Origin of the sequence: Vibrio sp. Vb1755 (assembly GCF_033338635.1) — a bacterium.
Lineage (GTDB): Bacteria > Pseudomonadota > Gammaproteobacteria > Enterobacterales > Vibrionaceae > Vibrio > Vibrio alginolyticus.
In genome coordinates, this window is sequence record NZ_JAWOTA010000022.1 from 1 (window position 1) to 57,671 (window position 57,671).

Genomic DNA, 57,671 nt, shown 5'->3' on the forward strand with positions numbered 1-57,671 from the left:
TGCTCAGTCAAACATCGGTACGATGCTAGCGTTGTATGGCGCAGAAGGCTTAAAAGCGATGAACCTACCAGGTGAAGTGACCATCATCGGTATGATCCTTCTAACCGCGTCTGTAAACCTACTTATTGGTTCGGCATCGGCAAAATGGGCTTTAATTGGTCCAATCCTAGTGCCAATGCTAATGGCGGTTGGTATCTCGCCTGAGCTGTCTCAGGCGGCTTACCGTGTGGGTGACTCTGTATCGAACATCATTTCGCCTCTAATGGTATTTTTCCCTCTTGTTGTGGTTTACTGTCAGCGTTATGTGAAGTCGGCTGGTATCGGTACGCTTGCGTCACTAATGATGCCATTCTCGATCGCAATGCTGATCGGTTGGTCTATCTTCCTAGTTGCTTATTGGATGGTAGGTATCCCGTTAGGCATTCAAGCTCCTTACACTTACACAATGTAAAAACGTGTAGGGTGTGAAAGCCACTAATTGGCAGCCGAAAAGCGCAGGTCTTCGATCTGCGCTTTTTTGTTCTCGCACAACAAACATCGATAGGTCTTGTAACTAGGTTTTTTGGGGTTGCAGACTTTGTCCCGTGATGTGTTGCTGTAGTGAAACCGAAGTTGGTGATAAAATTCCTGACTTCAATCGTTTTTTGTTTCTTTGGAGCCTCCTTTGTCTAACCATCCGTTTTCCCCTCAAGATGAATTGTTTATGCGCAGAGCGATGGAGCTTGCTGAGCAAGCAGAAGCTGAGGGGGAAGTACCTGTTGGCGCAGTGCTTGTCAAAGATGGTGAAATTATCGCTGAGGGGTGGAATCGCTCTATTGGTACTAATGACGCTACCGCACATGCTGAGATCCAAACGCTGCGTAAAGCAGGCCAAAAGCTAGAAAATTACCGCCTTCTGGATACGACGTTATATGTAACACTTGAGCCATGCCCAATGTGTGCCGGAGCCTTATTGCATAGCCGCGTTAAGCGGGTTGTTTTTGGAGCGCCAGATTTAAAAGCTGGAGCAGCAGGAACAGTGCTTAATTTGTTTGAAAGCCAAGCCGCTTACCATTACGCCTTAGTTGAAAAGGGGCTGCTAGAAGATGAGTGCCGTACTCAGCTACAAGCGTTTTTTAAGCGCCGCCGAAAGGAAATTAAAGCGAAGAAGCAAGCGCAAAAAGCATTAGAAAATGGAGAGAGCGAACAAGGTAGTAGGAGTAGTGAGGGCTAGCAAACACCTACAACGTGGTAGATGTTTGCTTGGACGCACTAGTGATTGACTAAATGTACAAAAACACGATTACGTGAACTTACTTTCTTTTTCATACATGTCAGTTTACGTTTACGTCGGATAGCAGCTACTGTGTTATTTAAACGCTTTGACTGCACTCTACGTCTTCTCATATTCAAAACCTCCTGCAGACAAGACTTATACCAGTAAAGTGCGGCTCATCGATGCTTGGCAATAGGCTCGATAATCGCACTAAACATTGTATGGTTTAAACGTTCTTCATTTGACTTCTGCATTGCACAGAGCCAGCAAACAATTTCAATACGATGCTTAATAATAGGAGTGACGTTATTTCGGCAGAGTGTAGCCGAAAGCGCCGCTTCATCAAGTGAGCTAAACCATGTGGTTGTAAAGTAATCTGTTACAAAGCAATCAGTTTTACTAACGATGAAGAAAAGGCGACCAACCAAAGGAATGGTTGAGTGTGGTTGGTGTCACTCAGAATATTGGAGTCTAGATAAGTTTTCGTTAGGACTCAACAAAAATGACGAGCTTCATAGGCTCGTCATTTTTTAGTTTACCGCGGGTTTATTCTTCAATGCTTTCTTGTTCGGTGTCTTCTTCAACCGTGACGTCAGAAGCGCCAGAGACTTGTTCTACGACGGTCTCTACTGCGCCCGATATCAAAATGTCGGGGTTGAGCGGCGGAATCACTTGCAAGTCATCGCTATTCTCATCAATCGCTGGCTGTTGGCTGACATGACCAATGATGGATTGGTAGTAACGTCGAATATTTTCTACGTAATTACGCGCTTCATCGCCTCTGGCGTACCCATAGCGAGTTTGGCTGTAATAGCGCTTCTGACGCAGTAAAGGCAGCCTATCTTTTACATCGGCCCAAGCGTTCGGATCGCCACCTTGTGCTTTGGTGAGTCGTCGTGCGTCCATCATGTGGCCGTAACCAATATTGTATGAAGCTAACGCAAACCATATTTTTTCATGCTCGTTGATGCTATCAGGCACGCGACCTACAATGCGACGTAAGTACTCGACACCACCACGAACAGATTGCTCAGGGTCTAAACGGTTTGTTACCCCGACGCTTTTCGCTGTTGGCAGAGTAAGCATCATCATCCCCCTAACACCCGTTGGCGATTTTGCTGTTGGTTTCCAGTGTGACTCTTGATAAGCCAATGCTGCAATTAATCGCCAGTCGAACTCTTCGCTGTATTTTTGGAATAAAGGTGCCCATTTAGGCAATTTGTCATCCAGAGCTCGAATGAATGCGCGAGTATCAACGTAGTCAAATGCTTCAATATGACCAATGTACTTTTCTTCGAGAGTGGACAGTTCTCCTGATTGTTTGATGTTACCGAAAAACTCTATCAGCATCGCATACAAGCTTTCGTCTTCAGAACGTCGAGTAAACCAAGACACTGGTTGATCTTCTGTAAGTTCAAACGCGAGCGCAAGATCGGGGTAAAGGCGTTGAGCTAGGGAAAGTTCTACCGAATCAGTCACAGTAAAACGTAACTCACCCGTCGATACGTATTTGAGTAAGTCTCTCGTGTCAGCATCACCAACAATTTCAAACTGAAGTTCTGGATACTGCTTCTTTAACGCTGTTAGGGTCGGAACATATTGCGATTGTTCAACGATCTTTAATGTTTGAGCGCCTGCATTTGTATCTTCGTCGGACTCGTCGTCTTTCGAGGCTTGGTATTCAATGAGTTGTTCGATATCACGTGGTCGAAGTTGCCCTTTTTTATATACCACTTGTTGGCTTACATAATAATAGGCAGGGCCTGGTCTAAATCGTTTGACTGCTTGTGACGTTTGATTTAAACCCGTAGCGATGATATCGATATCTCCTTTCTTAAGAGCAGGAAAAAGCTCAGCCTGGCGAAAGGCTGGTTTAATCTCGAGTTTGACGCCGAGCTGCTCCGCAAACTGACGCGCCAATTCGTAATCCAACCCTGCGGGACCATCGGGACCTATGTAGTAGGAAAGCTGATTGTTTAGCGTGCCAACACGAAGCACACCACGTTCTTGAATTTTTTCAAATTCACTTTTGGGCTCCGACTCAATCTGGCAAGCTGAGAGCAAAAGAACAGAAACTAAAATTAGAGCACTGCGCTTGAGCCGGTTGAAGTGACTTATTTGCATTAATAGGTACATCTTGGAAAATTTCTATTTGCCTTTATATCAAAGCGAGCTCATGGGGCAAAGTGAATCACACACTTATAACGTGACATTGTGTGTTTTATCGACATTTTAGTTGTAATTCAAATTTGACAAAAAAAATGACGCAAACGGTTGCTTTTGGTGTTACATCACAAAAACAATTACTATATAATGCGCTCGCAATGACGAGGTGGAATCGGCATAGGTTCGACAGGGCTTATTTTAAGTGTCTGAATTTATTCCAATATCACCTTAATCAATTGCATAAGAGACCTAAGCACATGAGAATTTTGCGTGGCTCCCCAGCTCTTTCTGAGTTTCGTGTTAATAAACTACTGGAACTTTGTCGTGAACAAGATCTGCCTGTAACTGGCATTTATGCCGAGTTTATGCACTTTGCCGATCTAAAGTCAGACCTTGATGACCAAGAGTTAGAAAAACTTGAAAAGTTACTAACTTACGGCCCAACCATCGAAGAGCATGAGCCTGAAGGTCTTCTACTTCTTGTCACGCCTCGTCCTGGCACTATCTCGCCTTGGTCTTCTAAATCTACCGATATCGCTGTTAACTGTGGTCTGGATAAAGTGAAACGTCTAGAGCGTGGTACGGCTTATTATGTCGAGTCTTCAGTTGTTCTATCAGAAGCTCAAGCTGACGCTGTTAAAGCGTTAATTCACGACCGCATGATGGAAACAGTATTCACAGAATTTGAAGCCGCATCAGCATTATTTACTGTTGCAGAGCCTAAGCCTGTCGCACATGTTGATATCTTAGCTGGCGGTCGTCTTGCGCTTGAAGAGGCAAACGTTTCCCTTGGCTTGGCACTCGCAGAAGATGAAATTGATTACTTGGTAGAGAACTTTACTAAGCTTGGGCGTAACCCAAACGACATTGAATTGATGATGTTTGCTCAGGCGAACTCAGAGCATTGTCGCCACAAAATTTTTAACGCAGATTGGACTATCGACGGGGTAGATCAACCTAAGTCTTTGTTCAAAATGATCAAAAACACTTTTGAAACGACACCTGACTATGTACTGTCTGCATACAAAGACAACGCAGCCGTTATGACAGGTTCTAAAGCGGGGCGTTTCTTCCCTGACCCTAAATCTCGTCAATACACGTACCACCATGAAGATACGCACATCTTGATGAAGGTAGAAACGCACAACCACCCAACGGCAATCTCTCCATGGCCGGGCGCATCGACTGGCTCAGGCGGTGAAATTCGTGACGAAGGCGCGACGGGTATCGGCGGTAAGCCAAAAGCGGGTCTGGTTGGTTTTACAACCTCTAACTTACGTATTCCTGGTTTTGAACAGCCATGGGAAACCGACTTCGGCAAGCCGGGTCGTATTGTGAATGCGTTAGACATCATGCTTGAAGGCCCTCTTGGCGGCGCGGCATTCAACAACGAATTTGGTCGTCCAAATCTATTGGGTTACTTCCGTACTTACGAAGAAAAAGTCACTTCTCATGCGGGTGAAGAAATTCGTGGTTACCACAAACCAATCATGATTGCTGGTGGTATGGGTAACATCCGCGATGAACACGTACAGAAGAAAGAGATCCCTGTAGGTGCGAGCCTAATCGTACTTGGTGGTCCGGCAATGAACATCGGTCTTGGTGGTGGTGCGGCATCTTCCATGGCATCTGGTCAGTCAGCAGAAGATCTGGACTTCGCTTCGGTACAGCGTGAAAACCCAGAGATGGAACGTCGCTGTCAGGAAGTGATCGACCGTTGTTGGCAGTTAGGCGACGATAACCCAATCGCATTTATCCACGATGTGGGTGCAGGCGGTATCTCTAACGCATTGCCTGAACTTGTCGACGACGGTGAGCGTGGCGGTAAGTTCCAATTACGCGATGTACCAAACGATGAGCCGGGCATGAGCCCACTGGAAATCTGGTGTAACGAATCACAGGAACGTTACGTTCTAGCGGTAGCGCCAGAAAACATGGAAGCATTCGACGCCATCTGTAAGCGTGAACGCGCACCGTATGCAGTGGTGGGTGTGGCGACAGAAGAGCGTCATCTAACGCTAGAAGATTCTCACTTCGACAATACGCCAATCGATATGCCAATGGATATCCTGCTTGGTAAGCCACCGAAGATGCACCGTGACGCAACCACACTAAAAGTGGAAAGCCCTGCCATTGTTCGTGATGGTATTGAGCTTAATGAAGCAGTGGATCGCGTACTTCGTCTTCCTGCTGTTGCAGAAAAAACATTCCTAATTACTATCGGTGACCGAACAGTAACGGGTCTGGTTGCTCGTGATCAAATGGTTGGTCCTTGGCAGGTACCAGTAGCAAACTGCGCAGTAACAGCGGCAAGCTACGACACTTACCATGGCGAAGCAATGTCGATGGGTGAGCGCACGCCAGTGGCATTACTAGACTTTGGTGCATCGGCTCGCCTAGCAGTTGGTGAGTCACTAACGAACATTGCGGCAACAGACATCGGTGATATTAAACACATTAAACTGTCTGCGAACTGGATGTCTCCAGCGGGTCACCCAGGTGAAGATGCGGGTCTTTACGAAGCAGTGAAAGCGGTTGGTGAAGAATTGTGTCCTGCGTTAGGTTTGACTATCCCAGTTGGTAAAGACTCCATGTCGATGAAAACCAAGTGGGAAGAAAACGGCGAGAGCAAAGAAGTCACTTCTCCACTGTCGCTAGTTATCACGGCATTTGGTCGTGTGGAAGACGTACGTAAGACCGTGACTCCACAACTACGCACTGACAAAGGAGATACCTCTCTAGTTCTTGTTGACTTGGGTAACGGAAAAAACCGCTTAGGTGCGACAGCATTGGCACAAGTATACAAACAGCTGGGTGACAAACCTGCTGACGTAGATAATGCAGAGCAGCTAAAAGGCTTCTTTGATGCAATACAAGCGTTAGTACGTGATGACAAGCTGGTGGCTTACCACGATAAAGGCGACGGCGGTCTGTTTGTAACGCTTGCTGAGATGGCGTTCGCGGGTCACTGTGGCGTAAAAGCGAACATCGCAGAGCTGGGTGATGATGCGCTAGCCGTTCTATTTAACGAAGAGCTAGGTGCGGTTGTTCAAGTTAAGAGTGATGATTTAGATTCAGTTCTATCTACTCTGGCGGCAAACGGCTTAGAGGCATGCTCACATGTGATTGGTTCTGTTGAAGCTTCAGACGACTTTGTTATCACTTCTGGTGATGCTGTTATGCTTGAACGTTCACGTACCGAACTACGCGTTATCTGGGCTGAAACAACGCATAAGATGCAAGGTCTACGTGATAACCCAGCGTGTGCAGACCAAGAGCACGAAGCTAAGAAAGATAACTCTGACCCGGGTCTAAACGTTAAGCTCAGCTTCGACGTAAATGAAGACGTTGCAGCACCGTACATTGCGAAAGGTGCTAAACCTAAGATGGCAATTCTACGTGAGCAGGGCGTTAACTCCCACGTCGAAATGGCAGCAGCGTTTGACCGAGCTGGTTTTGAAGCAACCGACATCCATATGAGCGATATCCTAACGGGCCAAGCGGTACTGGATGAATACCATGGCCTAGTAGCTTGTGGTGGCTTCTCTTACGGCGACGTACTAGGTGCGGGTGAAGGTTGGGCTAAGTCTATCCTGTTTAACGCACAAGCTCGTGAACAGTTCCAAGCCTTCTTCAACCGTGAAGAGACGTTCTCTTTAGGTGTATGTAACGGTTGTCAGATGCTATCAAACCTGAAAGAGCTGATCCCAGGTGCAGACTTGTGGCCACGTTTTGTGCGCAACGAATCTGAGCGTTTTGAAGCGCGCTTTAGTCTAGTTGAAGTTCAGAAATCTGACTCTGTATTCTTCGACGGAATGGCTGGTTCGCGCATGCCAATCGCGGTTTCCCACGGTGAAGGGCGTGTAGAAGTACGTGATGCAGAGCACCTAGCAGCGATTGAAGCATCAGGTACGGTTGCGGTTCGTTACGTGGATAACCTCGGTAACCCAACACAACAATACCCGAACAACCCGAATGGTTCGCCAAACGCGATTACCGGTTTAACAACAGCAGACGGTCGCGTAACTATCATGATGCCTCACCCAGAGCGCGTATTCCGCACAGTTGCAAATTCTTGGGCTCCGGAAGGTTGGGGTGAAAATGGCGCTTGGATGCGTATGTTCCAAAATGCCCGTAAGAATATCGGTTAATTAACCAAAGGTTAATCTAGCTTAAGTAAAGCGCTGGTTGAGAGACCAGCGCTTTCTTTTTTCTTATCACTCTTTTTTCTTCGTCGCTCTTTCTAGTGACTTGGCGAAACGTTGCTTTGTTCTGCCTCTTCTTTGTCATCTATTATCTAGCGTAAAAAACTTGCAGCGTTTAGATTACTTTTATGCTCTAATACCGCGCTTACCAAGGGATGGTGTTAAACAGCTCAGCTTAGATGGAGTTATCAAGTTGACCGAATCCCTGATTGATCCCTAAATCCCTTAGGAAATGAAAGAAATGTCTAAGAATCCAAAATTTGCTATCCGCGTCACTGAAAAACGTAACGGCTGGAGCGCAGAAATCACTCGCCAAGTGACATCTCGTAAGACTGTAGTATCAAAGCGTGAAACAGGCTTTGACAGCGAAGAGAAAGCACAAGCTTGGGCTGAACAAGAACTGGCTGGATTTATCCAAAACCAAGTGGTTCGTAACGAGCGTAAAGCAGCGCAACGTCAAGAGCGTGAAGCAGAACAACTAGCGGCAAAAGTTCGTAAAGAAGAAGCCCGCAAAGCACGTGAAACCGAAGTAGACACTGACGAAGAATAAGTTTAAATCGGTGAGATGGTGACGTTACCCATCAAACAAATAGTGAAAATGCCCTGAGTTTTGTCTCAGGGCATTTTTTATTTATATCGGCTAAAAACAATCCGACGATACGGACAAGCTAAACGTGCCGTCTTCAGGGGCTGCAAATTGTTTATTGCCAGGAAGAAGGTGAGGGTTATTAGCATAAGTGCGATGTGTCGATTTGACCTTTGCAGAATGTCTTTCCGGTAAATCAAAGTGTTGTAAGCCGTCAGATAGATCGTTTGCTTCACCGTAGTCGAAATGTGTTGCGACGTCTTTGGGCTGCTTGGCGTAACGACAGTGATCCGGCTTACCATCTTCGTGCCAAGTTAAAGAGTTAGTTTTTGCATCTAGATTCAGGTTATTTGCTGTTGGCTGTGCGTAAAAATCTTCTGAAACTTGGTGCTTGCTTTGTTCTTGTAAGTAGTCTGCAATGTTCTCAGAAGCTTGCGCTAGGCTACCTACAGGGAAGAAGCAAATCAGAAGAAGCCGTGTTTTTAGATTGTTCATAATGTGTATGCAAGCAAAAGGAAATGATAATACTGATAAATAAAACGGCGTGCAATTATGGCCATTGGATACGATATAACAGGGCAGTTAATGTCTGCCCTGCATCTTTTAGGTATGGTTAGTATTGATAAGTGAGGTGCAGTTTGACTTCGCGACCAGGCGAAGGCACGCCATTAGATAGGTATGCTTCGTAGTAACGATCGGTTAAGTTTTTCACAACCGCGCCAACGCTCAAGCCTTCGACTTGTTGTATTTCCCAAACCACGTAAGCGTTTTGTAGCGTGTATTGCTCACTTGGCGATTTCACTTTTAAATTATTACCGCTTGCCTTGGTTTTGGTTTGCGCATCATACCAACGGACTTCCCAGCCCGTACGTAAACCAGGAATCCATTCGTAACCTAAACCCAGATTAATGTTTAATGGCGGTACATCAGGATGATCATCATCTGAACCTGTAGAGTCAGATAGGCTACCTTTGTTTTTGCCGCGAATGTAACTTGCTGAGAAATTACTGTAGAAATCTTCAATCCGGTATTGTGAAATTAGCTCAAAGCCATAGTTTTTAAAGCCATCTAGGTTTGTATTCCAGCTTTGTAACTCAGTAGTATTTTTGTCGAGGTTTTCGCCCGTTCGTATATCAACTGTGTCGCTAACATCGTTATAGAACATAGTTAACTCTGTTGCGAGGTTATCGCGAGAGTTCACCAGCCCTTCCGTTAAGTTGATAACGCTTGCTTGATAAGCATGGATACGAGACACGTCCAGATTCAAAGCAGTAGCCGTAGCGGTAGCTCGCGCATATTGCACTGAGTAGATGTTATCAACGGTTGGTGCTTTTAAAGCGTAGGCGTAGGAGGCGTTTAAACGCGTATTATTGCTCGCATCAAAGTCGATATCCAAACGTGGGCTAAAGCCTTTATGCGTCGTTTCACCGTAGTTATGTCCGGCAGCTGGATCATTATAATCCGGCGCTGCGTTCCCTTTTCCTTCACTCTTGATGTATTCGTAACGCAGAGAAGGTGTGATTGTTAGGCGGTCTGTTGCTTGATAGTGATCAGCAATGTAAGCGGCATAAATTGACTGCGTGCCAGATGGTTCGTAGTAAGGGGTGTACCAACCGTAGTTTTTCGCTTCATTACTGTCGTATGATGCGTTGAATACTAACGAGTCTCTATCGGTTTTTTGATATTGAAGCCCAGTGACTAGAGTGTGATCTCCGAATTGCGCTTGGTTAAACACATCAACGTAATCACGCTCGTAACTCAGCCATGACTCATGACCGTAACTGCCAACAGAAACGAACATTTTCTCGAATGCTACGTCAGGGCGAACCCAATGACGATCGTTTTCGGAACGTGCCATTTTGATATTGAAATCAATATACGGGTTAGTCGGCATGTAGTGGTAAGAGATGGTCGTGGTGTTGTCCGTGTATTTGTTATCGACGGTGTAAGCGTATTGGGCTTTTTCTAATGAGCCGTATTTCTTGATATTGTATTCGGTGATGTTAGGCATTTTTCCGCGGCGGTTAGCCCAAGGTTTACGACCTTCATCTTTGTAGCGAGTGTGGCTAATTTCAAACTCGTGATCGTTGTTTTCATAACCGACCTTTACGAGCATGTTTTCTTGCTCATAACCTGAGTAATCCAGCGTTTCACCACCTCCGACTTTAATGTCATCAGAATCTTTTACCGAGCCATTCGCTAGAAAATAAAAACCAGTATCGTTTTTACCATAGAGTGTTAGCGTGTAGGCGTTCTCATCGCCGTTGGTGTTGTATGCACTTGAGATGCGAGCACCAAAGTTTCTTTCGCCGTACAGGAGATCATCGACACTTTTGGTTTTAATGCGAATGGAGCCACCAAACTTCCCGTTGAGTGCTCGATAGTCGTGCGCGCCCTTGATAATTTCTGCTTCGCCAATTAAGAACGGATCAAAAAAGAAGGTACCGTAGCGGTATTGTTGAAAGCCAATTGGAGCGCCATCGACAAACACGGCGATATCGCTTGGATCATCAAAACCACGAATGTTAATACGTTCGCCACCAGAACGACCGCCACCATCTATTGATGCACCGGGAACGGCATCGATCATTGAGGCAAAATTAGAGTACTGTTGCTCTTCAATCTCTGACCAATTAATGGTGGTTTGCGCAGGCTCAGCAATGGTAATGGGTTTGGCATAACGAACGCCTATGACTTCAAGCTCTTCATTTGGCGCTGTCTCGGCATATGAATAAAGAGGGAAGAGCAAAGCCAGTGAAATGAGATTTACTTTGAATGGATGACTTTTTAATCGTTTCATATTGATGATTTATAGTGTTTTTATGAAGCTCGGATTATAAGAACATTATTACGATTAATAAATGATAATGAGATTAATTATCAAATGTGTTTTTGCGACGGATTGTAAAGTTTTTTATCCATTCGTGGAAACTGCGATGAGTATCGTTAGCGTACATAAAACAAAAAGCCCAGCATCATGGACGCTGAGCTTATTGGCTTTAAACAAGATAGTGCGAGCACTGTTGCTCCTTTTGAGCTAATCAGGCGCCTACTTGATAGGAATTACTGAGTTTCTAACGGTATCTGTCCGGTTGTCAGCGGCTCGGCATCGAATTCAGTGAGGCCTTCAATATAGCTTTCGACTGCTTGCTCTAAAGCATTATCACCTTGGTTAAAATAGGCAAGGTGGAAAATTGCATCGCCTTCGTTCACCAATGGTAATGTTTGTTGACCGATAACCAAACCACGCTTCGGGGCTTTTAGTTCTATCTCATCATGACCAAGAGGAGAGCTAATATAAGCGAGCGTTTCACCTTGTTCTACTTTGTCTCCCAGATTAACGACAGTACGCAAAATGCCGTTACCTGACGCGCGAACCCAGCTGGTGGACTTCGCTATGATAGGCTCAGGCAGCTTTTTCCTGCTCGCACGCAACATACCAATGGCTTGCATTACGCGCCGAACCCCGAGTACACCAGCGCTGATCGAAAGTGGATCAAAGCGCAATGCTTCGCCAGCCTCGTAGGTGAGCACTGGAATATCACATTTTTCTGCTTCACTGCGTAAAGAGCCATCACGCAATGCTGAATCAACAATCACTGGCGTTGCAAATGCTTGAGCAATACGCAGAGTTTCTGGGTTGCTTAAGTTTGCGCGGATCTGTGGCAAGTTCGTGCGATGAATTGCCCCTGTGTGTAGATCCAAAATGTAGTCACAACGCTTGGCAATGTTGTTAAAGAACCCGTGTGCCATACGAGATGCAAGTGCGCCTTTTTCACTGCCAGGAAAGCAACGGTTGAGATCTCGTCGGTCGGGCAAGTAACGAGATTTATGGATGAAACCAAAAACGTTAACGATAGGTACTGCAATGACAGTGCCTTTCAGTTTTTGTGGATCCAGTTGGTTAATGATCTGACGAACGATTTCTACGCCATTAAGCTCATCACCATGGATAGCAGCATTCACCATTAACACTGGTCCTTCTTGTTTCCCATGGATGATTTCCACAGGAATAGATAAAGGCGAATGTGTATATAGCTTCGCTGCTTCAAATTCGATCTCTAATCGTTGTCCTGGTTGTATTTGATGTCCTAAGAGCTCAAACACTTTGCTTTTTTTACTTCTGGCCATAAACCATCTCTGTCAAATGCGTCATCAGCAATGTAACAATTGCTGCAAAATCGCACTAATCATTCTCATTAAGGACACGACAAATTACTTTAATCGTCATGCGTGAAATTTTGGTATGTGTGAAGTTTTTGTTTTCAATATGATCTTTTCTATCAGTTTAATACATAACAAGCCATAGAGAAGAGAGCGCAATAATAGCCTTAAAAAATGTGACTGTATTAAAAATAATACTGTTCATGGAGGACAAAAAAACGGACTTTTAACCCTACTTTTTATCCGATAATATCCGCGCCGAATTTGAGGTTTCACACTTTCTAACTAGAGGTTTTGATGAAAAAGGCAATTGCTAAAATTGGTGCATTGACTGCGGTAGCAGTTTCACTTTCAGGTTGCGTAGGTAGTAATGCCGTGACAGGTTATGTCATGGGGTTTAACTTGAAAGCTGTTGACAACCGTTACGCTCGAGGTGGCCTAAATATGCTTTTAGCGCCTGTTTATGGTGTCGCGATCGCAGCGGATTATATCGTGTTTAACTCTCTAGAATTTTGGACGGGTAAGAACCCGTTAAATGGTAAGCCACATATCTTCGATACAAAGGTAGATACTTACATTGATGTCAATCACCAGTTAGATAAGTCGTTAACGACGGCACCAATCGCACCATTAGCGGATAACCGTGTCATTGAGCAGGGGCGAATGCAGCAAATCGATGAGAACACTGTTCAAATGGATATTACTTACAGTAACGGTGAAAAGGCGACACTCATGGGTGTACGCGATGGTGAGTTTGTTACTTACTACATTGATGGTGAAGTTGCTGCACAAACCTCAATGGATGAATTAGCCGCTTACGCGCAAAACCGTGTGTAGTTGGGTTCAACTAAACCAAAAAAAGGGTGCCGTATGGCACCCTTTGTCATTTTTCGTGATTGAATTATGCTTTCTCTGGAATCGCTTCTAAAAGCGCGACCATCTGATCCCAGTACAACTGAACAGTATCAATCTTCACTTTCTCATCTGGAGAGTGAGGGAATTTTATTGTTGGACCGAAAGAAACCATATCCATGTGTGGGTATGGTTCTTTAAATAGGCCACACTCAAGACCAGCATGGATGACCATGATGTTCGGCTTATGACCGTAAATGCCTTCATACATATCACGGAAAATTGCCATGATCTCGGAATCTGCATCTGGCTTCCAGCCAGGGTAAGCGCCTGAGAACTGAATTTGTGCGCCTGCTAGCTCAGTAATCGAGCGCAGCATGCTTTCCACTTGGCTACGGCCAGAGTCAATGAGAGAACGAATCAAGCAAAGCACGGTGACTTTATTTTCTTCTGTGCTGATCACACCAACGTTTAGAGAAGTTTCAACAACGCCTTCCACCTCATCACTCATACGGATTACGCCGTTTGGACAAGCGTTAAGTGCCGCAATGAATCGTTGCTGATCGGCGATTGAAAATACTTGCGCGTCAGTCGTGATCGCTTCATTAAAGGTTACGATACCTGTTTCGATTTTACCCAATTCAGTTTTAAGCAGCTCAGTGTAGTGGTTGAACAGCTCAGCAAGTTTGTCTTGGTTTTCGACAGGAAGCGCGACAGTAACAAACGCTTCGCGAGGGATTGCATTACGTAAGCTACCACCACGGAATTCGACTAAACGTAAATCAAGCTCTTGAGCATGACCGGCAAGGAAACGACCAAGTAATTTGTTGGCATTACCGCGACCTGTGTGAATGTCACAACCTGAGTGACCACCTTTTAGGCCTTTCAGCGTCAGTTGGCGTGTTACAAAACCTGCAGGCGTTGATTCTCGAGAAATATCGAAAGTCATGGTGCCATCAACGCCACCTGCACAACCCATGTAGACTTCGCCTTCTTGCTCAGAGTCTGTATTTAGAAGAATCTCACCCTCTAACCAACCAGCTTCAAGGCCAAATGCGCCAGTCATGCCTGCTTCTTCATCAATCGTCAGCAGAACTTCGAGTGGACCGTGCTTAATATCTTTAGATGCCAATACAGCAAGGCAAGAAGCCATACCAATACCGTTATCTGCACCAAGCGTCGTGCCTTTCGCAGTTACCCATTCGCCATCGATGTAAGGCTGGATTGGATCTTTGGTGAAGTCGTGTTCAGTGTCTTCGTTTTTCTGCGGCACCATGTCGATGTGTGCTTGAAGTACAACAGCCTTCTTATTTTCCATTCCTGGTGTCGCGGGCTTTTTGATGAACACGTTACCAGTTGGATCACGGCGAACGTCAAAGCCTTGCTCTGTTGCCCAGTTGATAATGTACTGTGCTAATGCTTCTTCATGTTTCGATGGATGAGGGATAGAACAAATCTTATCGAAAAACTGCCAAAGTGGAGCAGGTGATAAGGTACTGATCTCAGAATGGAACTCAGACACGGAGGACTCCTTTTGATGTGCTTTGCCAAATATATACCGTAAAAATATTGTCAAGGTAGCATTAAATGCTAGACGATTTGGCCTTCAAATTGCCGTTAGCATACCACCAGATAAGGAGTACGAGTAGTCGCGATCACAAGGATTTCTCTCAGAACTGTCACAGTTTGTGAATACAATAACAAGCACTATGTGTTCTCTATCATACATTCTGAAAGTGGCTTTATTTTTTAATTCATAAAATTGTAATTTAATTACATATAAACTTTGATAAAGGTCAATTTATGTATTTTTTGTGATTCCAATCACTAAAATGCTTGTAATTAAATTTCTTGGTGGTATATTTGTAACCAGCTTCTGAGAGAAGAATGAAATGCTCAAAGGATGAGTCCGTTTTATCGCCTCCAAGGAACCGAGAAATCAACGAATGTTTAATTGATTTAAAAGGTGATAGTTATGAAAGGTTTACCAAGTACAATGTTCTGGAATAGCAAGTCTGTTTACACCGGTAACTTTGTATACCCAACAAGCTTTGGCTACTAAGTGAAGTCAACGCATGTGACTCGAACAGTTTGTTCACCCCTATAAATTGGAATTTTTTTTCAGTGATAGTGCTGACATGATTCACCGCCACCCACATTGGGTGGCGTTTTTTTATCTCTATTTTCTCTTCCTGACTCACTTATTGCCATCAAAGCCTTCTTCTATTCCCCATTCTTCGGTTTTATCGACTTTTCCATCAAATCTGTTAGATACCATGTTAAAAATGGGCCTTTTTCATCTGAAAGTTTAGTACATTGCTCAGTTTTTATTCTCTTTTAGGGAACTGTGTTATCTAGGTTACCTATTGTTTTGTAAGAATATATTCCTTTGCCTACTTTGATAGGTTAGAGAATGTGTTTCATATCCAAAGAAAAAAAACGCATTAGAGTGAAGATTCTATCTAGAATTTGCTATTTGATAACTTTATAATTCCCGCCAATCGATTACGCAACCGTTTACTTTTTTACCTTTACAGGATTCGATCATGCTCGAGAGGCTTTTTAAACTCAGTGAAAATGGCACAAATGTGCGTACTGAGATCATTGCAGGTGTTACGACCTTCCTAACTATGGCTTACATTATTTTTGTAAACCCAGCGATCCTGTCGGATACCGGTATGGACCGTGGTGCCATTTTTGTCGCGACTTGTCTTGCTGCCGCAATCGGCTGTTTTATTATGGGATTTGTTGCGAATTACCCAATCGCACAGGCACCAGGAATGGGCCTGAACGCATTTTTCACTTACTCTGTTGTATTGGGAATGGGTTATACGTGGCAAGTTGCGTTAGCGGCTGTATTTGTTTCTGGCCTTCTGTTTATTCTTTTAAGCGTATTTAAGATCCGTGAGTGGATTATTAACTCGATCCCGCATTCTCTACGAACAGGTATTTCAGCTGGTATTGGTCTTTTCTTAGCGTTTATCGCATTAAAAAATGCAGGTATCGTCGTTGATAACCCAGCGACATTAGTTTCTATGGGAGAGATCACATCATTGCCATCTGTATTGGCCGCGATTGGCTTCTTTCTTACGATTGCATTGGTTCACCGTGGTGTGAAAGGTGCGGTGATGATCGCCATTCTTGGCGTTACAGCGCTTGGTCTTCTATTTGGTGATGTGCAGTGGGGCGGTATTATGTCAACGCCACCAAGCATTGCGCCAACTTTCATGCAACTGGATTTCTCTGGTTTGTTTGAAGTAGGCATGATTTCCGTCGTATTTGCTTTCCTATTTGTCGATTTATTTGACACCGCAGGTACGCTCGTTGGCGTTTCTCAAAAAGCAGGTCTAACTGATGAGAATGGCAACATCCCTCGTTTAAACAAAGCGTTACTTGCAGACTCAACAGCAACGTCAGTAGGTGCATTACTTGGTACTTCTAACACGACATCTTATATTGAAAGCGTTTCTGGTGTGGCTGCGGGTGGGCGTACTGGTCTAACAGCCGTGGTTGTTGGTGTACTCTTCCTACTTGCTCTATTGTTCTCACCACTTGCGGGTATGATCCCTGCTTATGCAACGTCAGGTGCGCTATTCTATGTGGCGATCTTGATGCTGTCTGGGCTAGTAAGCATTGATTGGCGTGACCTAACTGAAGCGTCCCCAGTTGTTGTGACTTGTTTAGTTATGCCGCTAACATTCTCGATTGCAGAAGGTATCACGTTAGGCTTTATCGCATACGCGGCGATCAAGTTATTCAGCGGTAAGGGCCGTGAAGTGTCGATGAGTGTATGGGTGATGTCAGCCATCTTCATCGTTAAATACCTCGTCGGTTAATTTCTCGAGCAAAAAGCCAGTGTGGATTTATTCACGCTGGCTTTTTCTTTTTTTACGTTGTTCACAGAAGACGGTTTTTCTGCGGAATAGGCAGAGAATTTTGATATCACCGTTGGTATTAGCGGTGTGTTTCGGTAGAATAATCGTTTGCGCAGCTTGAAATCCTCGTCTCCAAACATTTTGGAGAAGTTAGTGAGCATTCCGCTTTTGAGTGACTTCGCTAGATTTTGAGGATGCATATTTTCAAATTATTAGGTTATTACAATGAGTAAAAAATTCATTATCACTTGGGATGCAATGCAGACTTACTGCCGTGAACTGGCTGAGAAACAAATGCCAGCTGAGCAATGGAAAGGAATTTGGGCGGTAAGCCGCGGCGGTTTGGTTCCTGGCGCTATTTTGGCTCGTGAACTGGGTATTCGTTACGTTGATACAATCTGTATTTCAAGCTACGACCATGATCATCAGCGCGATATGACGGTACTAAAAGCACCTGAAGGTGATGGCGAAGGTTACCTAATCGTTGAAGACCTAGTAGACAGTGGTGATACAGCGCGCAAACTACGTGAGATGTATCCAAAAGCGAAAATGATCGCTGTGTGTGCGAAACCATCAGGCAAAGAGCTGCTGGATGATTACGTTGTAGATATTGCTCAAGACACTTGGATCGAGCAGCCTTGGGATATGTCAATCCAGTATGCTGAGCCAGTAAACCGCAAGCAAAAATAAGCGCGGTTAAAGAATATTGAGAAGTGCCCCTTTATAGGGGCATTTTTTTTATTATGATATTAAATCATGCTAATAGCCTAGGGTTCTTCCTATGTCTGAAGACGTCAGTAAAAATCTTTCCGAAACTTTGTTCGTGAAACATAAGCAAGCAAAAGAAACCTCCGCGCTTACCCAGTACATGCCGACCAGTAAAAAAATACTTGATGAACGAGAAGCGCAGGGTGATCGTGCTTGGTATCGTCATTTGCGTCGCTTGCAATGGGCTTGGCAAGGATTGTCTCCGATCGAAATGGAAGGCGTACTGTCCAAAATTGCTTCATCATCTCACTCGCGAACCAATGATGATTGGTTAGACACTGTAATGGGTTATCACAGTGGTAACTGGACATTTGAGTGGATCAAGCTTGGTATGGATCATCAGAAGCGAGCAAATGAAATGCAAGGAGAAGAGGCAGCGGATGAACTCTTCACTGCTTCTTTGTGTTTTAGTATTGCAGGCTACCCACATTTAAAAAATGATAACTTGGCATCGCAGGCTCAAGTGCTGGCAAACAAAGCGTATTCTGACGGCGCAGAAAAAACTAAGTACACCATCAAGCAAATTGAAGTGCCTTACCAAAATCGCAAAATCATCGCGAACCTCCATTTACCAAGAACGGATAAACAGTTGCCAGTGGTCATGGTGAGCGCTGGTTTGGATACTCTACAAACCGACATGTGGCGTTTGTTCCGTAATCGTCTTGCACCGCGAGATATTGCGATGTTAACCGTAGACATGCCTTCGGTAGGGCATAGCTCTCATTGGCCCTTGACCGAGAATTCAAGTTGCCTACATCAAGCGGTATTGAATGAGCTTTACTCGCTACCTTGGGTTGATCATCACAAAGTGGGGTTAGTTGGGTTTCGTTTTGGTGGTAATGCCATGATCAGACTTTCTTTTGTCGAGCAGGAAAAGATCAAAGCTTGTGTCGCTCTAGGCGCACCCGTACATGATATTTTTACTTCCCCTCAGAAGTTACAAAAAATGCCGAAGATGTATTTAGATCTTTTGGCTTCCCGTTTGGGGAAAAATGCGGTTGATATTAATAGCATGGCAGGTCAGATGATGGCGTGGTCATTGAAGGTTCAGGGCTTCCTGAGCAGTCGAAAAACCAAAGTGCCTATTTTGGCTTTGAGTCTTGAAGGCGATCCAGTGTCGCCACACAGTGATAATCAACTTGTTGCTCTATTTAGCCAGTATGGTAGAGCGAAAAAAATCAGTTCCAAAACAATTACAAAAGGATATGAGCAATCCCTCGATTTAGCCATAAAGTGGCTAGAAGATGAATTATTAGGGTGACAATTCTCCTAAATTAGTTAAGAGTGATATATCTGAGCAAAAAATAAGCTCATGATAATTAAAAATAATAATCATTCTTGGGTGTTTACTTTTAACTATGAAAACGGAGATTCATATGTCAGAGACGACTCAGGGCCCGACTCACTTTCGCTTGATGTCAAAGTTGAAGGCGATAGGGCCTTACCTGCGCGAACCACAATCGCAAGAAGGGCGCTATTATTTTGATTGTTTATCTGTATGTGTAGACGACAAAAAATCGCCTGAGAAGCGTGAATTTTGGGGCTGGTGGATGGATTTGGAATCCATCGAGGGAGGCTTTACTGCTAAATATCATATTGGCAAGTACAACAAAGAAGGGCAATGGGTATCTGAAGCCCTTCCCAAAAAAGTGGTAGAGGAAGTGTATCTCACGCAGAGCACATTCCATCAAAAGCTGGTTGATACTTTAGAAGAACACTTCAAATTAGAAGTCGAATATCACACGGAGTCTTTCGATTTCGCTTAATTTGGTTGTTTTCATTTAATACCAAACAAAAAGGTGCGAAAACGCACCTTTTCTCTTGTTAATTCCCTATTTGATTGTTAAAACATCCTCTCTTTATTTGTTTTTCACTTCAGAAGACATCATGACAACGAATCAACAAAATGCAGTTGTTTCACAACCACAAACTGTCGTTGTGAAACTGGGTACAAGTGTGCTGACAGGCGGCACTCTGGCACTCGACCGTGCACACATGGTTGAGTTAGCACGCCAGTGTGCTGAGCTTAAAAAACAAGGCCATTCAATCGTAATGGTTTCGTCTGGTGCGATTGCAGCAGGCCGTGAGCATCTTGGTTACCCCGCATTGCCCAACGAGATGGCGAGTAAGCAGTTACTTGCCGCGGTGGGGCAGAGCCGCTTGATTCAAACATGGGAGTCTTTGTTTGGTATTTATGGTATCAAGATCGGCCAAATGCTACTAACCCGTGCCGATTTAGAAGATCGTGAGCGATTCCTTAACGCGCGTGACACTATTAATGCGCTCGTTGCGAACGATATTGTTCCTATCGTAAACGAAAATGATGCCGTTGCGACTAGCGAGATTAAAGTTGGCGATAACGACAACCTTTCCGCTTTGGTAGGCATTTTATGTGGTGCAGATAAGCTCTTGCTTTTAACGGACCAAAAAGGTCTGTTTACTGCTGATCCTCGTAAAGATCCGAACGCAGAGCTTATCAAGGAAGTAAAAACCATCGACGATACGCTGCGTAAAATCGCAGGTGGAAGCGGTACAACATTGGGTACTGGTGGTATGGCAACGAAGCTGCAAGCCGCAGACATCGCTCGCCGCGCAGGTATCGAGGTTATTATTGCTGCTGGTAGTGCGCCGAATGTTATCTTTGACTCTTTAAGTGCTGAACCTCAGGGCACGCGCTTCCTACCTTGCGCTGAAGCCTTAGAGAACCGTAAACGCTGGATTCTAGCGGGACCTGCGGCATCGGGCGACATCGTTATTGATGATGGTGCAGTCAATGCTGTGGTCGGCAAAGGCAGTAGCCTACTTGCTAAAGGGGTCATCAAAGTTAGTGGTGACTTCGCACGAGGCGAAGTGGCGCGTGTAACAAACACTCACGGTAAGTTGGTGGCTCGTGGCATCAGCGCCTACTCAAGTGATGACCTAACTAAAATTACTGGTAAGCACAGTAAAGATATCATCTCTATTTTGGGTCATGATTATGGCTCTGAGGTGATTCACCGCGATGATTTGGTCGTCATTCAGGAATAGAATTAGAGGGAAGCAAAGTGGATTTAACGAATATGGGTAAAGCTGCTAAAGATGCAGCTTTCGAATTAGCGACAGCGTCAACTGCGCAAAAGAACCAAGCATTAGCCATCATTGCTGATGAACTAGAAGCAAACTCTGCTGCTATTTTGGCGGCAAACGCTAAAGACATCGAACTTGGCCGTGAAGCGGGTTTAACCGATGCGCTGCTCGATCGCCTTTTGCTTAATGAAGAACGATTGACTGCAATTGCGAATGATGTTCGCAACGTCATTAGCCTGAACGATCCTGTAGGCAGCGAAATAGACAGTAAGGTACTGGAAAATGGGATGTCACTGTCTCGTCGTCGTGTGCCGCTTGGTGTCGTGGGCGTAATTTATGAAGCGCGTCCAAACGTAACCATTGATATTGCAGCGTTGTGCTTGAAAACCGGCAACGCAAGCATTTTACGTGGTGGCAAAGAGACCTTTTTCTCGAATATGGAATTAGTGAAGGTTATTCAGTCTGCGCTCGCAAAGGCGAACCTTCCAGCCGCTTCTGTGCAGTACATTGAAAAACCAGATCGTGAGCTTGTTTCTCAATTGCTTAAGTTGGACGATTACGTCGACATGATCATTCCACGCGGTGGTGCTGGCCTACACAAAATGTGTAAAGAAAACAGCACGATTCCGGTGATTATTGGTGGCTTTGGTATCAGCCATATCTTTGTCGACGAATCCGCTGATCTAGAGAAATCCCTGAATGTGGTTGAGAACTCTAAAGTTCAACGTCCATCTGCGTGTAACTCATTAGATACGCTGCTCGTGCATGAAAAAATTGCAGCGCAATTCCTACCAATGATCGTAGAGCGCATGAACGATAAAGTGACCTTCGTGATAGAGCCTAAGGCAAAAGCACTGATGGCTCAAGCAACACAAATTCGCGATGCTGTTGAAGGTGACTTTGATACGGAATGGTTGAGCTACACTCTTGGTGTGAAAGTTGTGTCTGATGTGAAAGATGCCATTGATCATATGCGTGTCCATAACGCGAGCCACTCAGATGCGATCATGACCAATAGTTTGGAAAACTCAGAACTGTTCATCAATTCTGTCGGTTCGGCGGCGGTTTATGTGAATGCTTCAACGCGCTTTACAGACGGTGCGCAATTTGGCCTTGGCGCAGAAGTCGCAGTATCTACGCAAAAGCTACATGCACGCGGTCCGATGGGCTTAGAAGAGCTAACTAGCTACAAGTGGGTTGGTAAAGCGAACTACTTAGCACGCAGTTAACACATTCGACGAGATCTTGAGTGAAAAAGGGGCCTTTGCGCCCCTTTTTGTTTTGTCTAACATACCAATTCCGCTACACTACATGAGCTTTTATTTCGGTTTGAAAGCGTTATACCCAAATAGCTTTAATAGAGTCCGTATAACCATGAACGCGTGGTTATCCGTGATTGCTCATGAGGTTATTTTGGTATAGATATGGAGGTGATATGCATTGTCCTTTTTGTTCCGAGAACGATACCAAAGTTATTGATTCCCGCTTAGTGGCTGATGGCCATCAAGTTCGACGTCGCCGTCAGTGCTTGGCGTGTAGCGAGCGTTTCACTACGTTTGAAAGCGCAGAGTTAGTGATGCCTAAAGTGATCAAATCGAATGGCAACCGTGAACCATTTGATGAAGATAAAATGGTCGGCGGTATTCAACGCGCTTTAGAGAAACGCCCAGTGAGTGCCGATTCTATAGAGTTAGCGATCAGTATGATCAAATCACAACTGCGTGCGACGGGTGAGCGAGAGGTTCCGAGTGAAATGATTGGTAATTTAGTCATGGACCAGCTCAAAGAGCTCGATAAGGTGGCTTACATTCGTTTCGCTTCGGTTTACCGCAGCTTTGAAGATATTCGCGAGTTTGGCGAAGAGATTGCCCGCCTAGAAGACTGAGTAGCTCATGACTCAACACACTCCTGAAAGAGCGTTTTCTGATTTAGATTTCGCCATGATGTCACGAGCTATTAAGTTAGCGAAACGTGGCATTTACACCACCGCCCCTAATCCAAATGTAGGGTGTGTCATCGTTCGTGATGAAGAAATTGTCGGTGAAGGCTATCACCATCGTGCTGGTGAGCCGCATGCCGAAGTGCACGCGATGCGCATGGCGGGTGAAAAAACAGTTGGTGCAACCGCTTATGTGACGCTAGAACCTTGCTCTCATTACGGCCGTACACCGCCATGTGCCGAAGGGCTGATTAAAGCCAAAGTGGCACGTGTGGTTTGCGCCATGGTAGACCCAAACCCGAAAGTTGCAGGTCGCGGCATCCAGATGTTACGTGATGCCGGAATTGAAGTACAAATCGGCTTGTTAGAGCAAGATGCCCTTGCCCTTAACCCTGGTTTTATAAAGTACATGCGTACAGGCATGCCGTTTGTTCAATTAAAAATGGCAGCCAGTTTGGATGGGCAAAGCGCACTCAGTAATGGTCAGAGCCAATGGATCACCTCCCCAGCGGCCCGCCAAGATGTGCAGCGTTATCGAGCGATAAGTGGTGGCATTCTTTCTACTAGCAAAACGGTGATTGATGATAATGCATCACTCAATGTGCGCTGGGATGACTTACCTAAAAGTGTTCAAGCGCAGTATTTACAAGAAGAGCTTCGTCAACCAGTACGTGTAATCTTAGACCGTCAGAACCATTTAACTGATGCGCTCAAGCTGTTCCATACCGATGGAGAACGAGTTATTGTTCGCTCTGATGGAGACTGTATCCCTCTATTGGACAGCGCTGACCAAATTGACTTATCAACGACATTAAAGCGTATCTCTGATGAGCACCATATCAATCACTTATGGGTTGAAGCTGGAGCTACGCTAGCGAGTGCGATGATAAAGGCTAATCTTGTAGATGAGCTCATTGTTTACCTTGCGCCAAAACTCATGGGCAGCGATGGTCGGGGGCTTATCGGTGCTTTAGGGTTAAGCGCTATGGCTGACGTCATAGATTTAAACATTACAGACGTTCGTATGGTTGGGGTAGACATTCGCATCACGGCCACCATAAAACGTAATGAAATTAGATAAGAAATAGTATGTTTACAGGAATAGTAGAAGCAGTTGGCAAGTTAGCTGCGATTACGCCGAAGGGCGAAGACATCACCGTCACGGTTGAAACGGGTACGCTTGATATGTCAGACGTTAAGTTAGGCGATAGCATTGCGACCAACGGTGTTTGCTTAACGGTAGTTGACTTCGGAAGCCACTATTACAGTGCTGATCTGTCATTAGAAACCTTGAAGAAAACTGGGTTTGCTGAATACCAAGTAGGCGATAAGGTGAATCTAGAAAAAGCCATGTTGCCAACAACGCGATTGGGTGGACATATCGTTTCTGGCCATGTCGATGGGGTTGGTGAAATTGTCGAACGCAATTCAGTTGGCCGTGCGATAGAGTTTTGGGTTGCAATGCCTGCGGAAATTAGCAAGTACGTTGCAGAGAAAGGCTCGATTACTGTTGATGGTATTAGCCTAACCGTCAACGACTTACGTAAAAATGCTTTTAAGCTGACGATCGTTCCTCATACGAGTGAAGAAACTACGATTGACCAGTTTCAAGTGGGGCGCAAAGTCAACTTAGAAGTTGATGTACTTGCGCGTTATATGGAGCGTTTACTGCAAGGACAACAAGAAGATAAGGCCGAGTCTCGTATCACGATGGACTTTTTACAGCAAAACGGTTTTGCATAAGTCTTGGGAGTGGCTGCGTGAGGCATGCGATAAAGAGCAGACTCACAGAACACCGCGAGATTCATTGACTTGCTTAATGCAAAGCTCAAACTATTGACCTAACTAGCATTCACTGCAACGTAATTTTTCATTGCTGTCGCAATAACAAATTTAGAATAACGGGATAACAGACTATGCCAATCAGTACGCCACAAGAAATTATTGATGATATTCGCGCAGGCAAAATGGTCATCCTAATGGATGATGAAGACCGCGAGAATGAAGGTGACTTGATCATGGCTGCCGAGCATATTACGCCGGAAGCCATCAACTTTATGGCAACCTATGGCCGTGGCCTGATTTGTTTAACCATGACCAAAGATCGTTGCGAAAGTCTAGGTCTGCCACCAATGGTGCAAGACAATAATGCGCAATACACCACCAACTTTACTGTTTCGATTGAGGCAGCAGAAGGGGTAACGACTGGTATTTCAGCCGCAGATCGCGCACGTACCGTTCAAGCAGCAGTCGCGCCAAACGCTAAAGCTGCGGATTTGGTGCAGCCTGGTCACATCTTCCCTCTCGCAGCTCAAGACGGCGGTGTACTGACTCGCGCAGGTCACACTGAAGCTGGCTGTGATTTGGCTCGTCTTGCTGGTTTAGAGCCAGCATCGGTGATTGTTGAGATCTTAAATGACGACGGCACGATGGCTCGTCGCCCAGATCTAGAGATCTTTGCAGAGAAGCACGGTATTAAATTGGGCACTATTGCCGACCTAATTGAGTACCGCAATAACACTGAGACAACGATTGAACGTGTGGCAGAGTGCAAGTTACCGACAGAGTTTGGCGAGTTCACGTTAGTCACGTACAAAGACACCATTGATAACCAAGTGCACTACGCAATGTGCAAGGGCGATTTGAAAGAAAAAGCGCCACTGGTTCGCGTTCATCTTCAAGACGTTTTTACCGACTTACTACGTAGCGATCGTAATGCAGAACGCAGCTGGACACTAGATAAGGCAATGAAACGCATTGGTGAAGAGGGCGGTGTACTGGTTGTTCTTGGCCATGAAGAATCGACCGATCTACTTATTCATCGCGTGAAGATGTTCGAAGCGCAAGACAAAGGTGAAGCACCAACGCTTGCTAAAAAACAAGGCACGTCTCGCCGTGTTGGCGTTGGTTCACAGATTCTTGCGGATCTCGGTGTACATGATATGCGTCTTCTGTCATCGACCAACAAAAAGTACCACGCGTTAGGTGGTTTTGGTCTGAACGTTGTTGAGTACGTCTGCGAGTAACAACCGAACAATAAGTTCCTAGTCTTTGACGTGCTTAACTCGTCAATGGCTAGGAGCCAGTGATTTGCCTCCAATTTCCATTAGATATTGCTCACAAATTTGTGCTAGAATCCGGCGATTCTCACTTGATGAACATATTTCACTTATAAATAGAGTTAAAGGAACGCTTATGAAAGTGATCGAGGGTGGCTTCCCAGCGCCAAATGCAAAAATTGCTATCGTTATTTCTCGTTTCAACAGTTTTATTAACGAAAGCCTACTTTCTGGTGCGATCGATACACTAAAGCGTCACGGACAAGTAAGCGAAGACAACATCACGGTTGTGCGTTGTCCAGGTGCCGTAGAACTACCTCTAGTAGCTCAGCGTGTTGCTAAAACTGGCAAATTCGACGCTATTGTTTCTCTAGGGTCTGTTATTCGCGGTGGAACGCCTCACTTTGACTATGTTTGTAGTGAAATGAACAAAGGTCTAGCACAAGTGTCTATGGAATTCAGCATTCCAGTAGCATTTGGTGTTTTGACTGTTGATACGATCGATCAAGCGATTGAACGCGCAGGAACCAAGGCTGGTAATAAAGGTGCAGAGGCTGCACTAAGCGCACTTGAAATGATTAATGTACTATCTGAAATTGATTCCTAATGGGGGCCAGTGTGAAACCAGCCGCACGTCGTAACGCACGTCAATTCGCTCTACAGGCGATCTACTCATGGCAAATTACTAAAGAGAATGTTGCCAAGATTGAAGAACAGTTTTTGTCTGGCGACAAATACGATGAAGAAGAACTTCATGCATCTGAGCCAGCGCTTGCTGCTCCAGAGACAGACGTAGCTTACTTCCGTGAACTATTAAGCGGTGTTGTACTTAGCCACGCTGAGCTAGATAGCAAAATTCGTCCATACATCTCTCGTCCTATGCAGGATTTAGATATGATGGAACTTGCTCTTCTTCGCCTTGCTATGTACGAGATGACTCGTCGCGAAGATGTTCCTTACAAAGTTGTTATCAATGAAGCGATTGAACTTGCAAAAGTTTTCGCAGCAGAAGATAGCCACAAGTTTGTGAATGGTGTACTTGATAAAGCAGCACCTCACATTCGTAAGAAATAACGATTTCTTCAATGAAAAGGTCAGCACATGCTGACCTTTTTTGTATCAAAAGCTTTTACATCAAAAAGTAAGTGAATTATGTCTGGTGAATTTAATCTGATAGACAAATACTTCGTCGGTCGTCAGAGCCAACGTAAAGATGTCCATCTAGCCGCTGGTGATGATTGCGCTTTGGTCAAAGCGCCAGCTAATGTTCAGATTGCGATTAGCACGGATACATTGGTAGCTGGAACGCATTTCTTAGCCGACGCGAACCCAGCATGGGTCGCACACAAAGCATTGGCTTCTAACATCAGTGATTTGGCGGCGATGGGCGCAACGCCTGCGTGGGTGAGCTTTGCATTAACGATGCCTGAGCCAGATGAAGAATGGCTTGCACCTTTCTGTGATGCATTTTTCGAACTGGCTGATTACTATGGTATTCAGTTAATAGGCGGTGATACCACCAAAGGCCCATTGTGTCTGACACTGACGGTGCAAGGTTTTGTACCTGAAGACAAAGCGCTCACGCGATCCGGCGCCAAGCCTGGGGATTGGGTATACGTAACGGGAAACCTTGGCGATGCAAAAGCTGGCTTGGATGTGATTCTAGATGACTCTCTGCGCAGTAGAGCCGGCGCGGAAGCACTAGAGCGAGCTCATTACCTTAGTTCTCCGCGTGTGCTTGCTGGACAAGCTCTTGTTGGCTTAGCCTCTTCGGCGATAGATATTTCAGATGGTTTAATCTCTGATATTAAGCACATTTTACAGCGATCTCAGGTTGGAGTGAGTATTGATGTCTCTCAGCTACCGATCTCTTCAGAATTAGTCCAGTTTTTAGATGATAAGATCAGCGCGCAGCAGTATGCTTTAGCAAGTGGCGAAGAATACGAGTTGTGTTTTACCGTGCCGGAGCAAAATCGAGGCTCGTTACAAAGCGCTTTATCTCATACTGGCTGTAAGGTCACATGTATTGGTCAAATCCGACCAAATGGAACCTTCGAGCTGCATGATAACAATCAACCACTTGATTGGGACTTAAGTGGCTTCGACCACTTTAAATGATCTGAGCTAAGCTCTAGCCAAGAGCCTGTTACTATTGAGCAACTCACAGGCATGACGATTGAAACCAAACTAGCAGTATAGGTTTAAGGATATGACCAACCCTCTTTCTCTGATTTCATTAAAGAACCCGTGGCATCTATTGGCGACGGGTTTTGGCAGTGGATTATCCCCGTTTATCCCTGGAACAATGGGCACACTGGCGGCCGTGCCTTTCTTTTTGTTGTTGGCACAATTACCATTTACGGCGTATGTCATTGTTGTTCTGATTTCGTGTGTGATCGGCATTCAAATATGCCAAGTGACGTCTGCAGACATGAAGGTGCATGATCATGGTTCAATCGTATGGGATGAGTTTGCAGGCTTTTGGATTACGATGAGCATTGTACCTGCACTGAATATTCCACTCACTGAATGGAAGTGGTTGATCACTGGCTTCATCTTATTTCGTTTTTTCGATATGGTAAAACCTTGGCCAATTGGGTGGCTAGATAAGCGAGTTCACGGTGGGCTGGGTATTATGGTTGATGATATCGTGGCGGGAGTTATGGCCGGTGTTGCCCTGTTTCTAGTCGCAAAATATGCGGGCTGGATGAACTAAACACTGAACGTAAAAAAGGGATGCTATGAACATCCCTTTTTACATTCTATTTTGCTAAATAATCCAAGATGGATTTTTCAATTCCTTTTGCATCGAGACCAAGCTCTTCATGCAGTTCATCTTGTGTTCCCTGATGAATAAACTCATCTGGTAAACCTAGGTTCAACACAGGTTTAATGATTTTATCTTTCATCATGAACTCAACGACACCAGCGCCAGCACCACCCGCGATAACATTTTCTTCTAACGTCACGAGCACGTCATGATCTGCGGCTAGTTGACGAATCAATGCCTCATCGAGCGGCTTCACAAAGCGCATATCAGCAACAGTGGCGTTAAGGTATTCTGCCGCTTCTAGCGCGTTGCCCAAGAAAGTACCAAAGTTCAGAATAGCAACTTTTTCACCTTGGCGAACCATGCGCCCTTTACCGATTTCTAACGCCGTAAACTCAGTTTCGATTTCTACGCCCATGCCGCTACCACGAGGGTATCGAACCGCACTCGGGCCAGAATGCTTATGGCCAGTGTAAAGCATTTGTCGGCACTCGTTTTCGTCGCTTGGCGCCATGATCACCATGTTCGGAATACAGCGCATAAAGCTCAAATCGAACGCACCTTGGTGAGTTTGACCATCTGCGCCAACGAGACCTGCGCGGTCGATCGCAAACATCACTGGTAAGTCCATGATCGCGATGTCGTGGATCAATTGGTCATAACCACGTTGCAAGAAAGTCGAATAGATAGCAACGATTGGATGATCGCCCGCAATTGCCATGCCTGTTGCCAGTGTCACCGCGTGCTGCTCAGCAATCGCCACATCAAAGTATTGGTCTGGGTACTCTTTTGAGAAACGCACCATACCTGATCCTTCGCGCATTGCTGGCGTAATTGCCATTAGCTTAGGATCTTGGGCCGCCATGTCACATAAAAAGTCACCAAAGATCTTTGAGTAAGTTGGCTTACCGCCACTGCTTTTCGGTAGACAGTTATGCGTTGGATCGAATTTAGGAACACCATGGTAGCCGATAGGATCTTTCTCGGCAGGCTCATAACCTTTGCCTTTCTTGGTCATGATGTGTAAGAACTGAGGACCTTTGAGCTCACGCATGTTTTTTAGCGTTTTGACGAGTTCATTGACGTCGTGCCCATCAATCGGGCCAATGTAATTAAAGCCGAATTCTTCGAATAGAGTACCAGGCACTACCATGCCTTTTAGGTGCTCTTCCGTACGGCGAACCAACTCTTTAATAGGTGGAACACCAGACAGCACTTTCTTGCCGCCTTCACGGATAGAAGTGTATAAGCTACCAGAAAGTACCTTTGCAAGGTGGTTATTCAGGGCGCCGACGTTTTCTGAAATCGACATTTCGTTGTCGTTCAAAATCACCAACATATCAGGATGAACGTCGCCAGCGTGGTTCATGGCTTCGAATGCCATGCCTGCTGTAATTGCGCCATCGCCAATCACACTGACAATTTTACGGCCTTTGCCTTCTTTTTGTGCGCTGATGGCCAAGCCAAGACCTGCACTGATAGATGTCGAAGAGTGACCGACAGACAACGTGTCATATTCACTTTCTTCACGCCAGGGGAAAGGGTGTAGACCATCCTTTTGGCGAATTGTTGGCATTTTATCGCGACGTCCGGTGAGGATTTTGTGCGGGTAAGCCTGATGACCAACATCCCAAATCAATTTGTCGATAGGGGTGTTGTAAACATAATGCAGAGCGACAGTTAGCTCTACGGTGCCTAAGCCAGACGCTAAGTGTCCGCTAGATTGGCTCACTGAATTTAGCAGATACGTTCGCAGTTCATCACACAGATTTGGTAATGTTTCTTTCGGAAGAAGACGTAATTCTTCCGGTGTATTTGCTAACGCCAGTGTTGGGTACTTTGAAATATCAAGAGTCATATAAATGCGCGCTTATAGTGTTAATTTTTGCGCTCGATGACATATCGGGCGAACTCTTCGAGTAACTGAGTATTGTATGGGATAGCTTCCAATGCTTGAAGTGCTTCCTGTAACAGAGTGTGAGCTTTCTCTATGGCTCCCTCTAAACCCAGCAGGGAAGGATAAGTGCTCTTATTCAGACCTTGGTCGGAACCTTGAGGCTTACCCAGTGTTTCTGTGTCACTGATGATATCAAGAATATCGTCTTGAACCTGAAACGCCAAACCAATTGCTTTTGAGTAGCGCTCCAAGTGAGGTAGAACCTCGATACCTTTCTCACCAGCAGCTAATGCACCTAATTTTACCGCACAATCAATCAGAGCTCCGGTTTTTTTACGGTGTATCTCTTCCATTTCTTCAAGAGAAACTAGGCGATTCTCCGCGCCTAAATCTAAGGCTTGCCCTACACACATGCCGCTGGCACCAGAGGAATGCGCTAAGGCTTTGATCATATTGATGCGTTGAGCTTCTGCCGCTGAGCTTAATTGACCATCAGCAATAATAGTGAAGGCAAGAGTTTGTAGTGCATCACCTGTCAGTATTGCGGTTGCTTCATCAAACTTAATATGACAAGTTGGTTGACCTCGACGCAGTTCATCATCGTCCATGGCTGGCAGATCATCATGAATGAGTGAGTAGGCATGTATACATTCGATAGCAGCGGCGGGGGTGTCTAAGTCTTCAGGTTTACAGCCGAGCATTTGACCTGTGATGTAAACAAGAAAAGGGCGAACGCGTTTCCCACCTAGCAAAAGGCCGTATTTCATTGCTTGAATCAATGGCTGCTCTTGATATGGAAGCTGATCGAGCCACAAATTCAATTGCTGATTGTTTCTTTGTTGAAAAGACGTCAATGTCTGTTGCATCACATTGCTCACTACTGATTGTTATTCTGAATCTGGTTTGAAGTCACTCAGTGGTGCTTCATCATCTTCACTAAGAAGAATGCTCACGCGTTGTTCGGCGTCGCTTAATTTAGTTTGGCCTGCACGAGCTAAGGCAATGCCTCGTTCAAACTTACGCAGAGCATCATCTAGAGCAAGATCGCCATTTTCTAATTGATCAACCAAGCTATCAAGCTCTTCAATGGTTGCTTCAAAGGTCATGTTTTCTGGTTTCTTGACCGCCATCTTTTTTCTGCCTTAATCAAGCCTCGGGTAAGATGCACGAAAGTTACCTTAGCCTAGTAACTTGGTCAAATTTAACCTTATATAATTGTCACAAAATTAGCGTTCAACGAGTCTAAGCGGTGAAACCCCATATTTTGGTTGAGGTTGTTAAGTGTAATTTGTGATCCATTAGCTAAGATTTTTCTAAAAATTCTGCGCGAGTTGTCGATACAGGTAATAATCCGCCCAATGGCAGTATTTGAGTATAGCGTGAGGAGTGCTTTGTGGATTTAGCAACCCTGTTAGGTTTGATTGGTGGTTTTGCATTCGTCATTATGGCGATGGTGCTTGGTGGCAGCATCGGCATGTTTGTCGATGTCACGTCGATCCTTATTGTCGTTGGTGGCTCAATATTCGTCGTGTTGATGAAGTTCACAATGGGACAGTTTTTTGGTGCGACAAAGATTGCTGGCAAAGCCTTCATGTTTAAAGCGGATGAACCCGAAGACCTGATCGCAAAAATTGTGGAAATGGCCGATGCGGCGCGTAAAGGTGGTTTTCTTGCTCTTGAAGAGATGGAAATAAACAACACATTCATGCAGAAAGGCATTGATCTACTGGTTGATGGCCATGATGCCGACGTTGTGAGAGCGGCACTCAAAAAAGACATCGCGCTTACGGATGAACGACATACGCAAGGTACTGGTGTATTTCGCGCCTTTGGCGACGTTGCTCCTGCGATGGGAATGATTGGCACCTTGGTTGGTCTTGTTGCGATGCTTTCAAACATGGATGATCCAAAAGCGATTGGACCAGCAATGGCCGTTGCACTCTTGACCACATTGTATGGCGCGATCCTGTCCAATATGGTGTTTTTCCCTATTGCGGATAAGCTTTCTCTTCGCCGTGACCAAGAAACGCTAAATCGCCGTTTGATCATGGATGGCGTATTAGCGATTCAAGATGGCCAAAACCCGCGAGTGATCGATAGTTACTTGAAGAACTACCTCAATGAAGGTAAACGTGCCCTTGAGATTGACGAGTAACTTGGAGAGTCGTGATGGATGATGAAGATAACAAATGCGATTGTCCGCCACCTGGCCTCCCGTTATGGATGGGGACATTCGCAGATTTGATGTCGCTACTGATGTGTTTCTTTGTTCTTCTGCTCTCGTTTTCTGAGATGGATGTACTGAAGTTCAAACAAATTGCAGGATCAATGAAATTTGCCTTCGGTGTGCAAAATCAGCTTGAAGTGAAAGACATTCCCAAAGGTACTAGCATTATTGCCCAAGAGTTTCGACCGGGTCGGCCGGAACCAACTCCGATTGATGTCATCATGCAGCAAACCATGGACATCACTCAGCAGACGCTCGAATTTCATGAAGGGGAGTCTGATCGAGCTGGTGGCACAAAACGTGATGAAGGCAAGTTAACGGGTGGGCAATCGCCAGAAACGTCAACTCAAAACAATGAATCTGCCGAAGCGGACATGCAGCAACAGCAATCTAAAGAGATGTCGCAAGAGATGGAAACCTTGATGGAAAGCATCAAGAAAGCCTTAGAGCGAGAGATTGAACAAGGCGCCATTGAAGTTGAAAACCTCGGTCAGCAGATTGTTATACGTATGCGTGAAAAAGGTGCATTCCCAGAAGGTTCGGCCTTCTTGCAGCCTAAGTTTCGTCCTTTAGTTCGTCAGATTGCAGAGCTAGTAAAAGACGTGCCAGGCATTGTTCGAGTATCTGGCCATACAGACAATCGACCGCTAGACTCGGAACTTTATCGTTCTAACTGGGATCTCTCTTCTCAGCGTGCAGTATCAGTCGCGCAAGAGATGGAGAAAGTGAGAGGCTTCTCTCATCAACGTTTAAGAGTACGAGGCATGGCGGATACGGAACCCTTGTTACCGAATGATTCTGATGACAATCGCGCACTTAACCGACGGGTTGAAATCAGCATTATGCAAGGCGAGCCTCTCTACAGTGAAGAAGTGCCGGTAATTCAATAACTAGGCTTTAGTTTTAAGTCAGTAAAGAGATAAGAAAGCGAGCAGATTGCTCGCTTTTTTTGTTTTTCCAATCCGCTTGGGTGTATAATCTTGCGCCTTAAAAGTGAGCTCAGACTACTTTTTGTGACTGAAACGCGGTTTTACTGCGTATGAAGTATTGAAGTTGAGTGTCACTCTTTGTTGATTGCGAAACTAACCTGCGAATTAGACTATGAAATTTATTGTAAAGCCCCATCCAGAAATTTTTGTAAAAAGTGAATCTGTGCGTAAGCGCTTCACAAAGATTTTAGAGTGCAACATTCGTAACATCATTAAGAGCCGCACGGAGTCTGTCGCGGTATTTAACCGTCGTGATCACATTGAAGTGACCTCTGAGAGTAACGAATTCCACGCTGAAGTTCTTGAGGTTTTGACTCATACACCAGGCATTCACCACGTACTGGAAGTGAAGCAAACTGAATTTAAAGACTTGCACGATATCTTCGAGCAAGTACTAGAACTCAACCGTGCTGCACTCGAAAATAAAACCTTTGTTGTACGTGCGAAGCGTCGTGGCAAGCATGACTTTACCTCTATTGAACTAGAGCGTTATGTAGGCGGTGGTTTAAATCAAGCGATTGAAAGCGCTAGTGTTAAGCTACGAAACCCAGACGTGACGATCAAGGTAGAAGTCTCGAACGACAAGCTAAACCAAGTATTGTCTCGTCATAAAGGCCTAGGTGGTTTCCCACTGGGTACGCAAGAAGACGTGTTAAGCCTGATCTCGGGTGGTTTCGACTCTGGTGTTTCAAGCTATCTTCATATCAAGCGTGGTTCAAAAGTACATTACTGCTTCTTTAACTTAGGTGGTCCAGCACACGAAATCGGCGTTAAACAGGTTTCTCACTACCTATGGAACAAATACGGTTCTTCAGCAAAAGTACGTTTTATCTCAGTTGATTTCGAGCCTGTGGTTGCGGAAATTCTAGAGAAAGTCGATGACGGCCAAATGGGCGTGATCTTGAAGCGTATGTTTATGCGTGCAGCAGGCATGATCGCCCAGAAGATGAAGATCGAAGCATTGGTAACAGGTGAAGCGCTAGGTCAAGTATCGAGCCAAACGTTAACCAATCTACGCCACATCGATAACGTAACTGACACGCTGATTCTGCGTCCACTTATCAACTGGGATAAAGAAGACATCATCAATCTAGCACGTGAAATCGGCACAGAAGATTTCGCAAAGACAATGCCAGAATACTGTGGTGTTATCTCTAAGAAGCCAACCGTGAAAGCGGTGAAAGGCAAGCTAGAAGCTGAAGAAGAGAAATTCGACTTTAGTATCCTTGAGAAAGTGGTTCAAGAAGCTCGCATGATGGACATTCGTGATATCGCGAAAGAGTCTGAGCAAGCCGCACCAGAAGTAGAGCAAGTTCAAGCGGTAGAAGAGCACGCGGTTGTGCTAGATATTCGTAGTCCTGAAGAGGAAGAAGATAACCCACTTGAAATCGAAGATGTGGATGTGAAACATATCCCTTTCTACAAGCTGGGTACACAGTTTGGTGACTTAGACCAGTCTAAGACATACCTACTTTACTGTGACCGCGGTGTGATGAGCCGTCTGCAAGCGCTTTACTTGCAAGAGCAAGGCTTCAGCAACGTAAAAGTTTACCGTCCATAGCTGACTGTTAAAATACGTTAAAAGGCGCAAATTGAGACATCAATTTGCGCCTTTTTTGTTTTTGATCGCGTTACAGACAACCATTACTTAGCATAATGTTGAGGCTTATCGCAAAGCCATACACTTTGTGTTGATATAACGATAATTAATCCGAAAGAAGAGTAATAAAGTGATATTGCTGCCAGATATGCGGATGAGATTTTTGATAGATAAAAAAACACCGCCTAATTTAGGCGGTGTAACAAATTTGACAGACAGGTCAAAAATAAATACAGGAAGTATATGTTTTGTCACAGGGAGTGTGGACAAAACATTATGGTAGAAATCTACCTAACTCGAAATACGAGTTTGCAAACACAACATCGCAACAACGAAGCCAATTGATTTCCAAAGAAATCAAGCCGTTCAGGCCCGTGTTGCGGGGTGAAATATAGAATTTATCTGGCTGTTCGACAACGGACATTTTATAATGTTTCAGATTAAAAAAACTAATCCTATTAGAGGTCCCATATGTCTCGCAGATTGCCTCCATTAAATTCGCTTCGAGTCTTCGAAGCGGCTGCTCGTCATCTCAGTTTTACACGAGCAGCAGAAGAGTTATTTGTTACTCAAGCCGCGGTCAGTCACCAGATTAAAGCGCTTGAAGAGTTCTTATCATTGAAGCTCTTCCGTCGACGTAATCGTTCTTTGTTGTTAACAGAAGAAGGCCAAAGTTACTTTCTCGATATCAAAGATATTTTCACCTCGATTGCGGAAGCGACAGATAAGGTGTTGGAACGTAGCGAAAAAGGGGCATTGACGATTAGCCTACCGCCGAGTTTTGCTATCCAATGGCTTGTACCTCGTTTGGCCGATTTTAATGCTCAAGAGCCCGATATCGATGTACGTATTAAAGCCGTAGATATGGATGAAGGCTCACTGACTGATGATGTTGATGTGGCGATCTACTATGGCCGAGGGAACTGGCCAGGTTTGCGAGCAGATAAATTGTACCAAGAGTTTTTGATCCCACTTTGTTCACCTTCATTACTTTTGGGTAACAAACCATTAGAATCTTTAAGTGACCTCAAATTACATACTTTGTTACACGATACTTCGCGTAAAGACTGGAAGCAGTTTGCTCGTCATTACAACATTGAAGGCATCAACGTAAACCACGGTCCTATTTTTAGTCACTCAACGATGGTGCTACAGGCTGCTGCGCACGGTCAGGGGGTCGCGCTCGGTAACAACGTACTCGCCAAACCTGAAATGGAAGCCGGACGACTCATTGCACCATTCGACGAAGTGTTGATATCCAAGAATGCATTCTATGTGGTGTGTCATGAACAGCAGGCAGATATGGGCCGAATCGCAACGTTTAGAGACTGGATGTTGGCAACCGCGAGAAAAGAACAAGAGGAAGTATTGGATGAATCACTGGATAGCTGAGGGGCCTGAAAACGGACCGCTGTTTATTTTTGCTCACGGCGCAGGTGCGGGGATGGAGCATGACTTCATGACAGCGGTCGCCAAAGGATTAGTGGAGCAAGGTATTCGTGTAGTGCGTTTTAATTTCCCTTACATGGTGAAACGTTCGGAAGATGGCAAAAAGCGTCCGCCCGATCGCGCGCCAAAGTTGCTTGAAGCATACAGCGAAGTGATCGCTCACTTTGCTTTTTCTCCCGTGGTTATTGGTGGTAAGTCAATGGGCGGTCGTATGTCGAGCTTGTTGGCTGAAAATGAGCTGGTGGCGGGCATTGCCTGTTTAGGTTTTCCATTTCACCCGCCGGGAAAGCCAGAGAAATACAAAGGCGAGCACTTAGCAACCATTGAGAAACCTACGCTGATTCTGCAAGGGGAGCGAGACACCTTTGGTAAGCGTGAGGAATTCGATGATTTCGTCCTTTCGTCGCAAGTAACTGTGAGCTTTTTACCTGATGGTGACCACAGCTTCAAACCGCGCAAGATCTCAGGTCATACTGAAGTGGGTAACATTACACTCGCGATAGAGCAGTTAGCGGCGTTTATAAAAGAGGTGTACAGTGAAAAGTAAGTGGTTACTCTCACTCTCTGGATTGTCTGGGCTGCTTTCGGTCGCTCTTGGAGCATTTGCTGCTCATGGGTTAAAAGCGACACTGGCCCCTTATTTGCTCGGTGTATTTGAGACCGGAGTTCTGTATCAATTTATTCACACGTTGGCGATTGTGTTTTGTGCCATTCTGCTTCTGCTCAATTTGGGACAAAAAGCACAAAAATATTTTTTCATTGCGGCGATTTGCTTTATTATCGGCATCTTTTGTTTTAGCGGCAGTCTTTACGCGCTGGCGCTGACGGGCATTAAGTGGTTTGGACCAATTACTCCTGTGGGAGGATTACTGTTCATGATTGGTTGGTGTCTGTTCTTTTTTGCTGCGTTCAATATCAAAGAGGTCTCCAAGTGAAACAACTAATGCTCTATTGCCGTTCTGGCTTTGAGAAAGAGTGTGCTGGTGAAATTCAGGACAAAGCGACACAGTTGGAAGTGTATGGCTTCCCTCGTGTGAAGAGAAACTCAGGTTATGTTGTCTTCGAGTGTTACCAAGATGGAGATGCCGACAAACTTGCGAGAGGTTTAGACTTTAAGTCTTTAATTTTTGCTCGACAAATGTTTGCGGTAGCAGCTGAGTTTCAATCGTTGCCAAGTGATGACCGAATTAGTCCAATTTTGAATGAACTAGCAGACATCGAAGCATTCCCTCGTTGTGGTGATTTGAGAATTGAAACGCCAGATACAAATGAAGCGAAAGAGTTACTGAAATTCTGCCGTAAGTTTACCGTCCCAATGCGTCAAGCGTTGCGCGGCAAAGGCTTAATGCTGAACAAAGATAACGCGAAAAAACCAGTACTGCACATTTGCTTTGTTGAGCCTGGCCACTGTTACGTTGGTTACTCTTACACTGACAACAACTCACAGTTCTTCATGGGTATCCCTCGCCTTAAATTCCCAGCAGACGCTCCAAGTCGTTCAACACTTAAACTGGAAGAAGCATTTCATGTCTTTATTCCACGTGAAGAGTGGGATGAGCGTTTGGCACCAGGTATGTGGGGTGTGGATTTAGGTGCATGTCCAGGCGGTTGGACGTACCAATTAGTGAAGCGCTCAATGTTCGTTCACTGCGTTGATAACGGCATGATGGCAGACAGTTTGATGGAAACTGGCCAGATCAAGCACCATATGGTGGATGGTTTTAAGTTCGAACCAGACCGCAAGAACGTAACATGGATTGTTTGTGACATGGTGGAAAAGCCAGCTCGTGTTGCTCACCTGATGGGACAGTGGCTGTTAAAAGGTTGGGCAAAAGAGGCCATCTTTAACCTTAAGCTGCCAATGAAAGGGCGTTATGACGAAGTGCTGCAAGACCTTGAAAATCTCAAGCAGTTCCTCATTGATAATAAGGTAAAGTTCAAGCTACAAGCTAAACATTTGTATCATGATCGTGAAGAGATCACGATTCATATCCAATGTCTGTCGAATATTTCACCTTACTAACTTTATTCCCTGAGTCTTTTGGGGATAGTGATTAGGATAGAAAAAGCGCCTTCAAATGGCGCTTTTTTAATATCTGAGGGTTTCATGGTGTGAAACTACCATCGGGCACTACTCCGCTTTGTTTGGCCCTAAAAAGCGAATATCTTGCAAGTTAAAGCCTAGTTCGATATCGCACTTTAAAGCGGCGACGCGTTTACATAAACGAGCAGATTCAATGTGCTCATCCAATTTTTTACGGTATTTCGGTACGAGATCTTCACTAGCGTAGGCTGCTTCAATACTCTCAAACTGAGTGAGAATCTCTTTCGCTGCTTTCGGGCCAATTCCAGGTACGCCCGGAACCTGGCTAGAGCTTATCCCTGTTAATCCCCAGTAATCCGCTAGTTGACTTGGTTTTACGCCGAACTCTTTTTCGAGAAATGGTTCATCTAACCAACGGTGTTGGAAATAATCACGGATTTGTAGGGTAGGGGAAAGTAGCTGGCAGTAACCTTTGTCTGTGGAAACGATGGTGACTTTTTCACCATGGCTGGCCACTTTCGTTGCGAGTGTAGCAACCAAATCATCTGCTTCATCGCCTTCAGACAGCAATGAATCAATACCTTGCTCCCACCACGCTTGTTGAATCGCATCTAACCCTTGCAGTAGTGGCTGAGGCATTGGTTTTCGGTTTTGCTTATAGTCAGGGAGAATTTCAGCGCGCCAACCTCTGTCTTGTTCGTGGTGATCAAAAACCGCGATGATGTGTGTCGGGTTGGCCTCTGACAGAATGCGAGTGAGGGTTCTTTGCGTTGTGGTTATGGTTCTTGCTATGTCGGTTGGATCTGGTTGTGCTGAGTGCACTCGGCGGATCAGGTTTAGGGCATCAATGATAACAAGATGAATAGACATAATGACTTAGCAATAAAAAAGGGGCGTAATGCCCCTAGTGTAACGAATGCTAGCCTGACTATCGACCACCAATTTCCGGGTGAGCGATTCGATAACACGGTTCGTAGTCTGAACCGCCAGGTAATTTCATTCGGTGCTGTTCGACAAAGTCTTTTAGCAACTTATCGAGTTTTTTCATGAGGACTGCGTCGCCATGAATGGTGAAAGGCCCTCTACGTTCTATTTCTCGAATGCCTTCAGCCTTTACGTTACCTGCCACTATGCCAGAGAAGGCTTGACGCAAGTTGGCCGCTAAAACTTGCGGTTCTTGATCTAGGCTTAAATCCAATTGTTCCATCGACTCATGAGTAGGCTCGAATGGCAGTTGGAAGTTTGGCTCAATTTTCAATGACCAGTTAAAGCTGTACGCATCGCCTTTCTCTTTTCGGTGAAGGCGTACCGAGTCCATGGAGCGTTTCATAATACGAGCGACTTCTGCCGGGTCGTCAATGATGATCTCGTAGTGCTTTTGCCCTTCCTCACCAAGTGTGTCGCGAATGAACTCATCAATAGAGCGGAAGTACTCTTCACTCTCTTTTGGTCCTGTTAATACGATAGGCATTGGCTGATCGGCGTTATCCGGGTGCATCATGATGCCAAGAATGTACAGTAGCTCTTCCGCTGTGCCCGGGCCACCTGGGAAAATAACGATACCATGAGCCATACGGACGAAGGCTTCCAAGCGCTTTTCGATGTCGGGCATGATGACCAGTTCATTTACTATTGGGTTTGGTGGCTCGGCCGCAATAATCGAGGGCTCGGTTAAACCAAGATAACGTTGCTGAGTATAACGTTGCTTTGCGTGCCCAATCGCTGCACCTTTCATCGGCCCTTCCATTGCGCCAGGGCCGCAACCTGTACAGATGTTAAGTTCACGCAGGCCCAGTTCGTTACCCACTTCACGTGTGTACTGATACTCCACTCCATTGATAGAGTGACCACCCCAACATACGACAAGATTCGGTGCGATACCTGGAGTTAATGCTCTGGCATTACGAAGAATGCCGAACACGAGGTTCGTAATGTGAATTGGGTTAGTAAGGTTGAGCCGCTGGGCGTCTGCCAAATGCATGTTTACGTAAACGATATCACGCAATACGGAGAACAGATGCTCTTGGATACCTTTAATTATTTCGCCGTCAACAAAAGCGTGCTCTGGCGGATTAGTCAGTTCAAGCTTAATACCACGCTCACGACGCACGACGTTGACATCAAACGATTGGTATTTATCGAGCAGTTCTTTCGAGTTATCGGTATGGCTACCGGAGTTCAACACCGCTAATGTGCAATTACGGTACAGCTGATAAAGTTCACTCGAGGCTGTGTTCTTTAAGCGCTCTACTTCTAGTTGAGATAGCAAGTCCATGCTACCAGCGGGGCTTATATGGGTAATCATAACGCCTCCTTGTGTTGCATTAATTTGAGGGAAAGTACCAACTTACCTTTTTGGTGTTATACGTATGGTTTGATGAAAGGTAGTTGGCCGATTTGGTTTTATGGTTATCAACTCCCAAGCAACCTCAAGATGATACATTTGCCTTTTATAAATACATCATCTTGAAGTGACTTGGGTTTTTACAGCTTAGCAGACTAAAAGGGAAGAAATGTGATAACTCGTTGAAAATGGGTGGTTATAAAGCGTAGATTGCACCAAATTTGGTTTGTTTGCTCGCTTTTTGTACGAATCTTAGCTCCAGTTAAGCTGGTTTGTTCCACGTTTTTTAGCGTCCGCAAGCATCTTGCCAAGACGATCGAGCACATACTCTGGCGTATCGGACTCTTTGAAAGACGTCGATACAGCAGCTAAGGTAATCATGATATTTTGCTCACGGAACTTAAAGGGTAATTGGCTAATATCACGCTGGATATGCTTAATCAGATCCAGTGTGTATTCTTCAGATTGTTCCGGGACGAGTAGAATAAACTCCTCGCCACCAAAGCGAGCTACTGTTTCCGTTTCTGATACGCGCTTGTTAATAGTACGAGCGATGATCTTCAGCGCTTTATCGCCAGCCGTATAACCATAGCTATCATTCACCGCTTTGAAGTTGTCTACATCAAATAGCACAACACGAAGGTTTTGCTGAGAGCGAATCCAACGGCGATACTCTAGCTCTAGTCGATCGTTAAATGCAGTGCGGTTATAAACTTTAGTCAGCGGGTCGAGCAACATACGCTGAGCTTGGTCATCTAAGCGTCGACGATAATCTTGCGTAGTTTCAAATACCGCTTCGAGTTGGTTCTTACTGTAACTCAACCGTTCTTGCAGCGCTTGCTCTCGCTCTTCCGTCATTTTCAGTCGCTCTGTCAGCGACGCCATTTTTTCGAGAAGAGGCGTGATTTCTTTTTTCACAACCGCGATATCTTGAGCTTGATTAAGTGACTTTTGGCTTAATTCAACCAAGCTGTTCATTTCTGTGTTGAGCTCTTGGCGGTGTTCAAAGTAGGTATGATGCTGGTCGACGTTCTGATGAACGGTTTTTAGGTTACTTGCGAGAGAAGTGTTCAGCTGATCAAGGAATTGGCTAGACGCCTCGCGCTCGAACTTTGTTGCTTCGACAACCAATTTCAGCGTTGAGAGCGTAAGCTCAATGAGAGACTCGGCACTCACGCCAAGGAGCAACTTAGCGCGAATATCCAGCAATCTATCGCCTGATTCTCCTTCGAAATCCAGCTCTGTAATAGTATGTTGGAGGTCGCTGGCTAAGCACTCAAGCTGAGATCTGTCGGGATTGTTTTCAAATTCACTAAGATGTAGACGTGAATTAGACGTGATGATTTTCAGAGCGCGTTCGTAAATACTCAGTAGCTTAGTGGCTTGATCAGCTTTATTGCTGGCGTGAACTTCAGAGAAACTCATCAGGTTCCGTAGTTCACGTTTTAACTGCGCAGGTAAGCCAGTGACACGTTGCAGTGTTTCACCACTGTGCTTGATTTGTTCGTCAAGGTAACCGTTCTGTTTATCCATCGTCTTCGACTGCTGTTTGAGCATCCTCTCTAATACCGCTAAACGCGGGATAAGAATGCTGATATCTTTTTGATGTTGCAGCTCTTGTTGGATTTCAAATAGGTAGTTGGATACCTGAGTATTCGAACCCTGGCAAGCTGAAGACAATGATGCCACAACGCGTTTAAGAACTTGTTGTTCACGTTTGAATTTGAGTGAAGTATCACGATGAGTCAGTCTGAGTTGGTCAAGTTGACAACTCAGCTGATGCAGCTGCGACTGAATATCGGATTCCAAGATTCCCATGAAGTGACTACGGTTAAGTCCATGTACTACTGACAATTATCTGATAATAACAAAAAACTTTATAGCGTCATTAGTTATTACGTTCAACAGGCGTTTAATTATCCATTTTTTAATATTTTCTTGATGTCGTCCTCATTCTTGTAGGACGAATGGATCTTGATCAGGCCTTGGCTAATGGCATGTTGACAGGCAGTTCTTATGTTACCTGTTGCAAAGCTAGCAGCAGGCGCATTATCGATGGCTTTTAAGAACACCCAGTGGCTTTGCTTATCCTTCAAGCTGACTTCTCGTGCGATGTGAGTAGCAAGCAATAACAGATCGAGTAATTCCTCATCGTTAATTGCAGTGTAGGCTCGGGGTAAGAACGGATAATCGCTGATGCCCATACGAATAATACGATTGACGTTGTGCTGCTGTGCGAACTCATCCACCCAAGTCTGGAATTTTTCGAACATGACTTCGGCAGAAGCATCACGGTCAGCGTTCGGTTCTATGTAGAGTAAGTTCGCATCTGAGAAATGGTAAAGACGCGACGGTTTTTCTATTTTTTCCGCAAGGAAGTCGCCAAATGCCCGTTCTAGTTCTAGACCTGCCTTATAGCCGTTATGGACGTACATGCTTCGTAAGAATGGCAAATCGATCATAACAAAGCGTAGGCGATCATTAAGTGGTTCGTGGATCAATTCACCCATTTGCCATTGCTCGAAAGTTTCGCTCGACTTTTTCAATGAGCGAGAAAGCTTAACATTCAGCATACGCAAGTTACGTAAACGAGAGCGAGAGTGGGTGAAGAGGTCGTTACGCAGTTTTTCGATTTCACTTGCTTGGCGCTGCATAATGACACCGCGGCGCATAATGAACAAAAACATGACCAATACAGTAATAAACAATGCAAATGAGATTTTCTGGAATTTACGATGCTCTCTTTCCACTTGCTCTAAGCGTTCTGATTGACCGATGTAATGGATGGTTTGTTCGGCAAATTCTTTTTGCTGACGGAACGCATCTTCACTGATTTGGTTAAGCTGCTTTTGTTCTAGACGAACGAGGTTGGTGTATTTTTTATAAGCTTGCAGAGAAAGTTTGTATTCGCCTGCCTGCTCGTAACCCAACCCAAGTAAACGGTATGACTGCTGCTTAATGAAGTTGTTATTTTCAGGTGACTTTTCAGCAAGCGCTAACGCCAGCTTTGCATTAGTAATGACGTCTTTACTGTCATTTTGATGATAAGCCAGACCTGACTGAAGCAGGGCAGCCTTTGCTTCAAGCTTAGGAATATTGGTGTATTCTAAAAGCTCTTTAGAGCGGTCTAAGTACTGCTCTGCTAGCGCGTAGTTATAGAGTTGTAGGTAGGTAGCCGCCAAGCTTAAGCGAATTTTAATGATTCTATTGATGTTCTTACTGGTACTTTCATGGTCAAGCACGTTGAAGTAATGCACTAACGCAAGGTTAAACTTACCCTGATAAAAGTAGATGTCGCCCATTTGCTCTAGGACGTCCGCTAGGATCGGAGAGCTAGGGTAAGAGTCATAAAAATCTGCGGCTTGAGATAAGTATTCGATCGCTTTGTCGTACACTCGTCGCTCCTGGAAGAGCCTAGCCAAAAGGCGATTCACTTTTGCTAACCTTGCACCACTGTTACTTTCAATAGATTGCCAATAACCGTATAGCAGCTCTGACAAAGCCAAATTGTATTTCTTGCTATTGAGGTAAAACTCGCCGACGGCTGTGTAGTAGTCGATCAAGGCTAACTCAGAGCGGCTATCGTCAAGCATGGTCTTTGCTTCAGAGTACAAGTTTTCCGCTTTAATGATATCGCCACTATGTGAAGCGAGGAGTGCTCTTTGCATCACTAGTCGGTAGCGAACACTGTCGGTGCGTTGTAATACGGCATCGGCTTCATCGAGCTGTTGTTCAATTTGGTTAAGCGTGTCTTCCGCTTTTGAGTAGTTTTCGTCGTACATCCAAATCATTTGGTTGCGCATCAGCTGGAGATCTAAGTCCATGTACGGCAATTGATATTCTTGCGCTAAGCGTTCCGCTTTATTTAGGTGCTCGATAGCCGAACGAACATTACCCATGGCGTAATCTGCCTGAGCGATAATCTTGTGCGCTTCGATGGTGCTGCTTGGTGTGCGAACGCTACGATCTGTTTCGTCGCGAGACATGGCTGAAGGGCTGTCACTTTCTTTGCGTTCTGTTAGTTCACGCTGTGACAAATAGTTGGTTGCCGCTTGTTTTGCTTGTGATGGCTCTATTTCCGCCAATTGTTGTGCTTCGTTGAGTAACGCGGACGATAAAATGGTAGCATGAAGTGGCTGTACAAACAGCAAGCAAAGAAAGCCAATCAATTTGAATAGACGCGAACTGTCCCAAAACATCCTTTCGTTCCCTCGAACTGTTTTTAGATATGGCGATAACGGCGAAAAGCCTCAATTAGCCGTTTAAATGCGGGTTGAAGCCATTTGATATAGTAACATGCTTGGACAATAAAAACGTCCGGCAACCCTTTAGATTGCCGAACTTATTTCTGTTGCCTATGCGCTTACTGACGAGCCATACGGTGATTGTGAGCTGGCTTATCTTGTTCCGTTGAGCGGTAAGGGTTGATATCCAAGCCTCCACGGCGCGTATAGCGGGCAAATACGGTCAGTTTGCTTGGTTGGCAGTATTTCATTAGATCCGTAAAAATACGCTCTACACACTGTTCGTGGAACTCATTGTGCTCGCGGAAAGACACTAAGTAACGTAACAGCTTCTCACGATCTATTTTTGCGCCTTGGTAGCGAATTTCTACACTGCCCCAGTCGGGTTGGTTAGTGATCAAACAGTTTGATTTCAATAGGTGGCTATGTAGCACCTCTTCAACTTGTATTTTACCTGCCGCACCTTCAAGCAAATCGGCATCAAAATCGTAACTGGTGATGTCAATGTCTTGGTCATCTACACATTCACCGTCCATTGTCACGATAGGTTGATTGGTATAGTGGGTCACTGGATTCACCTCAACCAGCACCTTTTCACCTGCGCATTCAGAAAGGTCTTGTGTTAAACGCTCAGTCACTTCTTCCCAGCTTGCAAAGCGGGTTTGGTTATAGCTGTTTAAGTACAGTTTGAAAGACTTCGATTCAATCAAGTTTGCGCTGGTGGCTGGAATGTATACTTCGCCAACGGCCACTTGTGGTAAACCTTTACTATTTAACCAAGACAGTTCGTACAGCGTCCAAATGTCGTGCCCCATGAAAGGCAGAGTATCGCCTAACTGGAGGTCATCTCGGTTCAGGCTGCGAGGGACTGGTTGCAGCAAGCTTGGGTCATACTGGTTCGCATACTCGGTCGTTTTACCTAGTGTTAGGCCAGCAAGCTCTTTAGCGTCAGAATATTTGCTCATACTTTGTGGTCGTTTTCGATTAGAATGGCGAGAATTTTACTGAATCCGCTGGTCAATTGCCATCCGGCAAGTACGGCTATCTGATAAATAAGGAATGAGGAGACCTTCATGACCCAAAACGTTACTCAGGCGCTACAAGAGTTCAGCCTGCGCTACCAACAAGCTTGGCAAGCTAAGCACAATGAGTTGCCAAGCAGTGAAGAGCTTGCAGAGCTTGTTTCTTCTTGTGTCGAAGAGAAGCGTGATGGAAAGGTGCTTTGGAAAGCGGTCGCACGTGATGAAATGGCCGATTTCACCAATGTGGAAAATGCGATTGAGTTGTCACTGCAAGATGATGTTAAAGCCTTTTATGGTTCTCAATACTGCGCTGATATGGAGGCAACTTGGCAAGGTAATTCGTTGACGCTGCTGCAAGTGTGGAGCGATGACGATTTCGTGCGTCTACAAGAAAATATTCTTGGTCATTTGGTGACGCAGCGCCGCTTGAAACTTAAACCAACAGTATTTATCGCAGCGACAGATGAGGAAATGGATGTGATTTCTATTTGTAACCTCACTGGCAATGTGATTCTAGAGCGTTTGGGCACCTCTAAACGTGATGTATTGGCAGATTCATTGGTTGAGTTCTTGAATAAGTTAGAGGCTGCCGTCTAAGTATGTATGTTGTTGAGTTGCAGTTTGAGTGTTTTGATAACACCACCGTCAGCGCGGTAGACAAAGCCATTAATGGCTTGATGGATGCTCTGCGTTACAACGGCCAAGTATTAGGTCGTGAATTTCCGATAGTGATGGGAGAAGGTGAATTTTTCGTTCGTGTTGTTTGCCCAGAACAAGACAGCTTGCATCCACGTTATCACTCAGATTTCGTCAAAGTGTGCATGAACCGTTTGTCGGATGCGTCTTTGCTTGCTCCGAAAATGCGTATGCTGGGGCGTGATTTGAATTCAGAACAAGCAGCCGAAGAAGAGACACCTAGCTGGCAAGTGTTGTACACGACTTATGTTCATACGTGTTCGCCTTTGCGAAGTGGTGAAACCCTGTTGCCAATTCCTTTGTATCGTAATGAGCCAACACTTAATGGAGACCATAAAGCCGTCATTAAGTGGCAGACTGAGTGGCAAGCGTGTGATGAAATCCAAATGGCAGGGGGCTGCCGAGCGGAACATGCGGCGCTGCACGAAATTTGCGATGTGGATAGTGTGCTGTTTCGCCGAGGTTGGGACTTACGTGGCCGTATCGAATACATCACGAAGATCCCTACGTACTATTACCAGTATCGTGTCGGTGGTCAGTCGCTGGAGAGCGAGAAAGCGCGCAAGTGTCCAAAATGCGATGGCGAGTGGCTACTCGATGAGCCACTACATGACATATTTCATTTTAAGTGTGATGACTGCCGAATCGTGTCGAATATCTCTTGGGACCATCTTAAGTAGCGAATTGAAGCTACTTAAATGGGTAGATAGACAAATAGAAAGGGCTGATGTTTTCACATCAGCCCTTTTGTGTTTAGAACGTTTATGTTTAGAACGTTGTTTTCAATCATGTTTTGAAAAGTGGGATTACCAACCTTTCACAACACCGCCTTTGAACAGCTCTTTTGCCGCTTCGTAAACTTCTTCCGTTTGGTAAGCTTTTACGAAGTTTTGTACGTTTTGCGCATTAACATTTTCTTCGCGAGCGACAATTAGGTTTACGTATGGTGAGTCTTTATCTTCAACGAACACGCCGTCACGCTCTGGCGATAGGTCGATAGAGCTTGCGTAAGTGGTGTTGATGATAGATAGCGTTACGTCATCCAATGAACGCGGAAGCTGTGGGGCTTCTAGTTCAATGATTTCGATATTTTTAGGGTTGCCTACGATGTCACGTACTGTAGCGAGTAGACCAACGCCATCACGTAGCGTAATCAAACCTTGTTGCTCAAGAAGCAGTAGTGAGCGACCTAGGTTAGTTGGGTCGTTTGGTACTGCGATGCGTGCGCCATCTTGAATTTCATCAATTGATTTTACTTGCTTTGAGTAACCAGCAATAGGGTAAACGAATGAGTTACCCGCGATAGCCAGTTTGTAGCCGCGGTCTTTCACTTGTTGATCTAGGTATGGTTTGTGTTGGAACGCATTCGCGTCTACTGAACCATCATCCAGAGCGGCGTTTGGTGTTACGTAATCGGTAAATGTTACTAGCTCAACGTCTAGGTTGTATTTCTCTTTTGCTACTTTAGCGGCAACTTCGGCTACTTGTGCTTCAGCACCAGCAATAACGCCAACTTTTACTTTGTTTACGTCTACTTCTTTGTCGCCGCAACCCGCTAGAGCAAGAGCAGAGGCGGCCGTTGCTACAGTCAAAAGACCTTTAAGGCTAAATTTCATCTTTATCTCCTTATAATTTGTATTTTTGATGCTTATCTGTGGTCTACACGGCGCACCACTGCGTCACCGATAGACTGAATAATCTGTACTAGAACAATCAACATCACGACAGTCACGGCCATGATAGTTACATCGTAGCGGTGGAAACCGTAACGGATGGCTACGTCGCCTAGGCCGCCGCCGCCTACCGTACCCGCCATAGCTGAGTAGCTAACGAGAGTGACCAAGGTAATCGTTACTGAGTTAACAATAGTCGGCATTGCTTCAGGTAGTAGAACTTTTGTGATGATCTGTGTTGGAGTCGCCCCCATTGACTGCGCAGCTTCCACCAAGCCTGTCGGTACTTCTAATAAAGCACCTTCAATAAGACGAGCGACAAAAGGAATGGCGCCAATAGTCAGTGGGACGATTGCTGCGGTTGTACCGATAAAGGTTCCAACTAGCATTTTTGTCACTGGAATAATCGCAACCATCAGTACGAGGAATGGCACAGAACGACCAATGTTAACGATAGCGCCTAAGCCGCTATTTAGTTTGGTGTTTTCAAGTAGGCCGCCTTTCTTAGTAATATGGAGGATTACGCCTAATGGAATACCCACAGCAAAGCCGACTAATCCGGCAACCGCAACCATGTAAAGCGTTTCCCACGTTGCACCTAAAAGTAGTTTGCTGTTTAAGCTCAGCCATTCAGAAATCGTATTAAAGGACATAACCAAGTACCTCTACTTTTACGTTGTGCTTACGCAGGTATTCAAGAGCTGCGTTGTCATCTTCTTCGTTACCAAATAGCTCTGCGACCATCATGCCGAATTTCACGCCACCAGCGTAATCAAGGTCGGAACTCAAAATACTCACATCAATATTGTATTTACGAGAAATTTGCGACATTAACGGTGCATCGACGGTTGCGCCAGTAAACTCTAAGCGAACCAACGGATAGCTGCCATCAACACGCTCTGCTTGCAGACGTGCTTGGTAATCTTCAGGAATGGAAAGATCCAGCGTTGAGCGAATGAATTGGTGCGCTAGCTCTGTCTTAGGGTGCGCAAAAATATCGCCAACGGTGCCTTTTTCCACCAGCTCACCACCACCGATGATTGCTACTTCGTGACAGATACTTTTTACGACTTCCATTTCGTGAGTGATAAGTAAAATCGTGATGTCGAGTTTGCGGTTGATCTCTTTCAATAACTCAAGGATAGATTGAGTTGTTGCTGGGTCTAGTGCGCTAGTGGCCTCATCACAAAGCAGCACGCTAGGATCGGATGCCAATGCACGAGCAATTGCCACACGCTGTTTTTGGCCGCCACTTAAGTTAGATGGGTAGCTCTCGTGTTTGTCGGCTAAGCCTACAAGCTTTAGCAACTCAGTTACTTTTGTTGTGATTTGCGATTTGTCTTTACCTGCCAATTCTAGGGGTAATGCCACATTATCAAACACAGTACGAGACGAAAGCAGGTTAAAGTGCTGGAAGATCATGCCAATGTTACGGCGTGTTTCGACTAGTTGTTTTTTGCTGAGTTTGGTTAGATCCACACCATCAACGATGATGGAACCAGAGGTCGGCGCTTCTAACATGTTGACACAGCGGATCAGCGTACTTTTACCAGCACCTGATGAACCGATAACACCAAAGATAGTGCCTTTGTCGATGTGTAGGTTAATGTCTTTCAGGGCAAGGATTTCCTTACTGCCTTGGTAGAACACTTTATTGACGTTTTTTATTTCTATCATGTTTCAACCTGCCCAAAGATACGGGGAACTTCGCTGTCAAAAACGGCCTTTGACAGAACTTAATGTTGAGCTTTATCTCAATTTTCAGTTGATGCTATGGGTTAAGCAGAATGAAGTCAATAGATATTTTTACGTCTAGACGTCTAAATGTATGGATGTTCTGTTTTGAAGCGAAGATGTATAGATAACAAGCAGGAGGTAGATGGCGGGGCACCCTCAGATTTACCGATTCTTGCCCAACAAATCAACTGTTTTGTCGAGGCCTAGAATGAATTAGATAGTGTTGAAGTTTATAAGGTATGTAATAATCTGATTAAACCGAGTTAATAGAGAAATACGTTTTGGCAAAACCTGCTGTTTTTATCGATCGTGATGGCGTGATAAACGTTGACCACGGCTACGTTCATGACGAACATGATTTTGAGTACATTGATGGTGTATTTGAAGCGACGAAAGCGCTAAAAGATAAAGGCTACCTTCTAGTGTTAGTGACGAATCAATCGGGCATCGCACGCGGTAAATTCAGTGAAGACCGTTTCTTGTCTCTGACTCAATGGATGGATTGGAACTTTGCTGATAATGGTGTTGAGTTCGATGGTATCTATTACTGTCCACATCATCCAGAACATGGCATTGGCGAGTACAAGCAAGATTGTGAGTGCCGTAAGCCAAAACCAGGTATGTTCATTTCTGCGCGTGACTTCTTGAAGATCGACATGGAGAAATCTGTGATGATCGGCGATAAAGCTGAAGACATGATGGCAGCAGAAGCGGCAGGCGTTGGCACTAAGATTTTGGTTCGCACTGGTAAGCCAGTAACGGAACAGGGCGAAGCCATTGCAACGGTAGTATTGGATAGCATTGCAGATGTGCCTGCGTACTTAAACAAGTAATATTCATTACTGACTGAGATAAGGGAAGCCACTGCTTCCCTTTTGTTTGATTCCTTCTTTTAATCTGAACACTTATGAGCAAAAAACTCACCATTCTTGATATCGCAAAATTGGCAGGCGTGGGCAAATCGACAGTAAGCCGTGTGCTTACTAACGATCCAAAAGTGAAACCCCAAACGCGAGAGAAGGTAGAGCAAATCATTCGTGAATCAGGCTACGTCCCATCAAAGTCGGCGCAGTCGATGCGTGGTGGCAGCCAAAAAGTCATTGGGGTTATCATCTCCCGTTTAGACTCACCATCAGAAAATCGCGCCGTTGGTACCATGCTCAATGTTTTGTATTCCGCTGGTTATGATGCGGTGATCATGGAGAGCCAATTCGATCGCGATAAAACCAATGAGCATTTGGATGTGCTTAGACGTCGCAACGTCGATGGGGTGATCGTGTTTGGTTTTACTGGATGTGATGAGCGAGCATTGGCGGAGTGGGGGAATCGTATCGTCGTGATCGCGATGGACACGCAAATGGTTTCCTCGATCAACTACGATAACCAAGGTGTGATAGACATGGCTTTGTCTCACCTTGAGCAGCAATCTTTATCTCGCATTGCTTATATTGGTGTTGATCCTGAAGACAAAACCACTGGCTTAGCTCGTCTAAATGCTTATAAAGCTTGGTGTCAACGCAAGCAAATTGCACCTTGTTTCCAAACGGGTAAGTTGAGCCATGAAAGTGCTTATCAGTTGGTAGACAAAGTCCTTCAATCTGATACTCAGGCCATCGTGTGCGCCAGTGACACTATCGCGTTGGGCGTGATTAAGCGTCTTCAAGAGTTAGGCCGTGAAGACGTGGTTGTGACAGGTGTTGGTGGTAATGAATTGCTCTCTTTCCTTTTCCCTAAAGTATTTAGTGTCGACCCAGGTTATACCCTTGCAGGTGAGAAGTCCGCTAACATGCTGATCAATCAATTAAATGGTGATGAGGAAGTGGTTCACTTTACTCAACAGCCTATCGTTTGTTAATCCACACTAAAACGATCTGCTCTAAAATTATACTGTGATCATTCTCAATTAATGGGACTGTTCCCATTTTGTTTTTTGTCTTCGAATGGCAATATTAAAATTAAGAAATGGGAATGTTCCCATTTATAAAAACAAAATGATGAATCGAATGTATCCAATACAGGGTGGACAAAGTTATGAGTAAGATTGCGCGTAAAGACGTGGAGCGTCTTATTGAGCTGGTCGGGGGGCCGGACAATATTGCCAGTGTAAGTCACTGTTTAACTCGCTTGCGTTTTGTTCTAAATGATACGGACAAAGCAGATACGAAACAGTTAGAAGCATTACCGATGGTGAAGGGCTGTTTTACCAACGCAGGCCAGTTCCAAGTGGTTATCGGTACTGAAGTGGATGAAGTTTACAAGGTACTGATCGGACTGACGGGTAAAAGTGAAGCCAGCAAAGACGAAGCGAAGAACGCTGCTCGTCAAAACATGAATATCGTTGAGCGTGGTATTTCCCACCTTGCAGAAATCTTTGTACCACTGCTACCTGCGATCATTACCGGTGGTCTGATTCTTGGCTTCCGTAACGTGATTGGCGACATCAAGATGTTTGATGGTCAAACGCTAACGGAAATCAGCCAGTTTTGGGCAACGGTACACTCTTTCCTATGGCTAATTGGTGAAGCAATCTTCTTCTTCCTACCAGTTGGCGTGTGTTGGTCGACAGTGAAAAAACTCGGCGGTACTCCGATTTTGGGTATCACATTGGGTGTCACGCTGGTTTCGCCGCAGTTAATGAACGCTTACCTAATTGGTAAGCAAGTACCTGAAGTGTGGGACTTTGGCTTATTCGCCATCGAGAAAGTGGGCTATCAGGCGCAAGTGATTCCAGCAATGCTTGCTGGTATGGCTCTGGCGTTTATTGAAACCAACTTAAAACGCATCATTCCGTCTTACCTTTACCTAGTGGTCGTGCCGTTTGTCTCAATCATTGTGTCTGTGATTCTTGCGCACTCTATCATTGGTCCATTCGGTCGTATGTTGGGTGACGGCGTTGCTTTCGCAGCAAAAGCAGCCATGACGGGTGACTTCGCAATGATTGGCTCAACCATCTTCGGCTTCCTATACGCGCCATTGGTCATTACTGGTATTCACCACACCACCAACGCGGTAGACCTTCAACTGATGCAAGAGCTAGGCGGTACGCCAATTTGGCCTCTGATTGCACTTTCAAACATTGCTCAAGCGTCTGCGGTCGTCGGCATCATTATCATCAGTAAAAAACATGGCGAGCGTGATATCTCAGTGCCTGCGGCTATCTCTGCTTACCTTGGCGTGACTGAGCCGGCGATGTACGGCATCAACTTGAAATACAAGTTCCCAATGCTGAGCGCGATGATCGGTAGTGCGTGTGCTGCTGCTATTTGTGGTAGTGCGGGCGTAATGGCGAACGGTATCGGTGTGGGCGGTTTGCCGGGCATCTTGTCTATCCAACCGCAGTTCTGGGGCATTTTTGCTTTGGCTATGTTAGTCGCAATGCTGGTACCTGCTGCATTAACGTTAATTCTTTATAAGCGTGCACAAGCCAAAGGTGAGCTTGAGCCTGCAAACGCGTAATTCTATTTGAGGCAGTGACTTGGCTGCCTCCTCCTATTTTTCTTTTCAAATTTTAAGTTTCCGATTACTGGTAAGTGAGTGTTAGAAATGGCTATGACCAAGCATGATGAGAGCTGGTGGAAAACCGCAACCATCTATCAAATTTACCCAAAAAGCTTTTGTGACAGTGGCAGTAAAGGCACGGGCGACATCAAAGGGATCATTTCTAAGCTGGATTATCTTAAGCACCTTGGTGTGGATGCGATTTGGCTGACGCCGGTTTACCAATCGCCAATGATCGACAACGGTTATGACATCTCCGATTATTACTCGATTAACCCTGAGTTCGGCACTATGGAAGATTTCGATACTTTGCTAGCAGAAGCGCATCAGTTGGGTATTCGTATCATCATGGACATTGTAGTGAACCACACGTCGACAGAACACAAGTGGTTCCAATCCGCACTGGGTGATAAAAACAGCCCATACCGTGATTACTACATCTGGAAAGATCCGGTAGATGGTGCTGAACCAAACAACTGGCAATCAAAGTTTGGTGGCAACGCTTGGGCGCTGGATGAAAAAACAGGCCAGTACTATTTGCACCTTTTTGCTAAAGAGCAAGCGGACTTAAACTGGGAAAACCCAGTAGTGCGTGAAGAAGTGAAAGAAGTCATCAGCTTCTGGGCAGACAAAGGTGTCGATGGTTTCCGTCTCGACGTTATCAACCTGATTTCCAAGCAGCAAGATTTTCCAAGTGACGATATTGGTGATGGTCGTCGTTTCTACACGGATGGTCCACGTGTGCACGAATACCTTCAAGAGATTAGCGAATCTGTGTTTCAAAAATACGGCAGCGTGACGGTGGGTGAAATGTCTTCCACTACGCTAGAGCACTGCCAGCAATATTCTTCGCTAGACGGCAAAGAGCTATCCATGGTGTTCAACTTCCATCATCTGAAAGTCGATTATCCAAATGGTGAAAAATGGACCAAAGCGCCGTTTGATTTCATTCAGTTAAAACAGATCTTCAATCATTGGCAAACGGGCTTAAATGGCAAAGGGTGGGGGGCGCTGTTCTGGTGTAACCACGACCAGCCACGCGTTGTCAGCCGATTAGGTAACGACGAGCAATACCGTGTTGAATCTGCCAAGATGCTTGCGGCATCAGTGCACATGATGCAAGGCACACCTTATGTTTACCAGGGGGAAGAGATCGGCATGACCAACCCGGGTTATACCGAAATCAGCCAATATCGTGATGTTGAAAGTACTAACATGTACGACATTATGGTCAACCGTGATGGTGTATCTCATGACGATATGATGGCGATCTTGGCACAGAAGTCGCGTGATAATTCACGTACACCAATGCAATGGAACAGTGCAAAACACGCGGGCTTTACTGAGGGAACGCCGTGGCTTGAAGTGGCGCAGAATTACTCTGAAATCAATGCTGAAGCTGCGGTTGCCGATTTGAACTCGGTGTTCTACTTTTACAAGCGTCTGATTGAACTGCGTAAACAGGTTCCAGTCATCACCGATGGCCGTTACGAGGACCTGCTGCCAGAGCACAAACGTATTTTCGCTTACGCTCGTCAGAACGATAAGCAAACGCTGCTGTGTATCAATAACTACTACGCTGAAGAGGTGGAATGCGTTCTGCCAGAACGTTTTGATATGAGTAAGGCGAAAAACTTGCTATCTAACTATCAAAACTCAGCAAGCGCAGTCGCGTCAAACCATCAAGTGTTACGACCTTACGAAACTCGTATTTTATTGATAGAAGAATAAACTCGGGTGTCATCACCCCTAAGATTGATGTTCGAGATGAAGGCTTTGGTGTGCTCCCCAAAGCCTTCTTTTATTGAGATATCTATAAAAAATGCAAGCTTATTTTGTTTCAATCGCTGTTAGCTGCACTTTCTCTTCGTTGATTTGTACTTGTTGTACTTTCAGCAGTTCAATTTGTTCTATCAGACCTAAGCTCGGATTAAACCAACGTTCTGCCGAAGTGGCGAACTCCATTGAGTCCATATCATCACAGTTTAGGTTGTAGATGTTCTCTTCCATCAGGTATGCCGCTTCAATTTTCTTGCCTGAGATCGAGAACGCTTTACGCACGCCAGTTTCTCGGATTTGCTGTTGCCAAACCACTTGGCAAGATGCTGTCATAGGAAGGTTTTGTACCCACTCATGCTCTTCAAAACGGTCTAGTAGGTTGTGAACTGAGTAGCCTGTAAGAGTGGTTTGCAGAGACATAGTTTCTTCACCGATGTCAATATTCGGGCTTTTCTCTTTTACGTTGTCACCGTTTAGGCGGAAAATCGGACCGCTGTGCATAAGCATGGCAATAAACTGATGACCAATGAAATAAGCGTCAGTGATTTCATGGAGTGCACCATCTGATCCTGCAAAGTAAAGCGTATTGCTCTCTTCGTCGTCGTTGTACTGCTCGTCTGAATAGTAGAACTGTTCGGCGCCGTAGTTCATCAAGTCATTAACCAACTGGACCATTGCCTCGCTGTTTGGGATTTGTGCCAATGCTGCCAATATTTGCTCGCTATCCATCGCTTGGAAGCTCAGTTTCATGTCGCCCTCTGGTTGGCCATCCAAGCTAAACGAATAGCTCAATTGTGTGTTTGGTACAGGAGCGAAAATGGAGTTGTGAATCGAGACGTCGAAACTTTCTTGAGGCACTTTGTTTGGATTCGCACTGCCAGAAGACGAACCTCCGCCACAGCCGTAAAGAGCCAGAGTTGCTGCTGCGATAAGCGTCATTTTGTTTAGCATGGTTTACATTCCTGATTGATAAGGCCGCTTCATGTTGGGCCGTTGCTTGAATGCGAGCATGCTAAGTTCAGCGAGAGAAAAAGGGCAAAAAACAAAAGATAACAGGGGTTAATGAAAGCTTAATTTTATATTTAGGTCTTTGTTTTATTTGGATTTATTTCGTTGGCTACATTAGTGCAATACTCGTTAATGAGCGCTTTCCATCGGCTTATGATTTCTTGATCGGTCACACTAACATGCAACGTTTTCCACGGTTGGAGGCAAGTCTCTTTGGATTCAGATTGAGAAAGACGCTCAAACAAGGTTTCGGAAGGTAAAACGCGCAGCAGCGCCACCAGTGATTCCATGTAGTTGAGACGGAACTGTTCAAGTTTGTTCTGCTTGTAAGCAATGTGAGACACAAAGGTATAAATCAGTGCGTTTTGGATGCGTGAGTCGCCATCTGGTGTCGTTAACAGAGCTTTTGCCCTGTCTAAGTTACCTAATTTGAAATGCAATAGACCTAACCAGAGGCTCAGCTCATCTGGCAAAACATCAAACGACGATTGTACTTGAGTTAAATACGCTTCCAGCTTTTGATGTTCGTGCTCGTATAAGGCGAGATGTCTTGCCGTTGTTATAGCCGCAAACTCATCAGATTGTCGGAGAGGTTGGCTAGAAAAGGCATTCTCGAATAACATTTTTTTGTGAATATCCGAAAGCTGCCACGTACTTGCCGAAGGTGCAGGCAGATTGAAGTATTGCGCGACATCCGAGTGCATTTGGAAAATATCCGATTGTAAGTCAGATAAACGCAGTGTGTACTCATTGCGAAAC

At 45.1% G+C, this 57,671-nt stretch carries 50 protein-coding genes (1 of these 50 running past the window's edge); 32 read left to right on the forward strand and 18 right to left on the reverse strand.

Annotation, left to right across the window (positions count from 1 at the left end):
- Together R7E00_RS17105 and tadA are read left to right on the forward strand one after the other, a co-directional pair.
- Positions 1-451, forward strand: a 451-nt coding sequence (locus R7E00_RS17105) for an AbgT family transporter (RefSeq protein ID WP_318124453.1), incomplete at its 5' end; no start/stop codon positions are given.
- A 213-nt stretch (positions 452-664) separates the two neighbouring features.
- Positions 665-1,213 carry a tRNA adenosine(34) deaminase TadA gene (gene tadA / locus R7E00_RS17110; protein WP_031780849.1) on the forward strand — a complete coding sequence of 183 codons (549 nt, stop codon included), beginning with the start codon at positions 665-667 and terminating at the stop codon, positions 1,211-1,213.
- Positions 1,214-1,801: 588 nt separating this feature from the next.
- Here tadA and mltF read toward each other — a convergent pair.
- Positions 1,802-3,379, reverse strand: coding sequence for a membrane-bound lytic murein transglycosylase MltF (mltF, locus tag R7E00_RS17115; protein WP_031777268.1), 1,578 nt, complete (start codon positions 3,377-3,379; stop codon positions 1,802-1,804).
- A gap of 299 nt (positions 3,380-3,678) precedes the next feature.
- On the opposite strand from mltF, the gene purL reads away from it, so the two are divergent.
- Positions 3,679-7,572 carry a phosphoribosylformylglycinamidine synthase gene (purL, locus tag R7E00_RS17120; protein WP_262606317.1) on the forward strand — a complete coding sequence of 1,298 codons (3,894 nt, stop codon included), beginning with the start codon at positions 3,679-3,681 and terminating at the stop codon, positions 7,570-7,572.
- A 295-nt stretch (positions 7,573-7,867) separates the two neighbouring features.
- Positions 7,868-8,176 (forward strand): DUF3622 domain-containing protein, encoded by a 309-nt coding sequence (locus tag R7E00_RS17125; RefSeq protein WP_025998700.1) that lies wholly within the window; start codon positions 7,868-7,870, stop codon positions 8,174-8,176.
- A gap of 90 nt (positions 8,177-8,266) precedes the next feature.
- Here the strand turns inward: R7E00_RS17125 and R7E00_RS17130 are convergent, their stop codons facing one another.
- From R7E00_RS17130 to R7E00_RS17140, 3 genes are all read right to left on the reverse strand, one after another.
- Positions 8,267-8,707 carry a hypothetical protein gene (locus R7E00_RS17130; RefSeq protein ID WP_005381599.1) on the reverse strand — a complete coding sequence of 147 codons (441 nt, stop codon included), beginning with the start codon at positions 8,705-8,707 and terminating at the stop codon, positions 8,267-8,269.
- Positions 8,708-8,825: 118 nt separating this feature from the next.
- Positions 8,826-11,012 (reverse strand): TonB-dependent receptor domain-containing protein, encoded by a 2,187-nt coding sequence (locus R7E00_RS17135; RefSeq protein WP_053306531.1) that lies wholly within the window; start codon positions 11,010-11,012, stop codon positions 8,826-8,828.
- 263 nt (positions 11,013-11,275) lie between these two features.
- Entirely contained in the window at positions 11,276-12,343 is a 1,068-nt protein-coding gene (locus tag R7E00_RS17140; RefSeq protein ID WP_017820600.1) for a succinylglutamate desuccinylase/aspartoacylase family protein, read from the reverse strand.
- A gap of 330 nt (positions 12,344-12,673) precedes the next feature.
- Here R7E00_RS17140 and R7E00_RS17145 point away from each other — a divergent pair, with 330 nt between their 5' ends.
- On the forward strand, positions 12,674-13,213 hold the full coding sequence (locus tag R7E00_RS17145) for a DUF3332 domain-containing protein (protein WP_005381596.1): 540 nt from the start codon (positions 12,674-12,676) through the stop codon (positions 13,211-13,213).
- A gap of 64 nt (positions 13,214-13,277) precedes the next feature.
- On the opposite strand, the gene R7E00_RS17150 is transcribed toward R7E00_RS17145, so the two are convergent.
- Positions 13,278-14,750, reverse strand: coding sequence for an aminoacyl-histidine dipeptidase (locus tag R7E00_RS17150; protein ID WP_005381594.1), 1,473 nt, complete (start codon positions 14,748-14,750; stop codon positions 13,278-13,280).
- Between the two features lie 1,024 nt (positions 14,751-15,774).
- Between R7E00_RS17150 and R7E00_RS17155 the strand changes: the two genes are divergently transcribed.
- From R7E00_RS17155 to pgpA, 14 genes are all read left to right on the forward strand, one after another.
- Positions 15,775-17,064, forward strand: coding sequence for an NCS2 family permease (locus R7E00_RS17155; RefSeq protein WP_005381592.1), 1,290 nt, complete (start codon positions 15,775-15,777; stop codon positions 17,062-17,064).
- A 264-nt stretch (positions 17,065-17,328) separates the two neighbouring features.
- Positions 17,329-17,793, forward strand: a complete 465-nt coding sequence (gene tet(34), locus R7E00_RS17160) for an oxytetracycline resistance phosphoribosyltransferase domain-containing protein Tet(34) (protein ID WP_005381590.1) — start codon at positions 17,329-17,331, stop codon at positions 17,791-17,793.
- Positions 17,794-17,884: 91 nt separating this feature from the next.
- Entirely contained in the window at positions 17,885-19,132 is a 1,248-nt protein-coding gene (frsA, locus tag R7E00_RS17165; protein WP_005381586.1) for an esterase FrsA, read from the forward strand.
- Between the two features lie 115 nt (positions 19,133-19,247).
- Positions 19,248-19,637 (forward strand): sigma factor-binding protein Crl, encoded by a 390-nt coding sequence (gene crl / locus R7E00_RS17170; protein ID WP_005381584.1) that lies wholly within the window; start codon positions 19,248-19,250, stop codon positions 19,635-19,637.
- Positions 19,638-19,758: 121 nt separating this feature from the next.
- The gene (gene proB / locus R7E00_RS17175; protein WP_137281755.1) at positions 19,759-20,898 is read left to right on the forward strand and encodes a glutamate 5-kinase; all 1,140 of its coding nucleotides are present in this window, start codon (positions 19,759-19,761) and stop codon (positions 20,896-20,898) included.
- Between the two features lie 17 nt (positions 20,899-20,915).
- Complete coding sequence (locus R7E00_RS17180; protein WP_213965672.1) at positions 20,916-22,166, forward strand: glutamate-5-semialdehyde dehydrogenase; 1,251 nt, start codon at positions 20,916-20,918, stop codon at positions 22,164-22,166.
- Positions 22,167-22,372: 206 nt separating this feature from the next.
- Positions 22,373-22,822, forward strand: a complete 450-nt coding sequence (gene nrdR / locus R7E00_RS17185; protein WP_005381578.1) for a transcriptional regulator NrdR — start codon at positions 22,373-22,375, stop codon at positions 22,820-22,822.
- Positions 22,823-22,829: 7 nt separating this feature from the next.
- Complete coding sequence (gene ribD / locus R7E00_RS17190; protein ID WP_182016573.1) at positions 22,830-23,957, forward strand: bifunctional diaminohydroxyphosphoribosylaminopyrimidine deaminase/5-amino-6-(5-phosphoribosylamino)uracil reductase RibD; 1,128 nt, start codon at positions 22,830-22,832, stop codon at positions 23,955-23,957.
- Between the two features lie 8 nt (positions 23,958-23,965).
- Positions 23,966-24,619: a riboflavin synthase gene (locus R7E00_RS17195; protein ID WP_005381574.1), complete on the forward strand. Its 654-nt coding sequence runs from the start codon at positions 23,966-23,968 to the stop codon at positions 24,617-24,619.
- A gap of 173 nt (positions 24,620-24,792) precedes the next feature.
- On the forward strand, positions 24,793-25,902 hold the full coding sequence (gene ribBA / locus R7E00_RS17200; protein WP_005381573.1) for a bifunctional 3,4-dihydroxy-2-butanone-4-phosphate synthase/GTP cyclohydrolase II: 1,110 nt from the start codon (positions 24,793-24,795) through the stop codon (positions 25,900-25,902).
- A gap of 169 nt (positions 25,903-26,071) precedes the next feature.
- A complete protein-coding gene (ribE, locus tag R7E00_RS17205; protein ID WP_005381572.1) occupies positions 26,072-26,542 on the forward strand; it encodes a 6,7-dimethyl-8-ribityllumazine synthase in 471 nt (156 codons plus the stop codon).
- Entirely contained in the window at positions 26,542-27,009 is a 468-nt protein-coding gene (nusB, locus tag R7E00_RS17210) for a transcription antitermination factor NusB (protein WP_005381571.1), read from the forward strand. Before ribE ends, nusB begins: the two co-directional genes overlap by 1 nt.
- A gap of 78 nt (positions 27,010-27,087) precedes the next feature.
- On the forward strand, positions 27,088-28,053 hold the full coding sequence (gene thiL / locus R7E00_RS17215) for a thiamine-phosphate kinase (RefSeq protein WP_005381570.1): 966 nt from the start codon (positions 27,088-27,090) through the stop codon (positions 28,051-28,053).
- 91 nt (positions 28,054-28,144) lie between these two features.
- Positions 28,145-28,651 carry a phosphatidylglycerophosphatase A gene (pgpA, locus tag R7E00_RS17220; protein WP_031780838.1) on the forward strand — a complete coding sequence of 169 codons (507 nt, stop codon included), beginning with the start codon at positions 28,145-28,147 and terminating at the stop codon, positions 28,649-28,651.
- A gap of 46 nt (positions 28,652-28,697) precedes the next feature.
- On the opposite strand, the gene dxs is transcribed toward pgpA, so the two are convergent.
- The 3 genes from dxs to xseB are packed head-to-tail and all read right to left on the reverse strand — an operon-like array spanning position 28,698 to position 31,732.
- Entirely contained in the window at positions 28,698-30,563 is a 1,866-nt protein-coding gene (gene dxs, locus R7E00_RS17225; RefSeq protein ID WP_206958413.1) for a 1-deoxy-D-xylulose-5-phosphate synthase, read from the reverse strand.
- Positions 30,564-30,583: 20 nt separating this feature from the next.
- The gene (gene ispA, locus R7E00_RS17230) at positions 30,584-31,468 is read right to left on the reverse strand and encodes a (2E,6E)-farnesyl diphosphate synthase (protein ID WP_213908014.1); all 885 of its coding nucleotides are present in this window, start codon (positions 31,466-31,468) and stop codon (positions 30,584-30,586) included.
- A gap of 21 nt (positions 31,469-31,489) precedes the next feature.
- Positions 31,490-31,732, reverse strand: coding sequence for an exodeoxyribonuclease VII small subunit (gene xseB, locus R7E00_RS17235; RefSeq protein WP_005381566.1), 243 nt, complete (start codon positions 31,730-31,732; stop codon positions 31,490-31,492).
- Between the two features lie 263 nt (positions 31,733-31,995).
- On the opposite strand from xseB, the gene pomA reads away from it, so the two are divergent.
- The 7 genes from pomA to rlmM all read left to right on the forward strand — a co-directional run bounded on the left by pomA (position 31,996) and on the right by rlmM (position 38,890).
- Positions 31,996-32,757 (forward strand): flagellar motor protein PomA, encoded by a 762-nt coding sequence (pomA, locus tag R7E00_RS17240; protein ID WP_005381564.1) that lies wholly within the window; start codon positions 31,996-31,998, stop codon positions 32,755-32,757.
- Positions 32,758-32,771: 14 nt separating this feature from the next.
- The gene (locus tag R7E00_RS17245) at positions 32,772-33,719 is read left to right on the forward strand and encodes a flagellar motor protein MotB (RefSeq protein WP_005383619.1); all 948 of its coding nucleotides are present in this window, start codon (positions 32,772-32,774) and stop codon (positions 33,717-33,719) included.
- Between the two features lie 211 nt (positions 33,720-33,930).
- Entirely contained in the window at positions 33,931-35,379 is a 1,449-nt protein-coding gene (thiI, locus tag R7E00_RS17250) for a tRNA uracil 4-sulfurtransferase ThiI (RefSeq protein ID WP_256900438.1), read from the forward strand.
- Between the two features lie 510 nt (positions 35,380-35,889).
- Positions 35,890-36,810: a transcriptional regulator GcvA gene (locus tag R7E00_RS17255; protein WP_005383616.1), complete on the forward strand. Its 921-nt coding sequence runs from the start codon at positions 35,890-35,892 to the stop codon at positions 36,808-36,810.
- The gene (locus tag R7E00_RS17260; protein ID WP_053306527.1) at positions 36,791-37,414 is read left to right on the forward strand and encodes an alpha/beta fold hydrolase; all 624 of its coding nucleotides are present in this window, start codon (positions 36,791-36,793) and stop codon (positions 37,412-37,414) included. The genes R7E00_RS17255 and R7E00_RS17260 overlap by 20 nt, the downstream gene beginning before the upstream one ends.
- On the forward strand, positions 37,404-37,802 hold the full coding sequence (locus R7E00_RS17265; RefSeq protein WP_053306526.1) for a DUF423 domain-containing protein: 399 nt from the start codon (positions 37,404-37,406) through the stop codon (positions 37,800-37,802). The genes R7E00_RS17260 and R7E00_RS17265 overlap by 11 nt, the downstream gene beginning before the upstream one ends.
- On the forward strand, positions 37,799-38,890 hold the full coding sequence (gene rlmM, locus R7E00_RS17270) for a 23S rRNA (cytidine(2498)-2'-O)-methyltransferase RlmM (protein WP_017820611.1): 1,092 nt from the start codon (positions 37,799-37,801) through the stop codon (positions 38,888-38,890). The genes R7E00_RS17265 and rlmM overlap by 4 nt, the downstream gene beginning before the upstream one ends.
- A gap of 108 nt (positions 38,891-38,998) precedes the next feature.
- Here rlmM and xni read toward each other — a convergent pair whose 3' ends face one another.
- The 5 genes from xni to queF form a co-directional block, all read right to left on the reverse strand.
- Entirely contained in the window at positions 38,999-39,781 is a 783-nt protein-coding gene (gene xni, locus R7E00_RS17275) for a flap endonuclease Xni (protein ID WP_053306525.1), read from the reverse strand.
- Between the two features lie 58 nt (positions 39,782-39,839).
- Entirely contained in the window at positions 39,840-41,216 is a 1,377-nt protein-coding gene (gene ppnN / locus R7E00_RS17280; RefSeq protein WP_005383611.1) for a nucleotide 5'-monophosphate nucleosidase PpnN, read from the reverse strand.
- Between the two features lie 291 nt (positions 41,217-41,507).
- A complete protein-coding gene (locus R7E00_RS17285; protein WP_262606316.1) occupies positions 41,508-43,073 on the reverse strand; it encodes a sensor domain-containing diguanylate cyclase in 1,566 nt (521 codons plus the stop codon).
- Between the two features lie 98 nt (positions 43,074-43,171).
- A complete protein-coding gene (locus R7E00_RS17290) occupies positions 43,172-45,454 on the reverse strand; it encodes a tetratricopeptide repeat protein (protein ID WP_017635678.1) in 2,283 nt (760 codons plus the stop codon).
- 164 nt (positions 45,455-45,618) lie between these two features.
- Positions 45,619-46,464 (reverse strand): NADPH-dependent 7-cyano-7-deazaguanine reductase QueF, encoded by an 846-nt coding sequence (queF, locus tag R7E00_RS17295; protein ID WP_053306524.1) that lies wholly within the window; start codon positions 46,462-46,464, stop codon positions 45,619-45,621.
- Between the two features lie 108 nt (positions 46,465-46,572).
- Between queF and syd the strand changes: the two genes are divergently transcribed.
- Together syd and R7E00_RS17305 are read left to right on the forward strand one after the other, a co-directional pair.
- Positions 46,573-47,118, forward strand: coding sequence for a SecY-interacting protein (gene syd / locus R7E00_RS17300; RefSeq protein ID WP_318124454.1), 546 nt, complete (start codon positions 46,573-46,575; stop codon positions 47,116-47,118).
- A gap of 2 nt (positions 47,119-47,120) precedes the next feature.
- Entirely contained in the window at positions 47,121-47,897 is a 777-nt protein-coding gene (locus R7E00_RS17305; protein WP_005383605.1) for a Zn-ribbon-containing protein, read from the forward strand.
- 126 nt (positions 47,898-48,023) lie between these two features.
- On the opposite strand, the gene R7E00_RS17310 is transcribed toward R7E00_RS17305, so the two are convergent.
- Genes R7E00_RS17310 through metN form a run of 3 tightly spaced genes read right to left on the reverse strand, consistent with a single transcriptional unit; the run spans position 48,024 to position 50,567 of the window.
- Positions 48,024-48,833, reverse strand: a complete 810-nt coding sequence (locus tag R7E00_RS17310) for a MetQ/NlpA family lipoprotein (RefSeq protein WP_005381966.1) — start codon at positions 48,831-48,833, stop codon at positions 48,024-48,026.
- A 32-nt stretch (positions 48,834-48,865) separates the two neighbouring features.
- A complete protein-coding gene (locus R7E00_RS17315; protein ID WP_005383604.1) occupies positions 48,866-49,543 on the reverse strand; it encodes a methionine ABC transporter permease in 678 nt (225 codons plus the stop codon).
- Positions 49,533-50,567, reverse strand: coding sequence for a methionine ABC transporter ATP-binding protein MetN (metN, locus tag R7E00_RS17320; RefSeq protein WP_182016579.1), 1,035 nt, complete (start codon positions 50,565-50,567; stop codon positions 49,533-49,535). The genes R7E00_RS17315 and metN overlap by 11 nt, the downstream gene beginning before the upstream one ends.
- A gap of 341 nt (positions 50,568-50,908) precedes the next feature.
- Between metN and gmhB the strand changes: the two genes are divergently transcribed.
- From gmhB to treC, 4 genes are all read left to right on the forward strand, one after another.
- Entirely contained in the window at positions 50,909-51,460 is a 552-nt protein-coding gene (gene gmhB, locus R7E00_RS17325) for a D-glycero-beta-D-manno-heptose 1,7-bisphosphate 7-phosphatase (RefSeq protein WP_005381961.1), read from the forward strand.
- A gap of 74 nt (positions 51,461-51,534) precedes the next feature.
- Positions 51,535-52,482, forward strand: a complete 948-nt coding sequence (gene treR, locus R7E00_RS17330; protein ID WP_238952225.1) for a trehalose operon repressor TreR — start codon at positions 51,535-51,537, stop codon at positions 52,480-52,482.
- A gap of 176 nt (positions 52,483-52,658) precedes the next feature.
- A complete protein-coding gene (treB, locus tag R7E00_RS17335; RefSeq protein ID WP_005381959.1) occupies positions 52,659-54,083 on the forward strand; it encodes a PTS trehalose transporter subunit IIBC in 1,425 nt (474 codons plus the stop codon).
- Positions 54,084-54,170: 87 nt separating this feature from the next.
- Complete coding sequence (treC, locus tag R7E00_RS17340) at positions 54,171-55,856, forward strand: alpha,alpha-phosphotrehalase (RefSeq protein WP_053350273.1); 1,686 nt, start codon at positions 54,171-54,173, stop codon at positions 55,854-55,856.
- A gap of 99 nt (positions 55,857-55,955) precedes the next feature.
- On the opposite strand, the gene R7E00_RS17345 is transcribed toward treC, so the two are convergent.
- Positions 55,956-56,855 carry a hypothetical protein gene (locus tag R7E00_RS17345; protein WP_005383600.1) on the reverse strand — a complete coding sequence of 300 codons (900 nt, stop codon included), beginning with the start codon at positions 56,853-56,855 and terminating at the stop codon, positions 55,956-55,958.
- Positions 56,856-56,986: 131 nt separating this feature from the next.
- A protein-coding gene (locus R7E00_RS17350) for a transcriptional regulator (protein WP_262606315.1) crosses the window boundary here: on the reverse strand, positions 56,987-57,671 show its 3' end. Its footprint extends 836 nt past the window's final position; only the last 685 of its 1,521 coding nucleotides appear in the window; the start codon falls outside the window, past its right edge; it ends in the stop codon at positions 56,987-56,989.

What these genes read in the sequence shown, in the direction of transcription:
- mltF (WP_031777268.1), bottom strand. Translation starts at nt 3,379, where the DNA reads ATGCAAATAAGTCACTTCAACCGGCTCAAGCGCAGTGCTCTAATTTTA.
- purL (WP_262606317.1), top strand. Translation starts at nt 3,679, where the DNA reads ATGAGAATTTTGCGTGGCTCCCCAGCTCTTTCTGAGTTTCGTGTTAAT.
- R7E00_RS17125 (WP_025998700.1), top strand. Translation starts at nt 7,868, where the DNA reads ATGTCTAAGAATCCAAAATTTGCTATCCGCGTCACTGAAAAACGTAAC.
- R7E00_RS17130 (WP_005381599.1), bottom strand. Translation starts at nt 8,707, where the DNA reads ATGAACAATCTAAAAACACGGCTTCTTCTGATTTGCTTCTTCCCTGTA.
- R7E00_RS17135 (WP_053306531.1), bottom strand. Translation starts at nt 11,012, where the DNA reads ATGAAACGATTAAAAAGTCATCCATTCAAAGTAAATCTCATTTCACTG.
- R7E00_RS17140 (WP_017820600.1), bottom strand. Translation starts at nt 12,343, where the DNA reads ATGGCCAGAAGTAAAAAAAGCAAAGTGTTTGAGCTCTTAGGACATCAA.
- R7E00_RS17145 (WP_005381596.1), top strand. Translation starts at nt 12,674, where the DNA reads ATGAAAAAGGCAATTGCTAAAATTGGTGCATTGACTGCGGTAGCAGTT.
- R7E00_RS17155 (WP_005381592.1), top strand. Translation starts at nt 15,775, where the DNA reads ATGCTCGAGAGGCTTTTTAAACTCAGTGAAAATGGCACAAATGTGCGT.
- frsA (WP_005381586.1), top strand. Translation starts at nt 17,885, where the DNA reads ATGTCTGAAGACGTCAGTAAAAATCTTTCCGAAACTTTGTTCGTGAAA.
- crl (WP_005381584.1), top strand. Translation starts at nt 19,248, where the DNA reads ATGTCAGAGACGACTCAGGGCCCGACTCACTTTCGCTTGATGTCAAAG.
- proB (WP_137281755.1), top strand. Translation starts at nt 19,759, where the DNA reads ATGACAACGAATCAACAAAATGCAGTTGTTTCACAACCACAAACTGTC.
- nrdR (WP_005381578.1), top strand. Translation starts at nt 22,373, where the DNA reads ATGCATTGTCCTTTTTGTTCCGAGAACGATACCAAAGTTATTGATTCC.
- ribD (WP_182016573.1), top strand. Translation starts at nt 22,830, where the DNA reads ATGACTCAACACACTCCTGAAAGAGCGTTTTCTGATTTAGATTTCGCC.
- R7E00_RS17195 (WP_005381574.1), top strand. Translation starts at nt 23,966, where the DNA reads ATGTTTACAGGAATAGTAGAAGCAGTTGGCAAGTTAGCTGCGATTACG.
- ribBA (WP_005381573.1), top strand. Translation starts at nt 24,793, where the DNA reads ATGCCAATCAGTACGCCACAAGAAATTATTGATGATATTCGCGCAGGC.
- ribE (WP_005381572.1), top strand. Translation starts at nt 26,072, where the DNA reads ATGAAAGTGATCGAGGGTGGCTTCCCAGCGCCAAATGCAAAAATTGCT.
- nusB (WP_005381571.1), top strand. Translation starts at nt 26,542, where the DNA reads ATGGGGGCCAGTGTGAAACCAGCCGCACGTCGTAACGCACGTCAATTC.
- thiL (WP_005381570.1), top strand. Translation starts at nt 27,088, where the DNA reads ATGTCTGGTGAATTTAATCTGATAGACAAATACTTCGTCGGTCGTCAG.
- pgpA (WP_031780838.1), top strand. Translation starts at nt 28,145, where the DNA reads ATGACCAACCCTCTTTCTCTGATTTCATTAAAGAACCCGTGGCATCTA.
- dxs (WP_206958413.1), bottom strand. Translation starts at nt 30,563, where the DNA reads ATGACTCTTGATATTTCAAAGTACCCAACACTGGCGTTAGCAAATACA.
- ispA (WP_213908014.1), bottom strand. Translation starts at nt 31,468, where the DNA reads ATGCAACAGACATTGACGTCTTTTCAACAAAGAAACAATCAGCAATTG.
- xseB (WP_005381566.1), bottom strand. Translation starts at nt 31,732, where the DNA reads ATGGCGGTCAAGAAACCAGAAAACATGACCTTTGAAGCAACCATTGAA.
- R7E00_RS17245 (WP_005383619.1), top strand. Translation starts at nt 32,772, where the DNA reads ATGGATGATGAAGATAACAAATGCGATTGTCCGCCACCTGGCCTCCCG.
- thiI (WP_256900438.1), top strand. Translation starts at nt 33,931, where the DNA reads ATGAAATTTATTGTAAAGCCCCATCCAGAAATTTTTGTAAAAAGTGAA.
- R7E00_RS17255 (WP_005383616.1), top strand. Translation starts at nt 35,890, where the DNA reads ATGTCTCGCAGATTGCCTCCATTAAATTCGCTTCGAGTCTTCGAAGCG.
- R7E00_RS17260 (WP_053306527.1), top strand. Translation starts at nt 36,791, where the DNA reads ATGAATCACTGGATAGCTGAGGGGCCTGAAAACGGACCGCTGTTTATT.
- xni (WP_053306525.1), bottom strand. Translation starts at nt 39,781, where the DNA reads ATGTCTATTCATCTTGTTATCATTGATGCCCTAAACCTGATCCGCCGA.
- ppnN (WP_005383611.1), bottom strand. Translation starts at nt 41,216, where the DNA reads ATGATTACCCATATAAGCCCCGCTGGTAGCATGGACTTGCTATCTCAA.
- R7E00_RS17285 (WP_262606316.1), bottom strand. Translation starts at nt 43,073, where the DNA reads ATGGGAATCTTGGAATCCGATATTCAGTCGCAGCTGCATCAGCTGAGT.
- R7E00_RS17290 (WP_017635678.1), bottom strand. Translation starts at nt 45,454, where the DNA reads ATGTTTTGGGACAGTTCGCGTCTATTCAAATTGATTGGCTTTCTTTGC.
- queF (WP_053306524.1), bottom strand. Translation starts at nt 46,464, where the DNA reads ATGAGCAAATATTCTGACGCTAAAGAGCTTGCTGGCCTAACACTAGGT.
- syd (WP_318124454.1), top strand. Translation starts at nt 46,573, where the DNA reads ATGACCCAAAACGTTACTCAGGCGCTACAAGAGTTCAGCCTGCGCTAC.
- R7E00_RS17305 (WP_005383605.1), top strand. Translation starts at nt 47,121, where the DNA reads ATGTATGTTGTTGAGTTGCAGTTTGAGTGTTTTGATAACACCACCGTC.
- R7E00_RS17310 (WP_005381966.1), bottom strand. Translation starts at nt 48,833, where the DNA reads ATGAAATTTAGCCTTAAAGGTCTTTTGACTGTAGCAACGGCCGCCTCT.
- R7E00_RS17315 (WP_005383604.1), bottom strand. Translation starts at nt 49,543, where the DNA reads ATGTCCTTTAATACGATTTCTGAATGGCTGAGCTTAAACAGCAAACTA.
- metN (WP_182016579.1), bottom strand. Translation starts at nt 50,567, where the DNA reads ATGATAGAAATAAAAAACGTCAATAAAGTGTTCTACCAAGGCAGTAAG.
- treR (WP_238952225.1), top strand. Translation starts at nt 51,535, where the DNA reads ATGAGCAAAAAACTCACCATTCTTGATATCGCAAAATTGGCAGGCGTG.
- treB (WP_005381959.1), top strand. Translation starts at nt 52,659, where the DNA reads ATGAGTAAGATTGCGCGTAAAGACGTGGAGCGTCTTATTGAGCTGGTC.
- treC (WP_053350273.1), top strand. Translation starts at nt 54,171, where the DNA reads ATGGCTATGACCAAGCATGATGAGAGCTGGTGGAAAACCGCAACCATC.
- R7E00_RS17345 (WP_005383600.1), bottom strand. Translation starts at nt 56,855, where the DNA reads ATGCTAAACAAAATGACGCTTATCGCAGCAGCAACTCTGGCTCTTTAC.